Source organism: Clostridium tetanomorphum, from assembly GCF_017873215.1.
GTDB classification, from domain to species: Bacteria; Bacillota; Clostridia; order Clostridiales; family Clostridiaceae; genus Clostridium_AO; species Clostridium_AO tetanomorphum.
The window spans coordinates 57,672-103,756 of the sequence record NZ_JAGGKA010000017.1 but is presented as its reverse complement, the minus strand read 5'-3'; the positions used below and the strand labels follow the sequence as shown (position 1 = coordinate 103,756).

The window sequence follows — 46,085 nt, the reverse complement described above, 5'->3', positions numbered from 1 at the left end:
CCCACCATATAATATGGCCCAGTGGCTCAGTTGGTTAGAGTGCCGGCCTGTCACGCCGGAGGTCGAGGGTTCGAGTCCCTTCTGGGTCGCCAAAAAAAATACACCAAGTAAGGTGTATTTTTTTATTGTTTTTTTCTATTCATATTTATTTTTACTCTTATATCATCACCATAAAACTTACATAAAGTAAAATTACCTAGGAGTCTAGAAGATATTCTTTCAGAGTAAGTTTTTAATAAGGCTTCTATTGAAAAATTGGTGGATATAAGCATTTTTTTTCTTTTTAATAATTTTCTATTTAATAAATTAAATAACTCCATTTTAGAAAATTCGTTTAAAGATTCTGTTCCCAAATCATCAATTATAAGAAGATCACAATTTATAAGAAGTTCCTCTAAATATTCTTCTGAATTAAATTTTATTTCTTTTAGATCTCGAATTAAATCAACAGCAGTTCTATATATTACCATATGTCCTTTGTCTAATAATTCTTTGGCAACACAGTTAGCTAAAAAACTTTTTCCTGTACCAGAATCTCCATAGAATAAGAGATTCTCATCAGAAGAAGAAAAATTTTCAATAAAGCTCCAAACAACATTCATTATTTTTTCAATGTTTTTTCTAGGACTTTCTGGTTCATTGGGATTTTTATATGGAGAAAAATATTGAAAATTAAAATTACCGAAATTATCTCTTTTTAATATATAATTTAATTCGGAATTTTTATACAAAACTTTTATAAGATTTTTCTTATAACATTCACATTTTAAAGGTCCTATAAATCCTGTATCTTTACATTTAGTACAATTATAATGTATTTCTAAAAAATCTATAGGATATCCGTTAGCAACTAAAAGTTCAGATTTTTTTATCTTTAAATCTGTAATTTTTTCTTTAGTTTCTTTTAAATACTCCTCTAAATTTTCTTTGTTTTTTAATATATTTATAGAAAGCTCTAGTGAAAGTTTAGCAATCTTTTTTTCAATATCTATTATTGTAGGTGCTTTTTTATTTATTTCATCTTTTCTTTTTACAAGAGATTCTTGTTCAAAATTACGAATATCTTCGTATATTTTTAGAACTTCTTCCTGATAACCTTTAATCATTATTATCCCATCCTAACAATTTTTTTTCTAATTTGTCAAAGTCATAGTTTCGTTGTTCATAGTTATTAAAGTTATCTAATTTAGCTTTAAAGTTACCAGATTTTTTAAAGACTTTTTTATTATCTTTTTTCTCAACATCTTCCACAGTCTTTAATCCTTCTTTATACCAACTGCTTAATATACCATCTATATATCTAAAGTCTGCTTTATTTATTCTTTGAAAACATATATCACAAGCTTTAAATATAATTTCTAAAGAAAAGCTATAGGTATATAGCCATTTAGTTAACATGTCTTCTTGCGGTTTCATTACTTCTGCATCTTTTATACCTATGTAATTTAAAATTTTTCTTATACTAGTCCATTTATCTTCATGTTTCTTTATGAAATTTTGAGCGTCTTCTACAGTTTTTATTTTAGCATCATACCATGCAATTGCAATGGTTTCAATATATCTGTAGTCAGTTTTACCTTTAGATACACAATATTGAATTAATAATAAAATAATTTCAGGTAGAAAATTATAGTCTTTAATCCATCCTATATACATAGTCATTTCTTTATTAGATAAAGGTCTTCCTATTAGTTTTTCAATATCTTGAAGCATGTCTTTAGTAGAAGTATTATTTAGTTCTTCTAAAAGATTTATTTCATTAGAAGCATTTTCAACAGAATCATCTATACTTAAAAACTCTATTGTGAAATTTCCCATATTATCTAAAGGAATCATCTTTATAATACCTTCATCATTCCAATAACACCAAGCATTTAAAACATCAGTTTCTAATAAATGTAAAGTACTTGCCATTATAGAAGAATTAACTCCAAGTTCGCCAGATACACAATATTTTAGACCTAATAAATATACCTTTACAAATTCTCCACGAGCTCTAGGCATATATTTATCAATAAAAACGTTACTAACGGGAGTATAATTCCAATTTCTATTTTTAAACACAAAAGTACTCATTTTATAACCTCCCTTATAATTAAGTACATTTTAATTAGCATCATCTAATTATAGCAAAGTATATTTACTATCTCAACTAAGCCTTTTATTAATAAAGTATTATAATTTTTATAAAATTGCATAAAATATATAAAAATGACTTTTATTTCTAAAAAATATTGTTAAAGGGGAATGATTTATGATAAAAAATAAGTTTAAGACTATATTTATATCAGTTATAGTTATGTTTACTTTTATATTTACAATACTTTCATTAAGCAATATGAGTAAACTTAATTATGAGGTCAAAAAATCTAAAGAAGTTTTACAAGAGAAAAAAATAGAAAGTTCATTAAAGGAGGGGATAATAGTTAAGTCTGATGGAAAAGAAGTAGCTATATTAGAAAAAAAGGAAGATATAAAGAAGTTACTTGATATTATAAAAGGTCAATGTATAAAAAAGTCAGGAATAAAAGACAGAGTGGAAATAAAGCTTAATAATAAGATTACTTATTATAAAGCTAATGTATCAAAAGATAAGCTAAAAGGAGTACAGCATTATGCATCTACAATAATGAATGGACATGATAATATTTGGCCTATAAGTTTTACGGTAAAAGGAAACAATACTATAAATAATAGTAAGTCAACTATATTATCAAGAGGAACTATTTCTTCACATTTTGGTGAGAGGTGGGGTAGAATGCACAATGGTATAGATATAGCTGCACCTGCTGGAACTCCTATACATTGTGTTTTCCCAGGTAAAGTAATTTTTTCTGGGTGGGAAGATGGTTATGGAAATTTTATAAAGATAGATAATGGAGATAATATGATAACTATATATGGTCATTGTAGTAAATTATTAGTAGAAAAAGATGAATACATAAAGAAAGGTAAAAAGATTGCCGAAGTTGGAAGCACAGGAAGAAGTACAGGACCACACCTTCATTTTGAAGTAAGAAAGAATGGTATACCACAGGACCCTCAAATTTATTTAAAATAAATAAAAAATATAATTTCATAAATTATCGCTTTACAAATTTAGTGCACTAAATTATAATGTGAAATATATTTAATTTGTAAAGTAATAAGAGGGGGAAGAGTAAATGAAAAAAAGATTTATATCAATATTAACATCAGTATTCGTAGTAAGTATGGTTTTAGTAGGATGTGGCAATAGTTCAAATGCTAATAAGAAAGACAAATCATTAGAAGAAATAAAGAACAAGGGAGAATTTGTAGTTGGATTAGACGACACATTTGCCCCAATGGGATTTAGGGATGAAAATGGAGAAATTGTTGGACTCGATATTGATTTAGCAAAAGAATTAGGCAAAAGGATGGGGGTAAAAGTAATATTTAAACCAGTTGAGTGGGATGGAGTAATAATGAGCTTGAATAATAAAGATATAGATGTAATCTGGAATGGATTAAGTATTACTGAAAAGAGGAAAGAACAAATAGGATTTAGTAAGCCTTATATAAATGATAAACAAGTAGTTATGGTACAAAATAATTCATCAATAAAAAACAAAAAAGATTTAGATGGAAAGATAGTAGCCATTCAAATGGGAAGCACTAGTGAAGATGCAATAAAAACAGAGCCAGATATAATGAAAACTTTTAAGCAAATAAAAAAGTATGGTAATTATGCAGAAGCATTAATGGATTTAAAAATTGGTAGAGTAGATGCTGTTGTTATAGATGAGATTGTAGGAAGATATTATGGTAATAAAAAGGGAGGAAGTTATAAGTTTCTTCAGGATAATTTTGGGCAACAAGCAATGGGAGTTGGAGTAAGAAAGGCAGATGTTTCTTTTAGGCAGGAATTGGACAAGATTTTAGATCAGATGAAAGCAGATGGAACTACGGCTAAATTGTCAGAAAAATGGTTTGGAAAAGACCTATTTATAAAATAGGAGTGATTTAAAATGTCCTATATTAATGGAACAGCTCTTTTTATATTAAAAGGGAGTATTGTAACAATAAAGTTATTTTTAGTAGTATTTATGTTAGCCGTTCCTTTAGGTGGCGTATTATCTTTAGTTAAGATATCTAAAAGCAAGATATGTAATAATGTTATTGGTATATATACTTGGATATTTAGAGGAACACCTTTGTTATTACAATTATTTTTTATATATTTTGGACTACCTGTTATAGGTATAAAATTAAGTCGTTTTACAGCAGCTTCAATAGCATTTACATTAAATTATGGTGCATATTTAACTGAAATTTTTAGAGCAGGTTTTCAGTCTGTGGATAAAGGTCAATATGAAGCTGCTAAAGCTTTAGGAATGAGTTATTATCAGATTATGAGAAGAGTAATAATACCTCAAGGAGTAAGAAGGAGCATACCTTCTACATGTAATGAGGGTATAAGTTTAGTTAAGGACACAGCTTTGGTAGCTACTATAGGTATGGAAGAAATATTAAGAGCATCTAAAGAAGTTCTTACTAGAGATTTTACTATAACTCCTTTTTTTATTTCAGCATTAATATATTTATGTTTGAATTCAATTGTAGTAATAGTATTTAAAGGTTTGGAGAAAAAATGCTCTTATTTTGAATAATGTAATTAAAGGTTAGAGTAATAGTAGAAGAATTTTTATGTAAAATTTTTCTACTATTTCCTTTTTAAGGACGATGTTATTGACAAAAAAATTTTTTAAGTATATACTTTGACTATCAAAATATTTGATAATCAAAAAATGGGGAGGAGATTATATGAGAATATCTCCTTTGCAAATTGGTGATTTAGAAGTAAAAGTTCCTATTATCCAAGGAGGAATGGGCATAGGTGTGTCACTTTCAAAACTTGCTTCTGCAGTAGCTAATGAAGGTGGAATAGGAGTTATATCAGGAGTACAGATAGGATTTAGAGAACATGATTTCAAAACCAATAGCAAAGATGCTAATATAAGAGCTTTAAAAAATGAAATAAGAACAGCAAGAAAATTAAGTCCTAATGGTGTTATAGGTTTAAATCTAATGGTAGCCATGAACAACTATGAGGAAATGGTAACTGCTGCTGTTGATTCAGGAATAGATGTAATAATATCAGGTGCCGGATTACCAACAAGCTTACCTAAACTCATAAAGGGTAGTAATACTAAAATAGCACCTATAGTTTCATCAGGAAAAGCTGCTAAGATTATGTGCAAAATATGGTATGAAAAACACTCCTATATTCCGGATTTTATTGTGGTAGAAGGACCGGAAGCAGGAGGACATCTTGGATTTCATTTAGAGGAGCTTTTAGATACTAAAAAACCTAGTTTAGAAGAAATAGTAAAAGATGTAATAGAAGTAGTGAAACAATATGAAGATATAAGTAGAAAGAAAATACCTGTAATAGCAGCAGGAGGAATATACACGGGAGAAGATATAGGTAAATTTTTAAAACTAGGAGCTTCCGGTGTTCAAATGGGAACAAGATTTATATGTACAGAAGAATGTGATGCAGATATAAATTATAAAAGAGCATTTATAAATGCTACTAAAGAAGATATTAATATAATAAAGAGTCCAGTTGGATTGCCTGGAAGAGCTATAAAAAATAAATTTATTGAGAAAGTACAAAAAGATAGAGAAACTGTTGATAGATGTTTTAATTGTTTAAAAAAATGTAATCCTAATGATACAATTTATTGCATATCAAAAGCTTTAATTAATGCAGCAGAGGGAAATATAGAAGAAGGATTGATTTTTACTGGAAGCAATGGATATAGAATGAAAGAAATTATTACTGTAAGAGAACTTATGAAGGAGCTTGTTAGAGAAGTGATGGAATATGAGTAAATCAATTCATGTTTTAAATGAATTATTAGTGGATATATTTAATGACATACTTATTATAGAACAAAATGCTCTCCAATCAGGAGAGTTTAAAGATTTATCTGTGACAGAAATTCATACTATAGATGCAATAGGAATGTATAATAAAAGAACTATGTCTGAAGTAGCCACAGATTTAAAAATTACTGTAGGTACTTTAAGTACAGCAATTAATCATTTAGTGAGAAAAGAATATGTAGAAAGAAGTAGATCAGAAGAAGATAGAAGAATTGTGTATATTAGTCTCACTAAAAAAGGTAAATTAGCATATAGAATTCATAAAAAATTTCATTCAGATATGGTAAAAGAAACTATATCGGGTTTAACAGAAGATGAGGAAGAAGTTCTTATAAGTTCTTTGGAGAAGTTAAATGAATTTTTTAAAAGTAAGTATGATTTAAAAGATTAAAAAAGGAGACTTAATGAATGAAAGAAGTACAGATTATAGCCACTGGAAGCTATGTACCTGATAGGGTAGTTACTAATGATGAATTATCTACTGTTATAGACACAAATGATGAATGGATAAGATCTAGAACAGGAATATTAGAAAGAAGAGTAACCAATGGAGAAAATACTTCTAGTATAGGGGCTAAAGCTGCTCTAAAGGCTATAGAAAGTTGTTTTATAAAGCCAGAAGATTTAGATTTAATTATAGTAGCAACTGCTACGCCGGATTGTTATACACCTTCAACGGCTTGTATTATTCAAGATAAAATAGGTGCAGTTAATGCTACTTGTTTTGATATATCAGCAGCTTGTTCTGGTTTTATATATGGATTAAATATAGCCTATCAGTTTATTAAAAACGGAGCTAAAAAGAATGCTTTAGTTATAGGAGCAGAAACTTTATCTAAAATATTAAACTGGAATGATAGAAGTACTTGTGTATTATTTGGAGATGGTGCTGGAGCTGCTATTTTGAGCTCTTCAGAAAAAAAGGGATTAATTAATATATATACCGCTTCAAATGGCAAGGGAGCAAATCTTTTAAAATGTGATGCAGCTCCTTTAGATATAAATAACAAATCATTAAAAGAGAAAATATATCAATGTGGAAATGAATATATAGAAAAAAGTGAATATTTAACAATGGAAGGGCGAGAAATATTTAAATTCGCAGTAAAAGTTATAGAAGATACTATAGAAAATCTTCTTAATGAATCTAAACTAACTATAGAACAAATCAAGTATATAGTTCCCCATCAAGCAAATTTAAGAATAATAGAGCATATGATAAAAAAGCTAAAAGTTGATAAAGAAAAATTTTATGTAAATTTACAGCACTACGGTAATACTTCTGGTGCTAGTATACCTATAGCTTTGGATGAAATGAATAAACAAGGCTTATTAAAAAAGGGAGATAAAATACTTATGGTTGGTTTTGGTGGAGGGCTTACTTGGGGAGGAACTATAGTAGAATGGACAACATAATCATAGGATAACTAAATTTAATTTTTGGAGGTATGAAAATGGTATTTGAAAAAATAAAGAACATAATAGGAGAACAATTAACTATTGATGTAGAAACTTTAACAATGGAGACATCTTTTGAAGAATTAGGAGTAGATTCATTGGACCTTTTTCAGATAGTAATAGAGATAGAAGAAGAATTTGATATTCAAATAGAAGATGCAGAAACAATAAAGACAGTAGGAGATGCGGTTAAATTTGTAAAGGATAGAATTGCTGAGTAGGAGGATAACTATGAAGAATAATATATTGTGCAATATGATAGGGATACAATATCCAATTATTCAAGGAGCTATGGCTTGGATTGCAGACAGTTCATTAGCTGCTGCAGTATCCAATGCTGGTGGTCTTGGCATTATAGCTTCAGGAAATGCTCCAGTGGAAGTAGTAAGAGAAGAGATAAGGAAAGCAAAAAAATTAACAGATAAGCCTTTTGGTGTAAATATAATGCTTTTAAGTTCTAATGCTGAAGAGGTTGCTAAACTTGTTTGTGAAGAAGGTGTAAAAGTAGTTACTACAGGAGCAGGAAGTCCAGGAAAGTATATAAGCATGTGGAAAGAACATGGGGTAAAAGTAATTCCTGTAGTAGCATCTGTAGCTTTAGCAAAAAGAATGGAAAAGGCAGGAGTAGATGCCGTAATAGCAGAAGGATGTGAATCAGGAGGACATGTAGGAGAGCTTACTACTATGGCTTTAGTTCCACAGGTTGTTGATGCAGTAAATATACCTGTTATTGCTGCTGGTGGAATAGGAGATAAAAGAGGAGTAGCGGCATCTTTTATGTTAGGAGCTTCAGGAGTTCAGGTGGGAACTAGATTCCTAGTAGCAAAAGAGTGTACAGTACATCAAAATTATAAGAATAAAGTTATAAATGCAAAAGACATAGATACTGTAGTAACAGGAAGAAGTACAGGGCATCCTGTAAGGGTTCTTAGAAATAGACTATCAAGGCAATTTCAGCTACTTGAAAAGGAAGATACGTCAATGGAACAGTTTGATGAACTTGGAAAAGGAGCACTAGTGAAAGCTGTTAAAGAAGGAGATACAGATAATGGATCTGTAATGGCAGGACAGATAGCAGGACTTATTTTAAAGGAAGAATCTTGCAAGGAAATAATAGAAGAAATGTTTGATTTAGAAGGCTTATTAAATAATATAGATTTTTCATAGGTTTTAAAATATCAGGATTGGAGAAGAATTATGGAGGAAATAAGGAAGATAGCATTTCTTTTTCCAGGTCAAGGCGCTCAGTATGTGGGAATGGGAAAAGAATTATATGATAATTTTTCAGAATGTAGAAATATATTTGATGAGTCAGATAAAGCACTTGAGTTTAGTATAAGTAATTTGTGTTTTAAGGGACCTGAAGAGGAGTTAACCAAGACAGAAGTAACTCAACCAGCTATTTTAACTACTAGTATTGGAGCACTTAGAATACTAGAGAATGAAGGAATACAACCTGATTTAGTGGCAGGGCTAAGCCTTGGAGAATATTCAGCACTTGTATGTAGTAAAAGATTAAATTTTATAGATGCAGTTAAACTTGTACAAAAGAGGGGAAAATATATGCAAGAGGCTGTTCCAGAAGGAATTGGAGGTATGGCAGCAGTAATAGGACTTAAGGAAGAGGATATTTATGATGTGTGTAAAGAAGCCTCAAAAGTTGGCATAGTTGAACCAGCTAATTTTAATTGTCCTGGACAGATTGTAATAGCTGGAGAAATAGAAGCATTAAAACGTGCCTGCGAAATTTCTAAAGAAAAAGGAGCTACAAAAGCAGTTATGCTTAATGTAAGTGGTCCATTTCATAGTTCTATGTTAGTTAAAGCTGCAGAAAGACTAGAAAAAGAATTAAATACTATAACTTTTTCAAAATCTAATATTCCTTTACTAACTAATATAACAGGAGATTATTTGGATGAGTTTAATATAAAGGAAACTTTAAAAAAGCAAGTAATGAGTACCGTAAGATGGCAACAAACAATAAATACTATGATGAAAGATGGAGTAACTACTTTTGTAGAAATAGGGCCGGGAAAAATATTAAGTGCATTTGTAAGGAAAGTTAATAGAAAAGTAGAAGTTTATAATATAGAAGATATTAAGTCACTAGAGAAAGCATTAATTGGATTAAAAAAATAATATTTTAGGTGGAGTGGATAATTAGTATGTGCAATAAAATATTACAAGGAAAGACGGCTGTAGTTACAGGTGGAAGCAGAGGAATAGGAAGAGCTATAGCATTAAAGCTTGCAGAAATTGGTGCAAACATAGTAGTAAATTATAGAAATAGTGCTAATGTAGTTGAAGATATAATAAAAGAAATAGAATCTAGAGGAGTAAAAGCTATTGCGGTTCAAGGGGATGTTAGTAATTTTAAGGATGCAGAAAAAATAATTAAAGCTGCAGTAGAAGAATTTGGATCCTTAGACATATTAGTAAATAATGCTGGAATTACAGCAGATGGGCTTTTAATGAGAATGAAAGAGGAAGACTTTGATAAAGTAATACAAGTTAATTTAAAAGGAGCATTTAATTGTATAAGGCATGCTTCATCTATAATGCTTAAACAAAGATATGGGAAAATAATAAATATATCTTCAGTAATAGGTATTACAGGTAATGCAGGTCAGGCAAATTATGCAGCTGCTAAGGCAGGAATTATAGGACTTACAAAGTCAGCAGCAAAGGAATTAGCTTCAAGAGGAATAAATGTGAATGCAGTAGCTCCAGGATTTATAGAAACAGATATGACAGACTCACTTTCAGAGAAAGTAAAGGAAGGGGCATTGGCTAATATTCCTTTAAAGAGATTTGGAAAGGCTGAAGATGTGGCGGAAGTTGTAGCATTCTTATCTTCAGATAATTCTTCTTATATTACAGGTCAAGTTTTAAATGTAGACGGAGGAATGGTTATTTAATTATTTAAAGAAAGGTTGGTATGAAAAGTGAAAAGAAAAGTAGTTGTTACAGGTATGGGTGCTATAACTCCTGTAGGAAATAATGTAGAAACTTTTTGGAACAGCTTAAAAAACGGAGTTTGTGGTATAGATTTTATTAAAGCATTTGATATAGAAAACTTTAAAGCTAAACTTGCTGCAGAAGTTAAAGGCTTCAATCCAGAAGACACAATAGACAAAAGAGAAGCAAAGAGAATGGATAGATTCTGTCAATTTGCTGTAGCAGCAGCAGCTGAAGCAATTGAAGATGCAAATATAGATTTAGAAAAAATAGAAAAAGAAAAATTTGGAGTAGTTGTAGGGTCAGGAATAGGTGGAATAGGAACTATTGAAAAACAACAGCAAACTCTTTTAGAAAAAGGTCCTAATAGAGTACATCCATTGTTTATTCCAATGATAATAAGCAATATGGCAGCTGGAAATATAGCAATAAAATTTGGAGCTAAAGGAATATGTACTACAGTAGTAACGGCTTGTTCTACAGGAACAAATTGTATAGGAGAAGCTTATAGAATGATACAAAATGGATCAGCTGATATTATAATAGCGGGAGGAAGTGAAGCTTCAATTACGCCTCTTTCTATAGCAGGATTTATATCAATTACTGCCCTTAGTAAAAGTACAGATCCTAAAAGAGCATCCATTCCTTTCGATAAAGAAAGAAATGGATTTGTTATGGGAGAAGGAGCAGGAATAGTTATACTTGAATCATTAGAGCATGCTAAAGCTAGAAATGCTAAAATATATGCAGAAGTAGTAGGATATGGAGCAACCTGCGATGCTTATCATATAACATCTCCAGCACCGGAAGGGGAAGGTGCTGCAAGAGCTATGAAGATTGCCATAGAAGAAGCAGATATAAATCCATCAGATGTTTCTTATATAAATGCACATGGAACAGGAACAGAACCTAATGATAAATTTGAAACAGCGGCAATAAAGACTGTATTTGGTGATTATGCTAAAGAAATACCTATAAGTTCAACAAAGTCAATGACCGGTCATCTTTTAGGAGCAGCAGGAGCAGTAGAGGCTGTTGCATCAATTAAAGCCATGGAAGATAACTTCATTCCTCCTACTATTGGATATAAAGTAGCAGATGAGGAATGTGATTTAGATTATGTACCTAATGAAGGTAGGGAAAAAGAATTGAATTATGTTATGTCCAATTCTCTAGGATTTGGTGGACATAATGCAGTAATTCTATTAAAAAAATGGAGTGAATAGATATGGATTTTAAAGGCATTGCTGAATTAATAAAAGTAATGAGTGATTCGAAGATTACAGACTTAGAAATTGAAGAAAACGGTGTATCTATAAAGATGAAAAAAGATACAGAGAAAATATATTTGGAAAGTTTTCAGGATAAAAAAGAAATTATAAGTTCACAAAATGGTAGTATAGAAGAAGTTAAGATTAATAAAGAAGATATTGCTAGTGAAAGTTTAGATGAGAATTCAGAAGCAAATGATGTAAATGTGACTATGGTGAATTCACCTATAGTTGGAACATTTTATGGATCACCAGCACCAGATAAAGAATCTTTTGTAAAAGTTGGAACTAAGATAAAAAAAGGAGATACTTTATGTATCATAGAAGCTATGAAATTAATGAATGAGATAGAAAGTGATGTTGATGGAGAAATAGTAGATATATTAGTTAGAGATGGGGATATGGTAGAATATGGCCAGCCGTTATTTAAAATTAAACCTTAAAGTTTATATGTTAAAATATTATTAATGAAGGTGAGTTAATGGAAAAAGAATTGAATATAAAGGATATAATGAAGATAATACCACATAGATATCCGTTTTTATTAGTAGATAAAATAGTACAATTAGAGCCAGGAAAAAAAGCTATTGGATATAAAAATGTGACTATGAATGAATATTTTTTTCAAGGACATTTCCCTAAGGAACCTGTAATGCCAGGTGTGTTGATAATAGAAGCATTAGCACAGGTAGGAGCAGTAGCAGTTTTAAGCCTTGAGCAGTTTAAGGATAAAATAGCATACTTCGCAGGAATTAATAAAGCAAGATTTAGAAGGAAAGTAGTTCCTGGAGATGTACTAAAATTAGAAATTGAACTAATAAAGTTGAAAGGATCAGCAGGAATAGCTAGTGCTGTAGCTACTGTAAATGGAGAAAAAGCAGCAGAAGCAGAAATAATGGTTATGATAGGGTGATAGGATGTTTAAAAAAATATTAATTGCAAATAGAGGAGAAATTGCAGTTAGAATAGTTAGAGCTTGTAGGGAAATGGGCATAGAAACAGTAGCTGTATATTCTACTGTTGATAAAGATTCTTTACATGTTGAAATGGCGGATGAATCAGTGTGTATAGGGCCTCCTTCCCCTAAAGATAGTTATTTAAATATAAAAAATATATTAAGTGCTACAGTACTCACAGGAGCGGAGGCTATTCATCCAGGTTTTGGATTTCTTTCAGAGAATAGCAAGTTTGCTGAAATGTGTAGAGAGTGTAATATAACTTTTATAGGACCAGATGCTGATATTATAGATAAAATGGGAAATAAGTCTAATGCAAGAGCTATGATGATGGAAGCAGGAGTACCAGTTATACCAGGATCTAAGAAGCCTATATTAAGTGATGAAGAAGCGTTAGAAAATGCTAAAAAAATAGGATATCCTGTAATGATTAAAGCTTCCGCAGGGGGCGGAGGTAGAGGAATTAGAATAGTAAGAACAGAAAATGAACTTCTTGTATCTTTACAAAAAGCTAGGATAGAAGCTAAAGCTTCCTTTGGTGATGATACTATGTACATGGAAAAGTATCTTGAAAACCCAAGACATGTGGAAATTCAGATATTAGCTGACAATTACGGAAATGTGGTTTATTTAGGAGAAAGAGATTGCTCCATTCAAAGGAGAAACCAGAAAGTACTAGAGGAAGCTCCTTGTCCTATAATGACGGAACAGTTAAGAGAAAAGATGGGGGAAGCAGCTATTAAGGCAGCTAAATATGTAGGATACAAAAATGCAGGAACCATAGAATTTTTACTCGACAAAAACAATAATTTTTATTTCATGGAAATGAATACAAGAATTCAGGTTGAGCACCCAATAACAGAATTAGTTACAGGGATAGATTTAATAAAGGAACAAATAAGGATTGCATCAGGAGAAAAATTAAACATTTCTCAAAAGGATATAGAAATCAAAGGGCATGCTATAGAATGTAGAATAAATGCAGAGGATGCTGAAAAAGATTTTAGACCTTCACCAGGAAAAGTAAAAGGATTGTTTATGCCTGGAGGACCAGGAGTTAGGGTTGATACTTTTCTTTATGATGGATATATAATACCACCAAATTATGATTCTATGATAGCAAAACTTATTGTGTATGGAAATGATAGAGAAGAAGCTATAAACAAAATGCGAAGAGCACTAGGGGAGTTCTTGGTAGGTGGAATTAAAACTAATATTGATTACCAGTTTAAAATTATAAATAATGTGGATTTTATAAATGCAAATTATGATACAGGTTTTATAGGCAGAAACCATAAATAGGAGATGATTTAGGTGTTTAAAGGGCTTTTTAAAAAAACTAAATATATTACCGTTAGTTCCCAAAGCTTAAATGCCATGAAAAATAATAAAGAAGAATTGCAAAAGCCAAATATTCCAGATGGAATGTGGATTAAATGTAAGAAATGTGGGCAGATAATTTACACAAAAGATTTGGAAGAAAACTTGAGAGTTTGTGGTTTCTGTAAGTGCCATCTTAGGGTATCAGCTTATGATAGAGTAAAGCAAATAATAGATGAGGGAACTTGGGAGGAAATAAACTCGAATATTTCTACTTTAAATCCTTTGTCATTTGAAGGATATGAGGAAAAAATTGAAGAATTAAAAGATAGTACAGGTTTAAATGAAGCTGTGGTTACAGGTATAGGGCAAATAAAAGGAGAAAAATCAGTACTTTGTGTTATGGATAGCAGCTTTCTCATGGGAAGTATGGGATCAGTAGTTGGAGAGAAAATAACCAGAGCAGTAGAGAAAGCTATAGAAGAAGAAGTACCATTAATAATATTTACCGCTTCCGGCGGAGCTAGAATGCAAGAAGGAATGTATTCATTAATGCAAATGGCAAAAGTCAGTGCTGCATTGTCAAGATTAAATGAAAAAGGATTATTATATATATCTGTGCTGACAGATCCAACAACAGGTGGAGTTACGGCTAGTTTTGCAATGCTTGGAGATATAATATTAGCAGAGCCAGGTGCCCTTATAGGATTTGCGGGGAAGAGAGTTATAGAGCAAACAATAAAGCAAAAGTTACCAGAAGGATTTCAAAGTGCGGAATTTTTATTAAAACATGGTTTTATAGATAAAATAGTCAAAAGAAAAGAGTTAAAAGATACATTAGGGATAATATTAAAGATTCATAATAAAAATTGTTTGCAAGAAGATATAATTTGCAACAATAAACTTGAAAATAAAGAAGAGGCAGAAAAAAGCAATAATAATTTAAGTCCTTGGGAGAAACTTAATGTAGTAAGAAAAATAGATAGGCCTACTTCTCTAGATTATATAAATAAAATATTTCATTCGTTTATTGAATTCCATGGAGATAGATACTTTGGTGATGATAGCTGCATAATTGGAGGGATAGCTTTTTTAAATGGTATTCCAATAACAGTTGTAGCACAACAAAAGGGTAGAGATTTAAAAGAGAATTTAAAAAGAAATTTTGGAATGCCTAATCCAGAGGGGTATAGAAAAGCTTTAAGACTTATGAAACAAGCTGAAAAGTTTAAGAGACCAGTAATATGTTTTGTTGATACGCCAGGAGCTTATTGCGGCATAGGAGCAGAAGAAAGAGGGCAAGGTGAAGCTATTGCAAGAAACTTAATAGAAATGTCAGCACTTAAAACTCCTATTATATCTATAGTTATAGGAGAAGGTGGAAGTGGAGGAGCTTTAGCTTTGGCTGTTGCTGATAATGTTTGGATGTTAGAGAATTCTATATACTCTGTTCTATCAGCTGAAGGTTTTGCTAGTATATTGTGGAAGGATGCTTCTAGAGCCGAAGAAGCAGCAAAAGTAATGAAAATAACTGCTCAAGACTTAAAAAGCTTTGGAATAATTGATAAGATATTAGATGAACCGTTAAATGATGCTAGTAGAAATCCAGATAAGATGGCTATTACTATAAAAGAAGATTTAGTAAAAACCTTATATGAATTAAATAAATTATCTGTAGATAAGTTATTAGATAATAGATATAATAAATTTAGAAACATGGGTGTTTTTTTCAATAGTTAACAGGAAATCCTGTTAACTATTTTATATTATTTAGTTATTATTTTATGGAATTTTGGTGATAAATATGAACGAAAGAAAATTAAGAATATTTTATGAAGTTGCTATTAAATTAAATATGACTGAAGTGGCTGAGAGTTTATATATAAGTCAACCAGCTGTAAGTCAGGCTATACAGGAATTGGAAAAGGAATTAAATGTAAGATTATTTGATAGAATAAGTAAAAAATTATATTTAACTTATGAAGGAGAAATTTTCTTAAATTATGTTAGAAGAATCATAAATATATATGATGAAGGAATTAGAAAGATAAGTGATATTAACAATTCATCTGAAGGAAAGATAAAAATTGGAGCAAGCACTACAATAGGAATATATGTGTTACCAGATATAATTGGTAAGTTTATGAACAAGTATAAAAAAGTAGATATATCAATAGTCATAGAGAATACTAAAATTATATCAAATATGATTTTAGAAAATAAAATAGACTTTGCTTTTGTTGAAGGGCCTATATATGAAGAAGATATAATTGTAAAGGATTTTTGCCAAGATGAATTAATAATGATAGCTTCTAATGACCATGAATGGAGCAAATTAGATAGCATACCTATAGATAAAATTAATGAGAGTAAAATTATAATGAGAGAAGTCGGCAGTGGAACAAGAGAAGTGTTTGAAAACATATTAAATTTAAGGGGCATAACTTATGAAGTTGCCTTTGAATTAGGAAACACAGAAGCTATTAAAAAGGCTGTAGAAGCAGGTCTTGGAGTAGCTTGTATTTCAAAAAGATGTGTAAAAAATGAAATCTTAGATGGACGATTATGTTCTATAAAATTAGTTGATGAACATATTAAAAGGAAATTTAGTTTGATTTATCATAGAGATAAATTTATGGCTAGACTTTTTAAAAATTTTATAGATTTTGCTAAAAAAGAAGTAGAAGATAAATAAAAGAGTTTTGTTCTTAATAAGTGGTAAAATTCTTTTATTTATCTTAATCTACTTTAATTTTAAAGACTATTATAAATTAAGCATTAGTTGTTGGAGGAGTAAAAGTTCTTTGGGCAAGCTCTGTATCTAGCATATATATACTAGCAGAATCATTTCCGATTCTTTCTAGTTTTCTTATTAAAGTAGAAAAAGTATTTTCTTCTTCTACTTGCTCATCTATAAACCATTTTAAAAAACTCATAGTAGCATGATCTCTTTCTTCAGTAGCCATATCAGCTAAATTATATATTCTTCTAGTAACTTTTTGTTCATGTTCATAAGCGATTTTAAATACATCGAGAATGGATTCATATTCATTTTCAGGACATTCTATAGCACCGATTTTTACTCTTCCACCCATTTGGTTTACATAATCAAAAAATTTCATTGCATGAAATCTTTCCTCTTGTACTTGAACTTTGAAGAAATTAGCAAAACCGTCTAAATCCAATGATGAACAATAAGCTTGCATAGCTAAGTATATGTTTTCGGAGTACATTTCATAATTTATCTGGTCGTTAATTGCACTATTTAGGCTTTCACTTAACATAGTTTATTTCACCTCATTCATATGTTTTTTTATTACATTTTACCATAAATTATATATATTTCAATTAAAATATAATATTTTATTTGTGAACAAATTGCTAATATAATTTTGTTATGGTAGTAATTTATTTAAATCTATGGTTCCAGCACCTTGTGCCCATTTTGGTATATCTAACATTTTACAAGAAACTTTTAAAAGAGAGCATATATCTTTAAAGCTTAAATTAGGATTATTTTCATATAGAAGTGCACATATTCCACTTACATAGGCAGCTGCACAAGAAGTACCAGTAAAGCAAGCATAAGGGGTTTCTAAAGTGTGAGGATATATTTTAATGCCGTTTTTTTCAGATATATAATTTGCGTTCGAATTTAAAGAACAAATATCTACGCAAGCAGCGGATAAGTCAGGTTTATCTTTTTTATTTACAGGACCACAAGAAGAATTTATATATGGTTTTATACAAGGAGAAGTTGTATCTAAGCCTCCTACAGTTATGCAGTTATCTAAAATTGAAATTCCTCTCATAGAACATTCATAATTTCCATTGTGACCTGATGGGACTATAATTATAATTCCTTTACTTACAGCTTTTTTAAATAGTTGTGAAAAAAGAGATAGAGTAAAATCATTATTGTCTGTTATTTCCCATGGAAGGCATATGATTCGTATATTAAATTCATCTTTATCAGCTATTAATTTTTCAATAGAATATAGCAAATCAGATATATATCCTCTTCCTAAATTATTAAAGGCTTTTATTGAATAGATGTTACTATTTTCTGCGATACCTTTATGCAATCCCTTAGAAAGGTAACCACTACCGCATATTAAGCCACTAATGAATGTACCATGACCATTATCATCATAAGGATATCTATAATCGTTTATTAGATCAACAAATCTCTTTATTTTATTACTAGGATTAAGTAAATCAGCGTGAGGATATACCCCACTGTCCACTAGTCCTATACATATTCCTCTACCAGTAAGCCGATATCTTTCTTGAACAGGTACACTATTAGCAGATAATATACTTTTTCCACATAAAAAGGCAAATGAATCAAAAGTTATATAATCTATGTTAGGATATTCTAAAAGCCTATCTATTACCTTTGGAGAGGCCATAGCGCATATACAATTTACAGAAGAAATAGTTCTTAGTATTTTTCCACCAAAACTTTTTATTTTATTTTCAGCTTTTTCTTGTAATGTTTTACAGTGAATAAGAATTCTTATATTTTTATAGGATTTTGTTTTAACAATCTTTTTTAGGTTTGGGTCTAGTTTGCTTTTAAGTATAAACATTTATTACCTCGTATAATTAATTCCATTATATATTATAATCATAAGCAAGTAAAAATGTGATAAAAATGTTAAAATCGGAAAAATTATACATGAATTCATGGTAATTATTTCAAAATTTTAGTATAATATACTTATAAGATTTTTTATATATGAAAAAACATAAAATTAATATTAATTTATAATAATTTATAAGGAGAGAAATATGAATTATATTATTGGTGTAGATGGAGGATGAACAAAGACGGAGGCTATAGCCTATACACTTGAAGGGGAAGAATTATACAAAAACTGTAAGTAATTTGGAAATTTAGTAGTAAATAAAGAAAAAGCATTATGTAACATAATAAGTGCTATAGACGAATGTATAAAAGCTATAGGGAACAATTATGTATATATATATTTAGGACTTGCAGGAGTAGAATCGGGAAGTAATAAACAAATACATTGAAGAATAAATTTAGCACTATAGTAAAAGCTGTAAACGATGCAGATATAGCTTTAGCTTCAATACTAAAAGGAGAAGATGGAATATTAACAATATCAGGAACTGGCTCTATAAGTTATGGAATATATAATAATAATGTTGCAAGATCTGGAGGGTGGGGACATATTTTAGGGGATGAAGACAGTGGATATTATATTGCTATAGAGGCTTTTAAAAGAATAGTTAAAGAAAGAGAATTAGGAATTAAAGAAAGTGAGCTTAGTAGACATATTTTAAAAAAATTAAACATATGGAATAATGAAGAAATTAAGGATTTTATATATTCCAGTTCAAAAGGGGATATAGCTGCAGTAGCTCCTATAGTAATAGAGGAAGCAAATAATGATAACAAAATAGCTTTCCAAATAGTGAACAATTCAGCACAAGCCTTAGCCTCTATAACTTACAACGTATACAAAAAGTTATGTATAAAAAATAATGTAAAAATAGGAATCAAAGGAAGCATTCTTGTGAAATCACAATTAATGAATAAGCTATTTAAAGAATGTGCGAAAACATATATAGATGACTTTATAATAATTGAGGATGAGGTATCTTCTGCAAAGGGAGCCTATTATCTTGCGATTAAAGAATTAAACAATAAGGTCATATAAGAAAGGTGATTTTATGAGCAAATATGTGGTAGGAGTTATGTCAGGTACGTCTTTAGATGGAATAGATGTAGCATTAGTTAAGATAGATGGATATGGACAAAATTCTAAGGTTCGGCTTATAAAATACATAAAAGAGGATATGCCTAAGGATGTAAAAAAAGAAATAATGAATTGTTGTGATATTAACAAATCTAATGTTAGGGACATATGTAGTTTGAATTTTAAATTAGGGTATATTTTTGCAGATGCTATAAAAAAATTATGCAAGGAAATTGATTTTCCTATAGAAAAAGTAGATTTAATAGGATGCCATGGTCAGACTATATACCATTTAGCTAATGATAATGAAAAGTATATTAGGTCAACTTTGCAAATAGGGGAACCCGCTGTAATAGCATATCAGACTAAGACTAAAGTAGTTTCTAATTTTAGAACCATGGATATGGCAGCAGGTGGGCAAGGAGCTCCATTGGTACCTTATACAGAATATTTAATTTATAGAAATAGCAAAAGTAGATTGCTTCAGAATATAGGAGGTATAGGGAATGTTACTGTTATTCCGGGAAATTGTACAATAGAAGATGTGTATGCTTTTGATACAGGACCTGGAACTATGATTATAGATGAAGCTGTTAAACAATTGAAAGGTATGCCTTATGATAGAAATGGAGACATAGCATTTAAAGGCAAGATAAATGTTGATTTATTAAAAGAACTTATGAATATGGATTATGTAAAGAAGTTACCTCCTAAAACTACAGGTAGAGAAATGTTTGGAGAAGAGTTTACGTATAATCTTATAAAGAAATGGTCACATATAAGTGATGAGAATTTTATATGTACTATTACAGCTTTTACAGCGAATTCAATAAGTGAAGGCTATAAAAAGTTTATATTTCCTAATGTAAAAATAGAAGAAATAATAATTGGAGGGGGAGGAAGCTATAATAATACACTAGTAGGTATGTTAAAAAGGCTTTTACCAGATTATAAAATAATGATACAAGAGGATTTAGGATATTCATCAGATGCAAAAGAAGCCATAGCTTTTGCTATATTAGCTAATGAAACAATAAATAATAATTATGGAAACATTACAAAAGCTACGGGAGCTAAAGAAAGAGTTATATTGGGGAACATAACTCTAGTTAAGTAAGTTTTTAATAAAAGTAGGAGGGGTTGTATGTTTAATTTAAAGAAAATTTGTGCAATAACTATAACAACAGTTATGATTATTTCTGTATTAGCAGGTTGTGGTGAAAAAATGACTTCTACTTCTGAGGGTAAAGATGGAAAAAAAGATGTAGTGAAAGTGTGGACTTTTCCAATAGAAAAAAGATATCAAGAAACTTTTAAAGAATTGAAGTCTGATTTTGAAAGCAAAAATAAGGATGTTGTAATAGAAGTAGAAGAACTTTCTTGGTCAGAAGGTATGAAAAAATTTGATACTGCAATAAATGCAGGAACACCACCAGATATAATGTTTGTATCACCATCAGCAAAGTATGTACAAACTGGACTAGCGGTTGACATTGAAAAATATATTCATAAGGATACCTTAACAGATTACTATTCTAATATATTAGATTATATGAGAGTAGAAGGAAAACTTTATGGACTTCCGTTATACATGGAGCCACATACTATTGGAGGAAATAAAAAGTTATTAGAAGAATCAGGAATTGATTGGAAGAAGATTCAAAAGGAAGGATGGACATGGGATGAGTTTAAGCAATTAGCTAAAAAAGGGACAAAGAAAAATGCTGATGGGAAACAACAATATGGCTTTGTTTTCCATGGAGCAGGAGGGGCTTCTATGTCATCAGAACTGCTTGAGCATATGCTTATGAATAATGGATTACCCTATCCAGTAGATGAAAAAAATAATTATACTTATACAGATCCTAAATTTTTTGAAACATTAAAGTTTATAAGAAGTTTGATAGATGAAGGAATAATGCCAAAAGAGTCAAATCAGATAACTCCAGCAAAAAGAATGGATTATTTATATTCAGAACAAGCTATGATGGTTGGTAAGTCTATGGCCTACTACGAAATATTTGTTGGAGATAATAATGAAAAAGTAAAACAGGGAAAAGCACCAGCAGGGCAAAAAGAAGTAGAATTTATATTATTACCAGAGCCTCATGCAAAAGGACAAAAACCAGTTACAGCAGGAGGAGTAGATGGATATTCAATGTTTAAACAAAAAAATTATAAGGGAGATATATCACAAGAAGAACATTTAAAGAATGTAGCAAAATTACTTGTAGTATTAACATCAGGAAAAGCTGGATCATCAGCAGTAGTGTTATGTGTTCCACAGGTAACTAAATATGGAGAGACTATGTGGAATAATAAATATACTATGAAACCTGAGAATAAAGTAGTAGTAGACAGTTTATTTAAAAATTTTGTACCGCCAGTGCAATGTGATTTAAAAGCATCTAAGAAAGCAGCTAAAATTAAGGATGAAGTCATGGTACCAAAATATTCAGGATTGCTAGGTGGAGATGTAACAGCGGAACAGATGTATGAGGCAATAAAGATTAAAGCTAAAGAAGAGTTTGACAAATAGCTTGTGATATTTTCAGAATATAAATAATATATATAAAATTTAATAAATTTCATGCGTTATGTTGTTTAATGGGTTATTTATGTAAAAATGGCTTAAATATTTATTTAATGGGGTAGGTAAGGGGGATTTAAATGAGAAGAATAAAAAAGATATTTGTAGTAACCATGATTATTAGTATAATCTCATTAATATTTACTGCATGTGGAGAAACAAAAAATACTAGTACAGAAAGTGAAGATAAAAAAGATATAGTAAAAGTATGGACTTTTCCAGTAGAAAAGGATTACAAAGAGAATTTCAAAAAGATAAAGGATGACTTTGAAAATAAAAATAAAAATATAAAAATTGAAGCAGAGGAATTATCATGGCAAGAAGGAATAAAGAAGTTTGATACCGCAATAAATGCAGGTTCACCACCAGATTTAATGTTTGTAATTCCTTCAGCAAAGTATGTGCAAACAGGATTAGCTGTTAATGTGGAAGATTATATAGATAAAGATATTCTAAAAGATTATTATTCTAATGCTCTTTCATATATGAAAGTGAATAATAAATTGTACGGATTACCATTGTATATGAAACTTCATACTATAGGAGGAAATAAGAAATTATTAGAAGAATCAGGAATTAATTGGAATAAGATTCAAAAGGAAGGATGGACTTGGGATGAGTTTAAAGCATTAGCCAAAAAGGGAACAAAGAAAAATGCAGAAGGGAAGCAACAATATGGCTTTGTATTTCATGGAGCAGGTGGAGCATCTATGTCCTCAGAGTTATTAGAACATATGCTTGCTAATAATGGATTAGTGGATGCTGTGAATGAAGAGAACAAATACACATATTCAGATGAAAAGTTTTTACAAACATTAAAGTTTATAAGAAGTTTAATAGATGAAGGAATAATGCCAAAAGAGTCAAACCAAATAACTCCTCAAAAAAGAATGGAGTATTTGTACTCTCATCAAGCTATGATAATAGGAAAAGCAATGCCATATTATGAAATTACAATTGGAGATAATAATACTAAAGTCAGAGAAGGAAAAGCACCTAAGGGACAAAAGGAAGTGGATTTTGTATTGCTACCAGAACCGCATAATAAAGGGCAAAAATCAATATCTCCTGGTGGAGTAGATGGGTATACAATGTATAAACAAAAAAATTATAAGGGGAATGTATCTCAGAAAGAACATTTAAAAAATACTGCTGAGGTTTTAGTAGCATTAACATCAGGCAAGGCTGGAGAGTCAGCTGAAATTTTATGTCTTCCACAGGTTACTAAATCAGGAGATGCTATGTGGAAAGATAAATATACAATGAAACCTGAAAATAAACTAGTTGTAGATACTTTGTTTAAAAATGTGCCATCTCCAGTTCAAGCTGACCCACAAATAGCTAAAAAGGCAACTAAAATAAAAGACGAAGTTATAATACCTAAATATTCAGCTCTTCTTGGCGGAGATATTACTTCTGAAGATATGTATAAGGCTGTAAAAGATAAAGCTAAAGAATTGTTTGGAGAGAAGTGAGTTATTATTAGCTTAAGCTTAGAGTAATTGTTTAGAGGTCTATGAGCTACTATGGACAGCATAAAACTTTAAGTGAAATGGGGCTGTCACATTAAGGAATTTATATACAATATACTGTTTTACAAGTTTAAAGTTAACACGATATATTGTAGGATTTATTCTTAGTGTGACAGCCTCATATTAAAAATTAAAGGGAGTTTTGTATATGGAGAATACAACAAAATTAACCAAGAATCCAAAAAGCTTTAGAAGATTTTTATCTGATTATGGCTGGTGTTATATATTTATAGCACTTCCAGTGATACTGTTTACATGTTTTACATTATATCCATTAATAAGAGCTTTTATAATGAGCTTTCAAGAATATAATGTTTCTCACTCAACCTGGGTAGGGCTTAATAATTATAAGCAAGTTTTTAGAAGTTCCTTATTTAAAAAATCATTAATAAATACATTAATATACACATTAGGAACGGTTCCTATTAATGTACTTATATCTTTAGCTTTAGCTGTACTTATATTTCAACTAAATAAAAAATCACAAACATTCTTTAAGGCTGCATTTTATTTACCAGCAGTAACATCAGGGGTTACTATGTCTTTAGTTTGGTTATGTATGTATGATCCTATGCCAGAAGGGTTAATAAATAGGCTAATAAGTTGGTTTGGATTTACTAATGTGAATTGGTTAGGGCAAAAGAGTACAGCACTATTTTCTTTAATGTTTATGACTTATTTGGGAGGGCATGGAGCAGGTATAATACTTTATTTAGCTTCTTTAGGAGGAATACCAAAAACCATATATGAAGCGGCAGATATAGATGCGGCAAGTACTTGGTCAAAATTTAAAAATATAACATGGCCATTATTGAAACCAACTACATTATATATGTTTGTGACTGGAATAATAGGATCATTTCAAGTATTTATGAATGCATATCTTATGACAGGTGGAGGACCAGATCATGCTACTACTACAATTGCTCTCTTGATATACGACCACGCTTTTTCATATTTTGAATTTGGTGTGGCAGCAGCAGAATCTTTTGTTCTGGCGATAATTATTGTAATAATATCTGTATTACAATTTAAATACTTGGGCTCCGATGTTGAATATTAATGGAGGTGGAAATATGGCTGAAGCTAAATTAGAAAATAAAAAAATACCTATATTTGTCGAAAAGAAAAGTAAATCTGCTAAAGTAAAAAGAGTTATAACATATGCTATTTTAATATTATGGTGTATATTTACTATTTTGCCTTTATATTTTATGATAATAACCTCATTTACAAATCCAAATTCTTCAGCAAATTTACAATTTACTTTAATTCCAACTGAATTTACGTTGGGTTCATATAAATACTTTTTTACTTTTAATAAGAATGTATTAAGATGGCTTTTAAACTCACTTTTAGTAGCTTCTATAATTACATTATGTAATGTGTTTTTTGCTTCTATGGCAGGATATGCTTTTTCTAAGCTTAAGTTTCCTGGGAAAAATTCTATATTTTGGATGCTAATGTGCGCTATTATGATACCTGGACAGGTAACATTAATACCTCTTTATATATTAGTAAAAAATATTTTCAATATGACAGACTCATACTTTGCTCTTATAATACCTTCACTTGTGTCTATATATAATATTTTTTTAATGAAGCAATATATGACGTCAATACCATCCACATTAATAGATGCGGCTAGGATAGATGCTTGTAGTGAATTTGGTATTTATGGAAAGGTTATATTGCCACTAGCAAAGCCTGGATTAGCTGTTATGGGTATATTTAGTTTTGTGGCCCATTGGAATGATTTTTTCTGGCCATTACTTGTAACAGAGTCAAGTACTATGAGAACAATACAAGTTGGACTTGCTTCTTTTAAATTTGTAGATTCAACATTATATGGTCCATTGATGGCAGGTTCAGTTATTGCATCCATACCAATGTTTATATTATTCTTCTCGTTACAAAAGTATTTTTTACAGGGTATAACCATAGGTGCCATTAAAGGATAAGGAGGAAGGACAATGGCTAAAATAATTTTTGAATATGTAACTAAGGAATTTATGGATGAAAAAAGGGGAAAAGTTAAAGCTGTAGATAATGCCAATTTTATTATAGAAGATAGAGAATTTATGGTATTTGTAGGTCCATCAGGATGCGGGAAAACAACTTCTTTGAGGATGATAGCAGGGCTTGAAAAGCAAACTATGGGGAATATATATATAGGAGATACTTTAGTAAATAACCTTCATCCTAAAGAAAGAGATATAGCTATGGTTTTTCAGGACTATGCTTTATATCCTCATATGACTATATATGAAAACTTATCTTTTGGTCTTAAAAATTTAAAAGTACCAAAGAATGAAATAGATAAAAAAGTTAAAAGAGCTTCTGAAATATTAAGTATAGAAGATTTATTGGATAGAAAACCAAAAGAGTTATCTGGAGGACAAAGACAAAGGGTAGCAGTTGGAAGAGCTATTGTTAGAAATCCTAAGGTATTTTTATTTGATGAACCTTTATCTAATTTAGATGCAAAACTTAGGGTTCAAATGAGGATAGAAATAGCCGAGCTTCATAAAAAATTAGGTACTACTATAGTTTATGTAACTCATGATCAAGTAGAGGCTATGACTTTAGGACAAAGAATAGTGGTAATGAATAAGGGAATTATTCAACAAATTGCATCGCCAGATGAATTATATAATAAACCAATAAATATGTTTGTTGCAGGATTTATTGGAGCACCATCTATGAATTTTATTAAATGTAAAGTAGATAAGGATAGATTTATTGCAGAAGACATAACATTATTTATACCGGAAAGATTAAAAAGAATAATTCCTAAATATGATGATAAAGAAGTGATTATTGGAATAAGGCCTGAAGATATGCATGATGAAAAGTTTTCACAGACAGTAAAAAATAAAGCTGAAATAATAGCAAATATAAAAGCAGTAGAGAAACTAGGAGCGGAAAATTTAGTGTATTTTGATAAGTGGGGTAATACAATTACTGCTAGAGTTTCACCAGAAAGCAAAATAGCTTATAAAGATAAGGCAAAGATTGTCTTTGATATGGACAAAGTTCATGTCTTTGATAAAGACACAGAGATGTCTATATAGAAAAACAATTGTATTATTAAGATTTATTTATATATGAGGATGGGATGGAATTATGAATAGCTTAAGCGGAACATTAAAAAAAAGTGCCCATGATATCTATGAAAATATTGTAGAAATATTGGTAATAAGTTTAATGGTATCTATACCAATATTGCCAGCTTTTTTTATGATAATACCTATAGGAATAATCTATTTGATTTTATTAGCTATGCCTTGTTTTGTTGCCGGATTTTATGCATTAACTAAAAGAATGGATAGAAAGGTTTTTAATTATAAATTATTTTTTATAGGATTGAAGAAATATTATATAAAAGGATTTTTATATGGAGTATTAATGGTATTATTTTTCACAATACTTGTTTCCTCTTGGTGGTATTATATAAAAACGAAAACTATACTATCTTTTACTATAGCAATGTTTCAGAGTTATTTTTTTGTAATGATATGTATGTCACAAATGTACACAATATCAATACTTATAAGAGAAAATTTAAGCTTAGGTCAATGTATAAATAAATCTATAAAACTATTTTTGGATAATCCTATTTATACTATTGGAACATTAATTCAAATTATAGATTTAAGTATATTACTAATTTTAACAGTAGTAAGTGTACCAATGCTGTTTCCTGGCGTAGTTTCTATATTTCTTATAAATATTTATGATAATTTATTATTAAAGTATAAGACAAAAAGCAAAGAAGTGCTTAGTTAGATTATAAATAGGAGTGAAGATTATGAATGATGATTTTTTTATAAGGGAATTTACAAATGAAGATATATACGAAGTTGTCCAATTGTGGAATAACAGCTGTAATGATAATTTTTTATATAAACCTATTAAAGAAGAAGACTTTAGAAAAACATTTATAAATAATCCGTATTTTCAATATGAAGGGACTTACTTATGTATAAGTAATAGTGAAATTGTTGGCTTTGCTAATGGCATATATAGGCAAGAATTATTACCAGGAGAAAGATTTCAAGATATACCAGGATATATAACTATGGTAATTGTAAGAAAAGATAAAAAAGGAATAGGAATTGGGAAAGCGTTAGTAGAAACTTTAGAGAACTATCTAAAGGCTAAAGGAAAGAAAAAAATAAATATAGATTTTTTTAACCCAATAAATATTTCTTGGTATATTCCTGGTTCATATAAGCATGACCATCCAAATGCACCTGGAGTTGACACCAATGGTGAAGGATATAGATTTTTTAAAAGAATAGGATATAGGGAAAGAACAAAAGAGGTATCTATGTATAGAGTTTTAAACAGATTTTTTTTGGATGAAAACATGAAAAATAGAGAAATTCAACTTAGGCAGAATAGTATTACTGTTGAATATTATAATAAAAATAAACATTATGGGTTAGAAGATTTTTTTGATAGATTAAGAAATGAATATTGGAGAAAAGACATAAAAGATAATCTTTCTTTAAAAGAACCTTATCCATTTTTAATAGCAGCTCATAATAATAAAATTTGTGGCTTTGCAGGGCCTTTGAAGATAGAGAAGAGTGGAAGAGGCAGTTTCTGTGGAATAGGAGTAGAACCGAATTATGAAGGAAAGGGTATAGGAAAGCTATTATTTTTTAAGCTTTGCAAGGGATTTGAAGAAAAAGGGGCTGAATTCATGTCTCTTTTTACAGGTATAAATGGTAATGCTAGAAAAATGTATGGTGATGCAGGATTTAAGATAGTTAGAACTTGGGCTTTATTTGAAAAGGAGGTATAAATATATGGATAAAAAAGTGCATGTAATGGCTATAGGTGCTCATGCAGGGGATATGGAGCTTACATGTGGAGGAGTCTTAACTAAGTACGCTATAGAAGGACATAGAGTTACATTGGTTCATATGACTCCAGGGGAAAAAGGCCATGAAGTTTTAAGTGATGAGGAATATTCTAAGAAGAAACATATGGAAGCTAAAGAGTTTGGTAACAATATAGGTGCAGAAGTATTAATGTTACCTTATAGAGATGGAGAACTACAAGATACAGATGAGGTAAAATTTTATGTGTGTGATATTATTAGACAGTATAAGCCGGATATTATAATAACTCATTGGAAAAATAGTATGCATAAGGATCATTCTACTACATATTCAATTGTTAAAGATGCGTATTTTTATGCTGCTATAAAATCTTTTAAAAGGAACTCTTCTGAACATTCTGTTAGTGGACTGTATTTTGCAGAGAACTGGGAGGATCCTTATGATTTTACTCCTTATGTTTATATGGATATATCCTCAGCTTATAATAAATGGATAGAAGCATTAAAAAGTTATGAATTCGTTTGTAAAAGTCCTTATTTTAAGTATTTAGAATATTATAGTGCTTTAAGTATAGTGAGAGGTGCTGAATGTAGAAAAGATAGAGCGGAAGCTTTTGCAGTAGATCCTTTATCAATGAAACAAGTTTTTGAATATTTGCCTATAAGGTAGTAATTAACAAAAAATTTAAGAGGAAAGAATTATGAAAAATTTATTTGATAAGGTTATACAGTTAGTTAATAGAGCTATAGATGAAGAAATTTTTCCGGGAGCTGTAACATTAATAGGAGATAAAGACAAAATTATATTTAAGAAAGCTTTTGGATATAGACAACTTTATCCGCAAAAAGAACTTATGAATGAAAATACTTTATTTGATTTAGCTTCTTTGACTAAAGTAGTGGCTACTACTCCATTAATAATGCTATTGATAGAATCAGGTGAAATTTCCATATATGATGAAGTAGGTTATTATCTACCTGAATTTAAAGCATATGAAAGTCTAAGAATAATTAATTTACTTACTCATACTTCAGGATTTAAAGATTTTTTCCCATTATATAAATTTTGCAAAGACTTACAAGGAGCTTTAGAGTTTATAAGTAAATCAGAGCTACAATGTGAGATTGGGAAAAAGGTAATATATAGTGATAATAATTTTATAATATTAAGATCAATAATAGATAAAATATTAGGAGAAAGTTTTCAGTATAATTGTTATAAGCATATATTTAAGCCTTTAAATATGGATAATACTTATTTTAATCCTAAATATAAAAACAATATAGCTGCTACAGAAATGGATATAAAAGCAGGAACTTATTTAAAAGGAATAGTTCATGATGAAAATGCTAAATTCTTTGATGGAATTTCTGGTCATGCAGGATTGTTTTCCACAGTTTTTGATTTAAGTAAATATTGTAGTAGTTACTTAATTCAAAGCAATGAAGATAGAAAAATATTAAGTGAAAATAGCATTAAGTGTGTTATTCATAATTACACTAAAGATTTAGGTGAAAGCAGAGGTCTAGGTTTTTGTATAAAGAGTCATGGAGAAAATTCATCAGGTGGAGAATTAATTAGTGAAGGATCTTTTGGACATACAGGCTTTACAGGCACATCCATTTGGATTGATAGAGCTTTAGGCATATATATAATACTTTTGACAAATAGGATTCATCCATCTAGGAATAATATTAAAATAATTAGGTTTAGAAGAGTATTTCACAATGCTGTAATAGGTTCATTGAGTAAGGAAGGTTTTAATTAATGAGTAGTATAAAACTAGGCATAGATAATATAGATAAATATATAGATGATTTGTTTAAGAATAAAAGGATAGGTCTTATAACAAATCAAACAGGAGTAGATAGCAATTTAAATAGTACTATAGATTTGTTCAATGAAAAGACTAATTTAGTAGCCTTATATTCACCAGAACATGGGATAAGAGGGGATATCCAAGCAGGAGAAAAAGTTAATAATTATATAGATGAGAAAACAGAATTAAATGTATATAGTCTTTATGGGAAGAACAAAAGACCTTCTCATGAAGTTCTAAAGAATATAGATATTTTGGTATTTGATATTCAAGATGTAGGTTCAAGGTTCTATACCTATTTATATACAATGGCATATGCTATGGAAAGTTGTAAAAAATTCAATAAAGTTTTTACAGTATTAGATAGACCTAATCCTATAGGCGGAGAAGAAGTAGAAGGAAATATTTTAGATGTAAATTATAAATCTTTTATAGGATTATATCCAATAACTCAAAGATATGGGCTAACTATCGGAGAACTAGCTATTCTTTTTAATGAAGAATTTAGAATAGGATGCAATCTAAAAGTGATAAAAATGGAAGGGTGGAGTAGGCATATGTATTTTCAGGATACTAAACTTCCATGGATAATGCCGTCACCTAATATGCCAACAATAGATACGGCTCTGGTATATAATGGAACATGTGTTTTTGAAGGAACAAACATTTCGGAGGGAAGAGGAACTACAAAACCGTTTCAGATTATTGGAGCACCATGGTTAAATCCGTATAAGATTGCAGAAGAGATGAATGAAATCATGTTACCAGGGGTAAAATTTAGGCCAATATATTTTACTCCTACTTTTTCTAAATATACAGATGTTCTTTGTAGAGGAGTTGAAATTCATGTAACGGATATAAAGAAATTTAAGCCAGTAATCACAGGAATAAGTTTGTTATATAAGATTAAAGAAGTAAGTAAAGATAAATTTGAATTTACTCCTCCTTATATTAAAAATGGCAAGCAAATGATAGATTACAATACTGGTGGAAGCTACATTAGGGAGAATAAAATTACACTTGAAGAAATAAATTTAATGTGGAAGGAGGATGCCATGAAATTTAAGAAGATTAAAGAGAAATATCATGTTTATTAGTTGAACTGGGGTGATGTATATGGAATTTAAAAATATGACTTTACAGCAGAAAATAGGACAATTATTAATTATAGGATTTGATGGCACTGAAATAAATGAACATGTAAAAAGAGCAATAAGAGATTATAATGTAGGGAATATAATATTATTTAAAAGAAACTTTAAAAGTCCAAAACAGTTTTATAATTTGAATAAAGAGTTGCAAAATCTAGCTTTAAAAGAAAGTGGAATACCTCTATTCATAGCTTTAGATCAAGAAGGGGGAATGGTAACTAGAATAACTAATGGAGCAACTTTTTTCCCGGGAAATATGGCATTATCTGCGGGAGGAAATGAAGAAGATGCATATTTGTATGGAAGATACTTAGGAGAAGAGTTAAAGGCTTTAGGAATCAATTTAAATTTAGCTCCAGTATTAGATGTAAATAATAATAAAAATAATCCAGTAATAGGAGTTAGAAGCTATGGAGAGGATCCGGTAAGAGTAAGTAATTTAGGAACAGCATATATAAAAGGTCTTCAAGAAAATGGAATTATTGCCACAGCGAAACATTTTCCTGGACATGGAGATACAGAAATAGATTCTCATTCAGCTTTGAGTAGCGTAAATCATAATAAGGATAGACTTGAAAGTATAGAATTATATCCATTTAGAGAAGCTATAAGAAATGGTATAAAAGCTATCATGTCAGCACACATAATGTTTCCAGCTTATGAAAAGAGAAGACTTCCGGCTACCTTATCAAGTAAAATTCTTATAGATTTGTTAAGGAATGAATTAGAATTTAAAGGACTAATAATTACTGATTGCATGGAAATGAAAGCAATAGATAATTATTTCGGAACTATAGAAGCAGCAGCTATGTCTGTTAATGCAGGTGCTGATATGATATGCATCTCGCATACTGAGGAAAAACAGTTGAAGTCATTAAATAGAATAAAAGAGAAGATTAAGAATGGAGAAATAAATGAAAAAAGGATAGATGAATCGGTAAAAAGGATAATTGAATTTAAAAATCAGTGGGATATAAACTTTTTTATGAATTCTTCTTATGAACAGGTGGAAAAGATAATTAATAGTAGTATACATAGAAATTTTTCAAGAAGAATAAGTGAAAACAGTATTACTACTATAAGAGATAATGGTTTATTACCTATAAAGAGAGAAGAGAGATTAATGATAATCTCTACTGCTGCTGAAGTGCTTACTGGAATAGATAACTCTATAGAAAAGAAAAATATAAATGATTATTTTAAAGAGGAATTTCTCAATTGTGAAACTGAAGTTATGGATTTAAAACCTAAAAAGGAATATATGGAATACTTAGCGGAAAAGTGCAAAAATAAAGATAAGGTAATAATATGCACATATAATGCAAATTTAAATAAAGAACAAATAGAATTAGTGAATAGAATATATAAAGAAAACAAATATATTATAGTAATTTCTATGAGAGATCCTTACGATATTGTTGATTTAAAACATATACCATGTGCAATTTTAGCTTATGAATATACACCTATTTCAATTAAAAGTATATTGAAGATTGTAAAGGGAAAGATAACAAGTAAAGGTATATGTCCTGTTGCTTTATCCGATAACTAGTATCCTTTATAGGGTTGAAATTATTATATGGGGTGGTATGATATTATGCAGGTTTCTTATAGATTTATTACTAAAAAAGAGATGAAAAATATTATAAAAGTTTGGAATGATAATATAGGATGTTTTTTCCCAATGGATGAAAAATTATTTTGTCAAAACATTGAAGGAGATAAAAATTTACTAAAAAAGGATATTTTAGGAGCTTTTGTTGAAGAAGATTTAGTTGGTTTCATAATATTTAAACAACAGTTAAAGCCTAGAGGAATTATAGAGGCTGATAAAACTCAAGGAAATATAAATTCATTAATAGTAGATTTTAAATATAGAAATATAGGAATTGGTAGTTATTTATTGTATAAGTGTGAAAATATATTGCAAGCTAGAGGTATAAAACATATAGAAGTTGGAAGAGATACTTTTCATTTTTTCCCAGGGGTCCCTTTGGAATTTAAAGATGGATATAAATTTTTCAATAAGAGAGGATATAAAGATAGTTATAGTTCTAGTGATTTAATATGTGATATAAGTTCAATAGATTTTTCAAAATTAAAAAATTTAAAAAGGCTAAAATTAAATGAAAATAAAGAATATGTAGTTTTACCTTTTAACAAGGATGAAGAAGAAAAATTGATTTGTTTTTTCAAGGAAGCATTTCCAGGTAGATGGTTAGAAGCTATAAAGTATGCTTTAAATAATGATGCTGACGGAGAAGATATTATTATAATGAAAGATATTAAGAAAGATATAGTAATAGGGTTTAGCAGGGTATATCATAAGGATAGTAAAGTAATTGGGCCACCAATTTATTGGAGGAAACTATTAGGTGAAAATTTTGGTGGATTAGGACCTATAGGAATACATCCACAATATAGACAAAAAACATTAGGATTAACTTTACTCTTTAAATCTTTGGAGATATTAAAAAATAGGCATGTGGAAAATATATGTATAGATTGGACAGAACTTTATAAGTTTTACGGCATATTTAATTTTATACCGTGGAAATCATATGTTCATATGGGAAAGGATTTTAGTTTATAATATAAGGTATTAATACTATCTGAAGTTCATCTAGAGTTTTTATTTTAGATGAACTTTAGATTTTTATTACTTAAACTTCCATTTAAATATTATTATACCAATAATCATTACAGCTATACCTATAAGTTTTATCCAGCCAAATTTTATTTGTTCAGAACCGAATAGTCCAAATGCATCTATTATAGCAGCAGAAGTAAGTTGTGCAACTAAAATAGTAGCAATAGAATATGTAGGGCCAAGTTCTGAAATTCCCTTCATAACAGTATATATTATTACTACTCCAAGAGCTCCACCTAATAAATATAGTTTATTAGCCTCTTTTATGTTTTTAAAATTTCCATTTCCAACAAAGAGTAATATTATAAATGTTAATATTAGTCCTGTACCTTGAACTATAACATTGGTTTCCCATAATCCAATTTTTTCTCCAAGTCTAGTATTAAAAACACCTTGAAAGCTCATAGCTACTCCTGCAATTATAGAGAATATTATACCTAGCATATAAATAACCACCTTTCTCGTTTTATTTTATCCAGAGAAAAAATAATTATTTAAGAAAATAAAAAGATAGAGAAAATCTCTATCTGGAAAAAATAATATATTTAAAGGCTAATATCCACTAACTTGCCTTTCATGATTTATAGTATTTTTATCATAATAAGCTTGTTCTATTTCAGATTCATTAAACCCTAAGGAAATTCCAAGACATAGAAAGTCTTCAAAGAGAGTTTGATAATGATCTTTTGAAGGACAAATAATGAAATCATTTATATCTATGTATAGGTTCAAAAACTGATCTGTTATTTCATTAGAAATACTCTCTTTTGGAATAATAAAAGTTGAATAAGTATAATTTTTTTCTAAACCAATAGTGAGTATAAAATGTAAACAGTCTACATATTCTTCTAAAATAGTTTCTTTAGAAGAAGGACCTCTATTGCTCCAGAACTTAAAGCAACGAGTCTCATTAGCTAATTCTGCAATCTCCACTTGAAGAGCTAATAATTTTTCAGAAAAAAGAGGTTTACCATAAAGATTATGTTGCTCCATAATATGTTGGTCTAACTTCTCCTGCATAATAAAAAGATTTTTTAGATCCATAGAATAAAGCCGCCTTTCCATATACTTTTAATAAATAGGTAAAGTAATAAGGAACTTTACTATAATTATATTCTATCTAAAGTTTAAAAAAATTTAAAGATTTCGCAATCGGTTACATTAAAAAAAAACAGTAAAACCTATTAAATCGAAATAATAAGGAGATGGAAACGTTTTATATACATAATAAATTTATAAAATACAAAATAATAATACAAAATTCTATAATAATACAAAATACACCTTTCATATTAATGAAAGGTGTATTTATGTATATGTTAATGCTATTAATTATAACAATCACTTTTTATAAGATTATAATATAACAACATTAGCGGCTTGAGGTCCTTTAGCACCTTCAACTACTTCGAATTGAACGTTTTGACCTTCTTGTAGAGTTTTGTAACCATCAGTCTGTATAGCTGAAAAATGTACGAATACATCTTCTTCACTTTCTACAGAAATAAATCCAAAACCTTTAGTTGGGTTAAACCATTTAACTGTACCTGTTTTCATTTAATTAAAGTCCTCCTGAATAAAAAAATATTACATTGTTATTATACTCTTTAAATTTAGTATTATCAACATAATTAATTATAATTATATTAATAATTAAGTAAATGTATGAGTAAAGGAATTATAAGGAGAATTACTAAGGAAATAAGAGATAAATTGGGATTATGGAAACTATTACCTACAACTTTATTAATAAGTATAAAGTTGTAGGTTGATTATTGTGATTTTAATACATATAATATAAATGTAGGGTTTGTTCAAATAAAAAAGTAACAACTTAAAACTTGTTAATAGTTTTTAGATTGTTTGTTTCAACCATAATTTTATAAAATTTTTAGGGAGATGATTTGTATGAGAAGTATAGGATTCTTAATAAGTACAAAAGAAAATGAGAGAAGAAGAGCTATATTACCAGCAGATATTGTAAAATTAAAGAATCCAAATATGTTATACTTTGAAAAAGGATATGGGAAAATTATGGGAATAGAAGATGAAGAATATATAAGAGCAGGAGCCAATGTAGAAGACAGAGAAAGAATATTAAATAAAGATGTTATATGTGATCCTAAAATAGGTGATGGAGATTATTTAGATAATTTAAAAAATGGCCAAGTAATATTTGGATGGATACATGCAGTTCAGCATAAAGAAATTGCAGATAAATTATTAAATAATAATTTGAAGTGTATAGCTTGGGAAGATATGTATGAGAAAGGAAGGCATGTATTTTGGAGAAATAATGAGATTGCGGGAGAAGCTGCTATAGTTCAAGCATTTGAAGCCTATGGAAAGTTCCCTTATGAGACTAAAGTTGCTATATTAGGAAGAGGAAATACAGCAAGAGGAGCATACAGAATATTAAACGGATTAGGTGCAGATATAACTGTATATGGAAGAAACATGGAAATATTGTTTAGAAAGGAAATAAGCGATTATGATGTGATAGTAAATGCCATACTTTGGGATGTTAATAGGAAAGATCATGTAATATATAAAAAAGATTTAAAAAGAATGAAAAAGAATGCTTTAATAATAGATGTTAGTTGTGATGCAAATAAAGCTATAGAAACAAGTAAAATAACAACTATTAAAGAACCTGTTTATTATGTAGATGGTATTATGCATTATGTTGTAGACCATACACCATCTATATTCTATAGGACTGCTAGTAGAGAAATAAGTAAAGAAATGGCAAAATATCTAGATTTTATTATAGAAGAAAAAGAAAATGAAAATGAAGTTTTAGTAAAAGCTATAATAATAGATAATGGAGAAATAATAGACAAGAAAATACTAAAATATCAGCATAGACAATATAATAAGGTGAATATTGCATAATAATAAAAGCTATGTTTTCAATTGAAACATAGCTTTTGTTATTATGTTAAGATAAGTTTATATATTGGAATAATTATAAGACTTAATATAGTAGTTAATGCAATCATAATTGCAGCATATTCATAATCCGCATCGTAAGCTTTAGACATTATTGCTGTATTTGTCATAACTGGCATAGCAGCTTGCACAACAAAAACATCCTTCATTAATTTGGGAAGAGGAAAATGATAGGCAATTAAAACTACTAACAGAGGAGAAATTATAAACCTTCCAATAAAAACTCCAATCATGTCTTTGTCAATTTTTATATTTTTTAAATTGATTGAGTGAATCGTATTTCCTATGAATAACATAGACAATGGAGTGGTAAGGTTACCTAAATATTTACAGGTATCCATTATAAATTTAGGCATAGGTATTTCTAATAAAATTAGAACTATAGCAAATATGAAACCTAGTAAAGGAGGAGAAATAATTCTTTTTAAAGTAGCTTTAGAAAATATGCTATCTAAATTAGAGTCTTTTCCATCTTTGCTTATTTCATATACTCCAATGGTCCAGAAAAATGTAGTATTTGCTATATAATATAGTAATACATAAGGGATACTTCTTTCACCAAATATGGCCAGATTTACTGGTAATCCAATAAATATAGTATTGGATACAAAAAACATTGATTGAAATGTACCAGACCTACCCTTACGTACTTTTAATATTTTACAAGCAAATTTTCCTATAATATAAGCTAGAGCTATGGAGGTAAAGGGTACAAAAAGCCCTTTACCTAAGCTCATTAATTTAGCTTTATCAAAGTTATTCATAAGGTTTGTTATCATTAAAGTTGGAAGGGATAAATTTATAACCATCTTAGCAAAAAGATTAGCATTTGATTCATTTATCCATTTTTTTTCTGTTAATATATATCCTAAGGATATCATAATTACTATACTAAAAATACTACCAAAAGCATTTAAAAGAGCCATAAAGATATCTCCTTTTTAATTTTTAGAATTCTGCAGAACCAGTTGTTCTAGGGAATGGTATAACATCTCTTATGTTTGATATTCCAGTCATATACATTAAAATTCTTTCAAAACCTAATCCAAAACCTGAATGTTTTGTTCCACCATATTTTCTTAATTCCAAGTACCACCAATAATCTTCTTTTTTAAGTCCTAATTCTTCCATTCTACGTTCTAATATGTCTAATCTTTCTTCCCTTTGGCTTCCGCCTATTATTTCACCAATTCCAGGAACTAAAAGGTCAGCAGCAGCTACCGTTTTTCCATCATCATTTATTCTCATATAGAACGCTTTAATATCTTTTGGATAATCAGTAACAAATACTGGCTTTTTAAATATTTTTTCAGTTATATACCTTTCATGTTCAGTTTGAAGATCGATACCCCATTCAACAGGATATTGGAATTGTTCTCCAGATTTTTTTAGAAGATCTACTGCTTCAGTATATGTTATTCTAGCAAAATTTGAATTTACCACATTATCTAATCTTTCAAATAATCCCTTATCTATAAAACTATTGAAGAAATTCATTTCTTCTGGAGCATTTTCCATAACATAGTTTATTACATATTTAACCATATCTTCTGCTACGTCCATATAATCACTTAATTCTGCGAAAGCCATTTCAGGTTCTATCATCCAGAACTCAGCAGCATGTCTTGCAGTATTTGAGTTTTCAGCTCTAAAAGTAGGACCGAAAGTATAAACATTTCTAAAGGCTAAAGCGTAAGTTTCTGCGGATAATTGGCCACTTACAGTAAGATTAGCTTCTTTATTAAAAAAGTCTCTAGAAAAATCTATATTTCCTTCTTTATCTTTAGGTACGTTATTTAAATCTAAAGTTGTAAGTCTAAACATTTCTCCAGCACCTTCACAATCACTACCTGTAATTATTGGTGTATGAACATAAACAAAGTTTTGATCTTGGAAAAATTTGTGTATAGCGTAAGCTGCTAATGAACGCACTCTAAATACAGCCGAAAAAGTATTACTTCTAGGTCTTAGATGAGCAATAGTTCTTAAATATTCAAGAGTATGTCTTTTCTTCTGAAGAGGATAATCAGAAGAAGAAAGTCCTTCTATTATTATATTAGAAGCATGTATTTCAAAAGGCTGTTTTGATTCAGGAGTAAGAACTAATTTACCTTCAACTGTTAAAGATGAACTAATAGCCAGTTTTGATATTTCCTCAAAGTTGCCTAATTTGGCATCAAAAACTATTTGAATATTTTTAAAAAAACTTCCATCATTTAATTCTATAAAACCAAAGTTTTTTGATACCCTCTCTGTTCTAATCCATCCAGATATACTAATATCTTTATCAATGAATTTTTCAGTTTCTCTATAAAGTTGTCTCACTAATATGTTTTCCATTTTTGGTTGCCTCCTTAATATTTTTTATTATATAAAAATAAAAGCCTTTCATCCTTTAAATAAAGGGACGAAAGACTGATTTTCGCGGTACCACCCAATTTGCCAAAAATTTGGCCGCCTCATATCTGTACAGAAAAATCTATACATACCAAAAATAAGGTTTTGGAAACCTCTAAGCCTACTATCAAAATTTTGATTTCGGTTAGAAACTCAGAGATGTTCTTCAATAAAGGCATCACACCAGTCTTACACTACCACTGGCTCGCTAAAGTTACTTCCTTTACATACTCTTCTCATCATAGTTTATAATATATTAATTTTATTATTAACTTATATCTAGTCATTATAATATTTTTAATTTTTTATGTCAAGATTATATAAAAATTTACATAGTATTTAATAAGTATTAGAACTAATTTTATTATAGTAGCAGTTAACTATTTATCTAAGTAAAGCTATTATAATATAAGTTTATATAATTACAGATAATTGTCCTAATTTGTAAAAAAGTTTTTTATAAATTAACTATAAAATTACAAAAAAACATATATGAAAAGTTCCAATTATAATATATAATCATTATGCATAAATTTTATGGTAATGATAAAAAATTATCTACCCATAGTTTAGGCTAAAGTATAATTATTTTAAAGGAGGATAAGAAGAAAATAAAATGAACAAAATTTATGAAAGAGGAGAATTTACTATAACTACGGATCCAACAAAAGTGGATATTACTGTAGTAAGTCAATTATTATCTAGATCTTATTGGGCAGGTAAAAGAAATAGAGATATTATCGAAAAATCAGTAAAAAATTCTCTGTGCTTTAGTCTATATCATAAAGACGTACAAATAGGGTTTGCAAGAGTTGTAACAGATTATATTACATTTGGATATGTAAGAGATGTATTTATTCATGAAGATTACAGAAATAAGGGTCTAGGTAAATGGATGATAGGATGTATATTAGAACATCCGGATATGGAGAATATTGAAAGACTTATGTTGGCTACTAAAGATGCTCAAGGATTTTATAAACATCATGGTTTCGAAGAATTAGAAAAGCCACAAGCATTTATGGAAAGATTGTCTATTATACGAGTATAAATAAATAATTAATAGAAGTATTATTGAGTCTTTAATAAGATTATATATTTAAAGATCAATAATACTTTTATTCTTCATAATATCTTCATAATATTTAGATATAATTAAATTTAATTATAAGTTAAAAGGAGGGGGATATTTGGATAAGGATATATCATTAATTCTTGCTTTTGCTTCAGGTGTATTATCGTTCTTATCTCCTTGTGTTTTACCATTAGTACCTATGTATTTGACTTATTTGACAGGAACGGCTTTAGAGGATATTAATAAACAAAAAGATAAAATCACTGTAATTTATAAAGCTATAGGGTTTACTATAGGTTTTTCTATTATTTTTATTTTAATGGGAGTGTCTATAACATCTTTAGGGAAAATATTTATTGCTAATAGAAATATTTTAAGAAAAATTGGTGGTATATTAATTATAATATTCGGTATTCATACTACAGGATTATTTAAAATTAAAGCATTTTTTTATGAGAAAAGATTATTAGATTTTAACAAGTTTAAGTTAGGCATAAGTTCAATTATAATGGGTATGGCTTTTGCTATAGGATGGACACCTTGTATAGGGCCTGTATTAACGTCCATATTAATATATGCTAGCAATGAAGCAACTCTTTATAAAGGTATAATGTTACTATTAACATATTCATTAGGGCTTGCTATTCCTTTTATACTTTCAGCATTTTTAGTAGATAGTATATCCAAATACATAAGAAAAGTTTATAGATATTTTAATATTATATCTATAATAAGTGGAATAATATTGATAGCTATGGGTATTATGACTTTTATAGATAAGACTTATATTTTAAATAATATATTTAGCTAAAGGGGGATAAAATTGAGGAAAAAAGTATTTATTATTTCACTATTAATACTTATAGGAATATCAATATTTGTAGTTAAGTATTATAATAACAATGCAATTAATAAGAATGATATAACAATAAATAATAAAGATGAAAATATTAATGAAACAGAAAAAAAAGAGACTAAAAAGCTTCAAGCAATAGATTTTAAATTAAAAGATATAAATGGCAAAGAAGTTTCATTAAGTCAATTTAAAGGTAAGAAGGTATTTTTAAATTTTTGGGCCACATGGTGTGGATATTGTAAAGTTGAAATGAAAGACATAGAAAAATTATATAAAGAAACAAAAGATAAGAATATTGTTATATTAGCCATAGATGTTGGAGAAAAAGCTGATATAGTAAAAGATTTTATAAATAAAAATAATTATAGTTTTCCAGTATTATTGGATATAGACCAAAAAGTAACAGAATCATATGGAATACAAGGGTTTCCTACTTCACTTTTTGTAGATGAGGAAGGATATGTGTATAGTGGTATACAGGGTGGAATGACTTTAAGAATGATGAAAGAGCAATTGAACATAGAGTAAAAATCAAAGTATAAAAAGAATATATTTAATATAGGATATGGAGATTTTTATAAAGTAAAAGATAATGGATAATTTGCTTATAATTATTAATTAAAGTATGAAGTAAGGATTCTAAGTTTAATATAATATCTAAACTTAGAATCCTTACTTCATAGAAGATAGTTTTTATTTAGAATAAGTTTTCTAAAATGCTGGTAAAGAGGAACCTTTATAAACTTTTTCTATAAGTTGTTTAGTTTCTTCAGTTTGATATACTTGTAATAATTTTTTCAAAGAAGGGTTATCCTTATCCTTTGTTTTTATAGCTATTATATTAAAGTAATTTTTTGAGTTAGGATTTTTGGCATCTTCAATATAAATAGAATCTTTAAGTGGAGAATAACCAGCATCTACAGCTATACCATTATTGATAACAGCAATATCAATATCTTTTATGGATCTAGGAATTTGTGTAGCAACAAGCTCGGATATTTTTAGCTTTTTTGGGTTTTCAGCTATATCTTTTATTGTAGGAGTAACACCAGAATCTTCCTTTAATTTTATAAGTCCTGCACTTTGTAATAGAATAAGGGCTCTACCGCCATTAGTAGGATCATTTGGAATGGCAACTTTACTATTTTCGTTTAATTCTTTAACGTCTTTTATTTTAGAAGAGTATATACCCATAGGAGCAAGGACAGTGTATCCTAAAGAAGTTAAATCCAATTTATGATCCTCTTTAAATTTATTAAAATAAATTATAGTTTGAAATGCATTAGCATCTATTTCACCATCAGATAGTGCTATATTGGGACGTATATAATCATTAAACGATATTATTTGAAGATCTATATTATCTTTAGCTAGTCTTTTTTTGATATTGTCCCAAATTTCATGTTCATCTCCAGTTATACCTAGCTTTATTACTTGTTGTTTATCTGTAGAATTAGAAGAAGTTTGTTTTCCTCCACAGGCAGTTAATGAAGTTACTGTTAATAATGTTGATAAAGTAATACCTATCAATTTTTTAAATTTCATTTTTGAATCCTCCTTTAAATTAATGACTTAGCTTTTTTAATAATATATCACCTAAACTTTGTATTAAATTTACTATAATGAGAAGTATTATAATTGTAATAACCATAACATCAGTTTTGAAATACTGATAACCATATCTTATTGCAAAGTCCCCAAGACCACCTCCACCAACTGTACCTGCCACAGCAGAAAAACCAATTAAACTTACTGTGGTAATAGTAAGGGCATAAACAATGCCAGGAAGTCCTTCAATTAAAAGAATCCTAAAAATTATTTCTAAAGGACTAGACCCCATAGATTTTGCAGCTTCTATAACTCCAGGATCTACTTTAAGTAATGTAGATTCTATTTGTCTTGCAACAAAAGGAGCTGTTCCAAAAACTAAGGGGACTATTGCGCCTTTTGTACCTATTGTTGTACCAACGATAAGTCTAGTTATGGGAATTATAGCAGTTAAAAGTATTACAAATGGTATAGATCTAAATATATTAACTACTTTTCCAATCATATTAAAAACAACTTTATTTTCTAATAAATTATTTTCTCTTGTTACGACTAAAATAATTCCTAAAGGTATTCCTATTAAGGATGATATTATACCTGAGATTCCAACCATATATATAGTTTCCCAAAGTGCTTTTATCATATCAGGAAATAGGTCCACCACATTGGGAATTATTAAATTTAGAAATTTTATCATAATCTAACACCTCCACATTTATGTTATTTTCTTTTAAATATTCTAAAGCTTTAAATATTTTTTCTTCAATACCATTAAATTTAACTATTAAATTTCCAATAGGGATACCTTGCAAGATTTCAATGTTTCCAAATAATATATTTGCATATATTTTATAGTCTATTGATATTTTAGATATAAATGCTTGACCAGTTGACTGACCTATAAATGAGATTTTTACAGTTATTCCTTCATGTGAGGAATCTTTAATAAATTTATTACTATTTAATAACTGAAAAATATTGTCATAGTGCATTGTATTGGCAATAAAATCTTTAGCTATTTTTGTTTTAGGTTTTGCAAATACATCTACAATGCTTCCCTTTTCTACGATTTCACCATTTTCCATTATTGCAACCTTATTACATATATCTTTAACTACCTCCATTTGATGAGTTATGATTACTATTGTTAGATTAAGTCTATTATTAATTTCTTTTAATAAATTTAATATTGATTTTGTATTTTGCGGATCAAGGGCAGATGTAGCTTCATCACACAAAAGAACTTCAGGTTCATTAGCAAGGGCTCTTGCAATAGCTACTCTTTGTTTTTGACCGCCACTTAATTGAGAAGGATAAGCAAAGGCTTTATCTTCAAGACCAACAAGTTTTAGTAAATTTGTTATTTTATTTTTAATGTCTTCTTTAGTAAGTGATTTTCCCTTTAGTGGATAAGCAATATTTTTAAACACATTTCGATTATTCATTAAATTAAAATGCTGAAATATCATTCCTATTTTTTCTCTACACTTTCTAAGTTCTTTTTCTTTTAAATTTGTAAGTTCTATATTATTGACAAATACTTTTCCACTGGTAGGTTTCTCTAAAAGATTTATACAGCGTATCAAAGTACTTTTTCCTGCACCACTATATCCAATAACTCCAAAAATATCCCCCTTATCTATTTGCAAACTTATATTATTTAATGCATTAATAGTATTATTATTACTAAAATAAGATTTTTTTACATTATGTAGCAATATCAATTTTCATTCCCCCTAATTTTTACAAAATAAAAATCCTCTTCGTTCTAAAGAAGAGGATTTTATGTATAAAAAAAACCCTTGGAAGGGCAATAAATACTTATTCCTTCCCTCATCTTTCAGAACAAAGTTCTGCTGGATTTAGCACCATGCACAATTATGCGGTTGCTGAAACATCATAGGGCCAGTCCCTCAGTTTCTCTTGATAAGGATTTATATTCGATTTTTTAATAGCAAGCTTTTCTTGCTTGTATGTTATTATAGTTTCAAATTTTTAAGATGTCAATAGATAAAATAAAAAAATTATCTATTGACATTTTAGTTTTAAAGGAGTAGTGTAGTTTATAATAATATATTGATTAACTTCTTATCCAGAGAGATGGAGGGATATGGCCCTGTGAAATCTCGGCAGCGGGTTTCTTTTATAAGAAATACTGTGCTAATTCCAGCAAGAATTTATTTTCTTGAAAGATAAGAAGAGCGGAATATCTAAGTATATTACCTCTTCTTTTGAAGAGGTTTTTTTATTATATAAAATAAGGGGGAGATTTATATGTTAAATTTAGAAGAAATAAAAAAATGTATTCTGGTAGATATTGAAAAGAATAAGGAAGGATATATTAATATAAGTCATGCTATTCATAGTAATCCGGAAATGGGAAATCAAGAGTTTTTTGCTTCACAGATTTTAAATAAAAAATTAGAAGAAAATGGGTTTAACATAGAGAGGGGAGTAGCGGGACATCCCACAGCTTTTATTGCTCGTAAAAAAGCAAGTAAGCAGGGAGTAACTATTGGATATTTAGCAGAGTATGATGCATTACCTAATTTAGGACACGCTTGTGGACATAATATTATAGGAACTACAAGTATAGCTTCAGCTATAGCTTTAAGTAAAGTGATACATGAGATAGGAGGGGAAATAGTTGTACTTGGAACTCCAGCAGAAGAAGGTGGAGAAAATGGAAGTGCAAAAGCAAGTTTTGTGAAAAATAACTTGTTAAAGGGTATAGATTTTTGTATGATGATACATCCTTCTAGTGAAACGTCAATAACCTGTAATTCATTAGCGGTAGATCCATTAGACTTTGAATTTATAGGTAAGTCAGCTCATGCAGCAGCTTGCCCAGAAAAAGGTATAAATGCTTTAGATGCTGTGATTCAACTTTATAACGGTATAAATGCATTAAGACAACATGTAACAAATGATGTAAGAATCCATGGTATTATAACTCATGGTGGAGATATGCCTAATATTGTTCCGAATTATGCAAAAGCTAGATTCTATATACGTGCTGCTACAAGAAAAAGATGTGATGAAGTTACTAGGAAAGTA

47 protein-coding genes, 1 tRNA gene, 2 riboswitches and 1 other annotated feature (1 of these 51 only partly in view) are annotated in these 46,085 nt (G+C 29.2%); of the genes, 36 read left to right on the top strand and 12 right to left on the bottom strand.

Translation table 11 applies throughout. The features are described from left to right. Positions 1-15 precede the first annotated feature (15 nt). A tRNA-Asp gene (locus J2Z24_RS15790) sits at positions 16-92 on the top strand. 30 nt (positions 93-122) lie between these two features. Here J2Z24_RS15790 and J2Z24_RS15785 read toward each other — a convergent pair. Both J2Z24_RS15785 and J2Z24_RS15780 read right to left on the bottom strand, forming a co-directional pair. Continuing rightward, positions 123-1,106, bottom strand: a complete 984-nt coding sequence (locus J2Z24_RS15785) for an ATP-binding protein (protein ID WP_035145447.1) — start codon at positions 1,104-1,106, stop codon at positions 123-125. Further along, positions 1,099-2,076 carry a DnaD domain protein gene (locus J2Z24_RS15780; protein WP_035145448.1) on the bottom strand — a complete coding sequence of 326 codons (978 nt, stop codon included), beginning with the start codon at positions 2,074-2,076 and terminating at the stop codon, positions 1,099-1,101. Before J2Z24_RS15780 ends, J2Z24_RS15785 begins: the two co-directional genes overlap by 8 nt. 178 nt (positions 2,077-2,254) lie before the next feature. Here J2Z24_RS15780 and J2Z24_RS15775 point away from each other — a divergent pair, with 178 nt between their 5' ends. The 16 genes from J2Z24_RS15775 to J2Z24_RS15700 all read left to right on the top strand — a co-directional run bounded on the left by J2Z24_RS15775 (position 2,255) and on the right by J2Z24_RS15700 (position 16,571). Further along, positions 2,255-3,061, top strand: coding sequence for a M23 family metallopeptidase (locus J2Z24_RS15775; RefSeq protein ID WP_051593137.1), 807 nt, complete (start codon positions 2,255-2,257; stop codon positions 3,059-3,061). A 103-nt stretch (positions 3,062-3,164) separates the two neighbouring features. Continuing rightward, on the top strand, positions 3,165-3,977 hold the full coding sequence (locus tag J2Z24_RS15770) for an amino acid ABC transporter substrate-binding protein (protein ID WP_035145449.1): 813 nt from the start codon (positions 3,165-3,167) through the stop codon (positions 3,975-3,977). 12 nt (positions 3,978-3,989) lie between these two features. After that, positions 3,990-4,631, top strand: a complete 642-nt coding sequence (locus J2Z24_RS15765; RefSeq protein WP_035145450.1) for an amino acid ABC transporter permease — start codon at positions 3,990-3,992, stop codon at positions 4,629-4,631. Between the two features lie 154 nt (positions 4,632-4,785). Next, the gene (locus J2Z24_RS15760) at positions 4,786-5,859 is read left to right on the top strand and encodes an NAD(P)H-dependent flavin oxidoreductase (RefSeq protein WP_035145452.1); all 1,074 of its coding nucleotides are present in this window, start codon (positions 4,786-4,788) and stop codon (positions 5,857-5,859) included. Beyond that, complete coding sequence (locus tag J2Z24_RS15755) at positions 5,852-6,304, top strand: MarR family winged helix-turn-helix transcriptional regulator (protein ID WP_035145453.1); 453 nt, start codon at positions 5,852-5,854, stop codon at positions 6,302-6,304. Before J2Z24_RS15760 ends, J2Z24_RS15755 begins: the two co-directional genes overlap by 8 nt. Before the next feature lie 17 nt (positions 6,305-6,321). Further along, a complete protein-coding gene (locus J2Z24_RS15750) occupies positions 6,322-7,329 on the top strand; it encodes a beta-ketoacyl-ACP synthase III (RefSeq protein WP_035145455.1) in 1,008 nt (335 codons plus the stop codon). Positions 7,330-7,367: 38 nt separating this feature from the next. Further along, entirely contained in the window at positions 7,368-7,592 is a 225-nt protein-coding gene (acpP, locus tag J2Z24_RS15745; protein WP_035145457.1) for an acyl carrier protein, read from the top strand. A 10-nt stretch (positions 7,593-7,602) separates the two neighbouring features. Next, positions 7,603-8,538 carry an enoyl-[acyl-carrier-protein] reductase FabK gene (fabK, locus tag J2Z24_RS15740; protein ID WP_035145459.1) on the top strand — a complete coding sequence of 312 codons (936 nt, stop codon included), beginning with the start codon at positions 7,603-7,605 and terminating at the stop codon, positions 8,536-8,538. 39 nt (positions 8,539-8,577) lie between these two features. Next, positions 8,578-9,510 (top strand): ACP S-malonyltransferase, encoded by a 933-nt coding sequence (gene fabD / locus J2Z24_RS15735; RefSeq protein ID WP_035145539.1) that lies wholly within the window; start codon positions 8,578-8,580, stop codon positions 9,508-9,510. A gap of 26 nt (positions 9,511-9,536) precedes the next feature. Then, positions 9,537-10,289, top strand: a complete 753-nt coding sequence (fabG, locus tag J2Z24_RS15730; protein WP_035145461.1) for a 3-oxoacyl-[acyl-carrier-protein] reductase — start codon at positions 9,537-9,539, stop codon at positions 10,287-10,289. A gap of 27 nt (positions 10,290-10,316) precedes the next feature. Beyond that, positions 10,317-11,555, top strand: a complete 1,239-nt coding sequence (fabF, locus tag J2Z24_RS15725) for a beta-ketoacyl-ACP synthase II (RefSeq protein WP_035145463.1) — start codon at positions 10,317-10,319, stop codon at positions 11,553-11,555. Between the two features lie 2 nt (positions 11,556-11,557). Then, positions 11,558-12,043 carry an acetyl-CoA carboxylase biotin carboxyl carrier protein gene (accB, locus tag J2Z24_RS15720; protein WP_035145464.1) on the top strand — a complete coding sequence of 162 codons (486 nt, stop codon included), beginning with the start codon at positions 11,558-11,560 and terminating at the stop codon, positions 12,041-12,043. A 38-nt stretch (positions 12,044-12,081) separates the two neighbouring features. After that, positions 12,082-12,513: a 3-hydroxyacyl-ACP dehydratase FabZ gene (fabZ, locus tag J2Z24_RS15715; protein WP_035145465.1), complete on the top strand. Its 432-nt coding sequence runs from the start codon at positions 12,082-12,084 to the stop codon at positions 12,511-12,513. A gap of 4 nt (positions 12,514-12,517) precedes the next feature. Continuing rightward, on the top strand, positions 12,518-13,858 hold the full coding sequence (locus tag J2Z24_RS15710; protein ID WP_035145466.1) for an acetyl-CoA carboxylase biotin carboxylase subunit: 1,341 nt from the start codon (positions 12,518-12,520) through the stop codon (positions 13,856-13,858). 12 nt (positions 13,859-13,870) lie between these two features. Further along, complete coding sequence (locus J2Z24_RS15705; RefSeq protein ID WP_035145469.1) at positions 13,871-15,616, top strand: acetyl-CoA carboxylase carboxyl transferase subunit; 1,746 nt, start codon at positions 13,871-13,873, stop codon at positions 15,614-15,616. 64 nt (positions 15,617-15,680) lie between these two features. After that, positions 15,681-16,571 carry a LysR family transcriptional regulator gene (locus tag J2Z24_RS15700; protein WP_035145471.1) on the top strand — a complete coding sequence of 297 codons (891 nt, stop codon included), beginning with the start codon at positions 15,681-15,683 and terminating at the stop codon, positions 16,569-16,571. 76 nt (positions 16,572-16,647) lie between these two features. Here the strand turns inward: J2Z24_RS15700 and J2Z24_RS15695 are convergent, their stop codons facing one another. After that, a complete protein-coding gene (locus tag J2Z24_RS15695) occupies positions 16,648-17,160 on the bottom strand; it encodes a ferritin (RefSeq protein WP_035145472.1) in 513 nt (170 codons plus the stop codon). 111 nt (positions 17,161-17,271) lie between these two features. After that, positions 17,272-18,468, bottom strand: coding sequence for a S8 family serine peptidase (locus tag J2Z24_RS15690; protein ID WP_035145473.1), 1,197 nt, complete (start codon positions 18,466-18,468; stop codon positions 17,272-17,274). Between the two features lie 444 nt (positions 18,469-18,912). Here J2Z24_RS15690 and J2Z24_RS15685 point away from each other — a divergent pair, with 444 nt between their 5' ends. The 14 genes from J2Z24_RS15685 (at position 18,913) to J2Z24_RS15620 (ending at position 34,143) form a co-directional block, all read left to right on the top strand. Beyond that, positions 18,913-19,566, top strand: coding sequence for a BadF/BadG/BcrA/BcrD ATPase family protein (locus tag J2Z24_RS15685; protein ID WP_051593138.1), 654 nt, complete (start codon positions 18,913-18,915; stop codon positions 19,564-19,566). 13 nt (positions 19,567-19,579) lie between these two features. Continuing rightward, complete coding sequence (gene anmK / locus J2Z24_RS15680; protein WP_035145474.1) at positions 19,580-20,722, top strand: anhydro-N-acetylmuramic acid kinase AnmK; 1,143 nt, start codon at positions 19,580-19,582, stop codon at positions 20,720-20,722. A 27-nt stretch (positions 20,723-20,749) separates the two neighbouring features. Further along, a complete protein-coding gene (locus tag J2Z24_RS15675) occupies positions 20,750-22,144 on the top strand; it encodes an ABC transporter substrate-binding protein (RefSeq protein ID WP_035145475.1) in 1,395 nt (464 codons plus the stop codon). 131 nt (positions 22,145-22,275) lie between these two features. Continuing rightward, positions 22,276-23,670, top strand: a complete 1,395-nt coding sequence (locus J2Z24_RS15670; protein WP_035145477.1) for an ABC transporter substrate-binding protein — start codon at positions 22,276-22,278, stop codon at positions 23,668-23,670. Between the two features lie 205 nt (positions 23,671-23,875). Beyond that, positions 23,876-24,790 carry a carbohydrate ABC transporter permease gene (locus tag J2Z24_RS15665; protein ID WP_035145478.1) on the top strand — a complete coding sequence of 305 codons (915 nt, stop codon included), beginning with the start codon at positions 23,876-23,878 and terminating at the stop codon, positions 24,788-24,790. 13 nt (positions 24,791-24,803) lie between these two features. Next, entirely contained in the window at positions 24,804-25,688 is an 885-nt protein-coding gene (locus J2Z24_RS15660) for a carbohydrate ABC transporter permease (RefSeq protein WP_051593139.1), read from the top strand. Between the two features lie 12 nt (positions 25,689-25,700). Continuing rightward, positions 25,701-26,801, top strand: coding sequence for an ABC transporter ATP-binding protein (locus J2Z24_RS15655; protein WP_035145484.1), 1,101 nt, complete (start codon positions 25,701-25,703; stop codon positions 26,799-26,801). 52 nt (positions 26,802-26,853) lie between these two features. Then, positions 26,854-27,516: a hypothetical protein gene (locus J2Z24_RS15650; protein WP_035145485.1), complete on the top strand. Its 663-nt coding sequence runs from the start codon at positions 26,854-26,856 to the stop codon at positions 27,514-27,516. 22 nt (positions 27,517-27,538) lie between these two features. Beyond that, positions 27,539-28,540 (top strand): GNAT family N-acetyltransferase, encoded by a 1,002-nt coding sequence (locus J2Z24_RS15645; protein ID WP_035145487.1) that lies wholly within the window; start codon positions 27,539-27,541, stop codon positions 28,538-28,540. A 4-nt stretch (positions 28,541-28,544) separates the two neighbouring features. Further along, complete coding sequence (locus J2Z24_RS15640; protein ID WP_035145488.1) at positions 28,545-29,249, top strand: PIG-L deacetylase family protein; 705 nt, start codon at positions 28,545-28,547, stop codon at positions 29,247-29,249. 31 nt (positions 29,250-29,280) lie between these two features. Continuing rightward, on the top strand, positions 29,281-30,348 hold the full coding sequence (locus J2Z24_RS15635) for a serine hydrolase domain-containing protein (RefSeq protein WP_035145489.1): 1,068 nt from the start codon (positions 29,281-29,283) through the stop codon (positions 30,346-30,348). Then, a complete protein-coding gene (locus J2Z24_RS15630) occupies positions 30,348-31,496 on the top strand; it encodes an exo-beta-N-acetylmuramidase NamZ family protein (protein ID WP_035145490.1) in 1,149 nt (382 codons plus the stop codon). The genes J2Z24_RS15635 and J2Z24_RS15630 overlap by 1 nt, the downstream gene beginning before the upstream one ends. A 19-nt stretch (positions 31,497-31,515) precedes the next feature. Further along, positions 31,516-33,102: a beta-N-acetylhexosaminidase gene (nagZ, locus tag J2Z24_RS15625; RefSeq protein ID WP_035145492.1), complete on the top strand. Its 1,587-nt coding sequence runs from the start codon at positions 31,516-31,518 to the stop codon at positions 33,100-33,102. A gap of 45 nt (positions 33,103-33,147) precedes the next feature. Then, positions 33,148-34,143: a GNAT family N-acetyltransferase gene (locus J2Z24_RS15620; RefSeq protein ID WP_035145494.1), complete on the top strand. Its 996-nt coding sequence runs from the start codon at positions 33,148-33,150 to the stop codon at positions 34,141-34,143. 66 nt (positions 34,144-34,209) lie between these two features. Here the strand turns inward: J2Z24_RS15620 and J2Z24_RS15615 are convergent, their stop codons facing one another. The 3 genes from J2Z24_RS15615 to J2Z24_RS15605 form a co-directional block, all read right to left on the bottom strand. Next, on the bottom strand, positions 34,210-34,644 hold the full coding sequence (locus J2Z24_RS15615) for a DMT family transporter (RefSeq protein ID WP_035145499.1): 435 nt from the start codon (positions 34,642-34,644) through the stop codon (positions 34,210-34,212). A gap of 108 nt (positions 34,645-34,752) precedes the next feature. Beyond that, entirely contained in the window at positions 34,753-35,244 is a 492-nt protein-coding gene (locus tag J2Z24_RS15610; protein ID WP_035145502.1) for a dUTP diphosphatase, read from the bottom strand. 312 nt (positions 35,245-35,556) lie between these two features. Continuing rightward, complete coding sequence (locus J2Z24_RS15605) at positions 35,557-35,757, bottom strand: cold-shock protein (RefSeq protein ID WP_035145506.1); 201 nt, start codon at positions 35,755-35,757, stop codon at positions 35,557-35,559. A 351-nt stretch (positions 35,758-36,108) separates the two neighbouring features. Between J2Z24_RS15605 and J2Z24_RS15600 the strand changes: the two genes are divergently transcribed. After that, positions 36,109-37,095, top strand: a complete 987-nt coding sequence (locus tag J2Z24_RS15600; RefSeq protein ID WP_035145508.1) for a N(5)-(carboxyethyl)ornithine synthase — start codon at positions 36,109-36,111, stop codon at positions 37,093-37,095. Positions 37,096-37,136: 41 nt separating this feature from the next. Here J2Z24_RS15600 and J2Z24_RS15595 read toward each other — a convergent pair whose 3' ends face one another. Both J2Z24_RS15595 and asnS read right to left on the bottom strand, forming a co-directional pair. Continuing rightward, a complete protein-coding gene (locus tag J2Z24_RS15595; RefSeq protein ID WP_035145510.1) occupies positions 37,137-38,078 on the bottom strand; it encodes an AEC family transporter in 942 nt (313 codons plus the stop codon). Between the two features lie 22 nt (positions 38,079-38,100). After that, entirely contained in the window at positions 38,101-39,492 is a 1,392-nt protein-coding gene (gene asnS / locus J2Z24_RS15590) for an asparagine--tRNA ligase (RefSeq protein ID WP_035145512.1), read from the bottom strand. 60 nt (positions 39,493-39,552) lie between these two features. Then, positions 39,553-39,801, bottom strand: a binding site (T-box leader). A gap of 364 nt (positions 39,802-40,165) precedes the next feature. On the opposite strand from asnS, the gene J2Z24_RS15585 reads away from it, so the two are divergent. The 3 genes from J2Z24_RS15585 to J2Z24_RS15575 all read left to right on the top strand — a co-directional run bounded on the left by J2Z24_RS15585 (position 40,166) and on the right by J2Z24_RS15575 (position 42,008). Continuing rightward, complete coding sequence (locus tag J2Z24_RS15585; protein WP_035145514.1) at positions 40,166-40,600, top strand: GNAT family N-acetyltransferase; 435 nt, start codon at positions 40,166-40,168, stop codon at positions 40,598-40,600. Positions 40,601-40,739: 139 nt separating this feature from the next. Continuing rightward, entirely contained in the window at positions 40,740-41,435 is a 696-nt protein-coding gene (locus J2Z24_RS15580; RefSeq protein WP_035145517.1) for a cytochrome c biogenesis CcdA family protein, read from the top strand. Between the two features lie 12 nt (positions 41,436-41,447). Continuing rightward, positions 41,448-42,008 carry a TlpA disulfide reductase family protein gene (locus J2Z24_RS15575; protein WP_035145519.1) on the top strand — a complete coding sequence of 187 codons (561 nt, stop codon included), beginning with the start codon at positions 41,448-41,450 and terminating at the stop codon, positions 42,006-42,008. Positions 42,009-42,191: 183 nt separating this feature from the next. On the opposite strand, the gene J2Z24_RS15570 is transcribed toward J2Z24_RS15575, so the two are convergent. From J2Z24_RS15570 to J2Z24_RS15560, 3 genes are read right to left on the bottom strand one after another with little or no spacing between them, the layout of a single operon-like run. Continuing rightward, positions 42,192-43,025 (bottom strand): MetQ/NlpA family ABC transporter substrate-binding protein, encoded by an 834-nt coding sequence (locus J2Z24_RS15570; protein WP_035145521.1) that lies wholly within the window; start codon positions 43,023-43,025, stop codon positions 42,192-42,194. A 19-nt stretch (positions 43,026-43,044) separates the two neighbouring features. Continuing rightward, entirely contained in the window at positions 43,045-43,725 is a 681-nt protein-coding gene (locus J2Z24_RS15565; protein WP_035145523.1) for a methionine ABC transporter permease, read from the bottom strand. Beyond that, positions 43,673-44,752 (bottom strand): methionine ABC transporter ATP-binding protein, encoded by a 1,080-nt coding sequence (locus J2Z24_RS15560; RefSeq protein WP_035145525.1) that lies wholly within the window; start codon positions 44,750-44,752, stop codon positions 43,673-43,675. Before J2Z24_RS15560 ends, J2Z24_RS15565 begins: the two co-directional genes overlap by 53 nt. 106 nt (positions 44,753-44,858) lie before the next feature. Next, positions 44,859-44,961, bottom strand: a riboswitch (SAM riboswitch). Between the two features lie 152 nt (positions 44,962-45,113). Continuing rightward, positions 45,114-45,227, top strand: a riboswitch (SAM riboswitch). Between the two features lie 75 nt (positions 45,228-45,302). On the opposite strand from J2Z24_RS15560, the gene J2Z24_RS15555 reads away from it, so the two are divergent. Beyond that, positions 45,303-46,085: the 5' portion of a M20 family metallopeptidase gene (locus tag J2Z24_RS15555; protein WP_035145527.1), read on the top strand. 411 nt of this gene lie beyond the right edge of the window; 783 of the gene's 1,194 nt are visible here — the first part of the coding sequence; its start codon is at positions 45,303-45,305; its stop codon lies off the right edge, out of view.

What these genes read in the sequence shown, in the direction of transcription:
- J2Z24_RS15655 (WP_035145484.1), top strand. Translation starts at nt 25,701, where the DNA reads ATGGCTAAAATAATTTTTGAATATGTAACTAAGGAATTTATGGATGAA.
- J2Z24_RS15660 (WP_051593139.1), top strand. Translation starts at nt 24,804, where the DNA reads ATGGCTGAAGCTAAATTAGAAAATAAAAAAATACCTATATTTGTCGAA.
- fabK (WP_035145459.1), top strand. Translation starts at nt 7,603, where the DNA reads ATGAAGAATAATATATTGTGCAATATGATAGGGATACAATATCCAATT.
- J2Z24_RS15630 (WP_035145490.1), top strand. Translation starts at nt 30,348, where the DNA reads ATGAGTAGTATAAAACTAGGCATAGATAATATAGATAAATATATAGAT.
- J2Z24_RS15670 (WP_035145477.1), top strand. Translation starts at nt 22,276, where the DNA reads ATGAGAAGAATAAAAAAGATATTTGTAGTAACCATGATTATTAGTATA.
- J2Z24_RS15765 (WP_035145450.1), top strand. Translation starts at nt 3,990, where the DNA reads ATGTCCTATATTAATGGAACAGCTCTTTTTATATTAAAAGGGAGTATT.
- J2Z24_RS15635 (WP_035145489.1), top strand. Translation starts at nt 29,281, where the DNA reads ATGAAAAATTTATTTGATAAGGTTATACAGTTAGTTAATAGAGCTATA.
- J2Z24_RS15615 (WP_035145499.1), bottom strand. Translation starts at nt 34,644, where the DNA reads ATGCTAGGTATAATATTCTCTATAATTGCAGGAGTAGCTATGAGCTTT.
- J2Z24_RS15785 (WP_035145447.1), bottom strand. Translation starts at nt 1,106, where the DNA reads ATGATTAAAGGTTATCAGGAAGAAGTTCTAAAAATATACGAAGATATT.
- acpP (WP_035145457.1), top strand. Translation starts at nt 7,368, where the DNA reads ATGGTATTTGAAAAAATAAAGAACATAATAGGAGAACAATTAACTATT.
- J2Z24_RS15675 (WP_035145475.1), top strand. Translation starts at nt 20,750, where the DNA reads ATGTTTAATTTAAAGAAAATTTGTGCAATAACTATAACAACAGTTATG.
- J2Z24_RS15700 (WP_035145471.1), top strand. Translation starts at nt 15,681, where the DNA reads ATGAACGAAAGAAAATTAAGAATATTTTATGAAGTTGCTATTAAATTA.
- J2Z24_RS15780 (WP_035145448.1), bottom strand. Translation starts at nt 2,076, where the DNA reads ATGAGTACTTTTGTGTTTAAAAATAGAAATTGGAATTATACTCCCGTT.
- asnS (WP_035145512.1), bottom strand. Translation starts at nt 39,492, where the DNA reads ATGGAAAACATATTAGTGAGACAACTTTATAGAGAAACTGAAAAATTC.
- fabG (WP_035145461.1), top strand. Translation starts at nt 9,537, where the DNA reads ATGTGCAATAAAATATTACAAGGAAAGACGGCTGTAGTTACAGGTGGA.
- J2Z24_RS15770 (WP_035145449.1), top strand. Translation starts at nt 3,165, where the DNA reads ATGAAAAAAAGATTTATATCAATATTAACATCAGTATTCGTAGTAAGT.
- J2Z24_RS15565 (WP_035145523.1), bottom strand. Translation starts at nt 43,725, where the DNA reads ATGATAAAATTTCTAAATTTAATAATTCCCAATGTGGTGGACCTATTT.
- J2Z24_RS15750 (WP_035145455.1), top strand. Translation starts at nt 6,322, where the DNA reads ATGAAAGAAGTACAGATTATAGCCACTGGAAGCTATGTACCTGATAGG.
- J2Z24_RS15665 (WP_035145478.1), top strand. Translation starts at nt 23,876, where the DNA reads ATGGAGAATACAACAAAATTAACCAAGAATCCAAAAAGCTTTAGAAGA.
- anmK (WP_035145474.1), top strand. Translation starts at nt 19,580, where the DNA reads ATGAGCAAATATGTGGTAGGAGTTATGTCAGGTACGTCTTTAGATGGA.
- J2Z24_RS15585 (WP_035145514.1), top strand. Translation starts at nt 40,166, where the DNA reads ATGAACAAAATTTATGAAAGAGGAGAATTTACTATAACTACGGATCCA.
- nagZ (WP_035145492.1), top strand. Translation starts at nt 31,516, where the DNA reads ATGGAATTTAAAAATATGACTTTACAGCAGAAAATAGGACAATTATTA.
- J2Z24_RS15710 (WP_035145466.1), top strand. Translation starts at nt 12,518, where the DNA reads ATGTTTAAAAAAATATTAATTGCAAATAGAGGAGAAATTGCAGTTAGA.
- J2Z24_RS15775 (WP_051593137.1), top strand. Translation starts at nt 2,255, where the DNA reads ATGATAAAAAATAAGTTTAAGACTATATTTATATCAGTTATAGTTATG.
- fabZ (WP_035145465.1), top strand. Translation starts at nt 12,082, where the DNA reads ATGGAAAAAGAATTGAATATAAAGGATATAATGAAGATAATACCACAT.
- J2Z24_RS15695 (WP_035145472.1), bottom strand. Translation starts at nt 17,160, where the DNA reads ATGTTAAGTGAAAGCCTAAATAGTGCAATTAACGACCAGATAAATTAT.
- J2Z24_RS15600 (WP_035145508.1), top strand. Translation starts at nt 36,109, where the DNA reads ATGAGAAGTATAGGATTCTTAATAAGTACAAAAGAAAATGAGAGAAGA.
- J2Z24_RS15595 (WP_035145510.1), bottom strand. Translation starts at nt 38,078, where the DNA reads ATGGCTCTTTTAAATGCTTTTGGTAGTATTTTTAGTATAGTAATTATG.
- accB (WP_035145464.1), top strand. Translation starts at nt 11,558, where the DNA reads ATGGATTTTAAAGGCATTGCTGAATTAATAAAAGTAATGAGTGATTCG.
- J2Z24_RS15610 (WP_035145502.1), bottom strand. Translation starts at nt 35,244, where the DNA reads ATGGATCTAAAAAATCTTTTTATTATGCAGGAGAAGTTAGACCAACAT.
- J2Z24_RS15605 (WP_035145506.1), bottom strand. Translation starts at nt 35,757, where the DNA reads ATGAAAACAGGTACAGTTAAATGGTTTAACCCAACTAAAGGTTTTGGA.
- J2Z24_RS15620 (WP_035145494.1), top strand. Translation starts at nt 33,148, where the DNA reads ATGCAGGTTTCTTATAGATTTATTACTAAAAAAGAGATGAAAAATATT.
- J2Z24_RS15760 (WP_035145452.1), top strand. Translation starts at nt 4,786, where the DNA reads ATGAGAATATCTCCTTTGCAAATTGGTGATTTAGAAGTAAAAGTTCCT.
- J2Z24_RS15645 (WP_035145487.1), top strand. Translation starts at nt 27,539, where the DNA reads ATGAATGATGATTTTTTTATAAGGGAATTTACAAATGAAGATATATAC.
- J2Z24_RS15690 (WP_035145473.1), bottom strand. Translation starts at nt 18,468, where the DNA reads ATGTTTATACTTAAAAGCAAACTAGACCCAAACCTAAAAAAGATTGTT.
- J2Z24_RS15650 (WP_035145485.1), top strand. Translation starts at nt 26,854, where the DNA reads ATGAATAGCTTAAGCGGAACATTAAAAAAAAGTGCCCATGATATCTAT.
- J2Z24_RS15570 (WP_035145521.1), bottom strand. Translation starts at nt 43,025, where the DNA reads ATGAAATTTAAAAAATTGATAGGTATTACTTTATCAACATTATTAACA.
- J2Z24_RS15755 (WP_035145453.1), top strand. Translation starts at nt 5,852, where the DNA reads ATGAGTAAATCAATTCATGTTTTAAATGAATTATTAGTGGATATATTT.
- J2Z24_RS15640 (WP_035145488.1), top strand. Translation starts at nt 28,545, where the DNA reads ATGGATAAAAAAGTGCATGTAATGGCTATAGGTGCTCATGCAGGGGAT.